This is a genomic window from Curtobacterium sp. MCPF17_046 (genome assembly GCF_003224295.1).
Lineage (GTDB): Bacteria > Actinomycetota > Actinomycetes > Actinomycetales > Microbacteriaceae > Curtobacterium.
On the sequence record NZ_QKLB01000003.1, the window covers coordinates 110,484 to 166,014 of the forward strand.

Annotated in this window: 55 protein-coding genes (1 of these 55 running past the window's edge); 33 read left to right on the plus strand and 22 right to left on the minus strand. The window is 72.3% G+C overall.

What is annotated here, in order from left to right:
- Positions 1-34 precede the first annotated feature (34 nt).
- Together DEJ32_RS03770 and DEJ32_RS03775 are read left to right on the plus strand one after the other, a co-directional pair.
- On the plus strand, positions 35-679 hold the full coding sequence (locus DEJ32_RS03770) for a PepSY domain-containing protein (protein WP_110900369.1): 645 nt from the start codon (positions 35-37) through the stop codon (positions 677-679).
- 76 nt (positions 680-755) lie between these two features.
- Complete coding sequence (locus tag DEJ32_RS03775; protein ID WP_110900370.1) at positions 756-1,526, plus strand: alpha/beta hydrolase; 771 nt, start codon at positions 756-758, stop codon at positions 1,524-1,526.
- 99 nt (positions 1,527-1,625) lie between these two features.
- On the opposite strand, the gene DEJ32_RS03780 is transcribed toward DEJ32_RS03775, so the two are convergent.
- Complete coding sequence (locus tag DEJ32_RS03780; RefSeq protein ID WP_110824308.1) at positions 1,626-2,978, minus strand: APC family permease; 1,353 nt, start codon at positions 2,976-2,978, stop codon at positions 1,626-1,628.
- A 169-nt stretch (positions 2,979-3,147) separates the two neighbouring features.
- Here DEJ32_RS03780 and DEJ32_RS03785 point away from each other — a divergent pair, with 169 nt between their 5' ends.
- The 5 genes from DEJ32_RS03785 to DEJ32_RS03805 all read left to right on the plus strand — a co-directional run bounded on the left by DEJ32_RS03785 (position 3,148) and on the right by DEJ32_RS03805 (position 8,256).
- Positions 3,148-3,990, plus strand: coding sequence for an HAD family phosphatase (locus tag DEJ32_RS03785; RefSeq protein ID WP_110900371.1), 843 nt, complete (start codon positions 3,148-3,150; stop codon positions 3,988-3,990).
- Positions 3,987-6,491 carry a glycoside hydrolase family 65 protein gene (locus DEJ32_RS03790; RefSeq protein WP_110900372.1) on the plus strand — a complete coding sequence of 835 codons (2,505 nt, stop codon included), beginning with the start codon at positions 3,987-3,989 and terminating at the stop codon, positions 6,489-6,491. Before DEJ32_RS03785 ends, DEJ32_RS03790 begins: the two co-directional genes overlap by 4 nt.
- A gap of 147 nt (positions 6,492-6,638) precedes the next feature.
- The gene (locus tag DEJ32_RS03795; RefSeq protein WP_110900373.1) at positions 6,639-7,406 is read left to right on the plus strand and encodes an SDR family NAD(P)-dependent oxidoreductase; all 768 of its coding nucleotides are present in this window, start codon (positions 6,639-6,641) and stop codon (positions 7,404-7,406) included.
- 37 nt (positions 7,407-7,443) lie between these two features.
- Positions 7,444-7,908, plus strand: a complete 465-nt coding sequence (locus DEJ32_RS03800) for a prevent-host-death protein (protein WP_110900374.1) — start codon at positions 7,444-7,446, stop codon at positions 7,906-7,908.
- A 24-nt stretch (positions 7,909-7,932) separates the two neighbouring features.
- Positions 7,933-8,256, plus strand: coding sequence for a hypothetical protein (locus DEJ32_RS03805; RefSeq protein ID WP_110900375.1), 324 nt, complete (start codon positions 7,933-7,935; stop codon positions 8,254-8,256).
- A 24-nt stretch (positions 8,257-8,280) separates the two neighbouring features.
- On the opposite strand, the gene DEJ32_RS03810 is transcribed toward DEJ32_RS03805, so the two are convergent.
- Both DEJ32_RS03810 and DEJ32_RS03815 read right to left on the minus strand, forming a co-directional pair.
- Positions 8,281-8,799, minus strand: a complete 519-nt coding sequence (locus DEJ32_RS03810) for a DUF1697 domain-containing protein (protein WP_110900463.1) — start codon at positions 8,797-8,799, stop codon at positions 8,281-8,283.
- Between the two features lie 38 nt (positions 8,800-8,837).
- Positions 8,838-9,101 carry a hypothetical protein gene (locus tag DEJ32_RS03815; protein WP_110900376.1) on the minus strand — a complete coding sequence of 88 codons (264 nt, stop codon included), beginning with the start codon at positions 9,099-9,101 and terminating at the stop codon, positions 8,838-8,840.
- Positions 9,102-9,236: 135 nt separating this feature from the next.
- Here DEJ32_RS03815 and DEJ32_RS03820 point away from each other — a divergent pair, with 135 nt between their 5' ends.
- Entirely contained in the window at positions 9,237-9,692 is a 456-nt protein-coding gene (locus tag DEJ32_RS03820) for a hypothetical protein (protein WP_110824304.1), read from the plus strand.
- Between the two features lie 143 nt (positions 9,693-9,835).
- On the opposite strand, the gene DEJ32_RS03825 is transcribed toward DEJ32_RS03820, so the two are convergent.
- On the minus strand, positions 9,836-11,305 hold the full coding sequence (locus tag DEJ32_RS03825) for an NCS2 family permease (RefSeq protein WP_110900377.1): 1,470 nt from the start codon (positions 11,303-11,305) through the stop codon (positions 9,836-9,838).
- Between the two features lie 156 nt (positions 11,306-11,461).
- Between DEJ32_RS03825 and folE the strand changes: the two genes are divergently transcribed.
- The 7 genes from folE to DEJ32_RS03855 all read left to right on the plus strand — a co-directional run bounded on the left by folE (position 11,462) and on the right by DEJ32_RS03855 (position 16,071).
- Positions 11,462-12,079, plus strand: a complete 618-nt coding sequence (gene folE, locus DEJ32_RS03830) for a GTP cyclohydrolase I FolE (RefSeq protein ID WP_110900464.1) — start codon at positions 11,462-11,464, stop codon at positions 12,077-12,079.
- Positions 12,079-13,005 carry a dihydropteroate synthase gene (folP, locus tag DEJ32_RS03835; protein WP_110889318.1) on the plus strand — a complete coding sequence of 309 codons (927 nt, stop codon included), beginning with the start codon at positions 12,079-12,081 and terminating at the stop codon, positions 13,003-13,005. Before folE ends, folP begins: the two co-directional genes overlap by 1 nt.
- Positions 13,002-13,748: a pyrimidine reductase family protein gene (locus tag DEJ32_RS03840; RefSeq protein WP_110900378.1), complete on the plus strand. Its 747-nt coding sequence runs from the start codon at positions 13,002-13,004 to the stop codon at positions 13,746-13,748. The genes folP and DEJ32_RS03840 overlap by 4 nt, the downstream gene beginning before the upstream one ends.
- A gap of 205 nt (positions 13,749-13,953) precedes the next feature.
- Complete coding sequence (locus DEJ32_RS03845; RefSeq protein ID WP_146234071.1) at positions 13,954-14,541, plus strand: hypothetical protein; 588 nt, start codon at positions 13,954-13,956, stop codon at positions 14,539-14,541.
- Positions 14,538-14,738, plus strand: coding sequence for a hypothetical protein (locus tag DEJ32_RS15960; RefSeq protein ID WP_110910547.1), 201 nt, complete (start codon positions 14,538-14,540; stop codon positions 14,736-14,738). The genes DEJ32_RS03845 and DEJ32_RS15960 overlap by 4 nt, the downstream gene beginning before the upstream one ends.
- Before the next feature lie 9 nt (positions 14,739-14,747).
- The gene (locus tag DEJ32_RS03850) at positions 14,748-15,401 is read left to right on the plus strand and encodes an HAD-IA family hydrolase (protein WP_110889315.1); all 654 of its coding nucleotides are present in this window, start codon (positions 14,748-14,750) and stop codon (positions 15,399-15,401) included.
- Positions 15,402-15,522: 121 nt separating this feature from the next.
- Positions 15,523-16,071: a type 1 glutamine amidotransferase domain-containing protein gene (locus tag DEJ32_RS03855; protein ID WP_110824298.1), complete on the plus strand. Its 549-nt coding sequence runs from the start codon at positions 15,523-15,525 to the stop codon at positions 16,069-16,071.
- A gap of 92 nt (positions 16,072-16,163) precedes the next feature.
- On the opposite strand, the gene DEJ32_RS03860 is transcribed toward DEJ32_RS03855, so the two are convergent.
- On the minus strand, positions 16,164-16,730 hold the full coding sequence (locus DEJ32_RS03860) for a molybdenum cofactor biosysynthesis protein (protein ID WP_110889314.1): 567 nt from the start codon (positions 16,728-16,730) through the stop codon (positions 16,164-16,166).
- A gap of 117 nt (positions 16,731-16,847) precedes the next feature.
- Here DEJ32_RS03860 and DEJ32_RS03865 point away from each other — a divergent pair, with 117 nt between their 5' ends.
- The 5 genes from DEJ32_RS03865 (at position 16,848) to DEJ32_RS03885 (ending at position 22,579) form a co-directional block, all read left to right on the plus strand.
- Positions 16,848-18,449: a DNA-3-methyladenine glycosylase 2 family protein gene (locus DEJ32_RS03865; protein ID WP_110900380.1), complete on the plus strand. Its 1,602-nt coding sequence runs from the start codon at positions 16,848-16,850 to the stop codon at positions 18,447-18,449.
- Positions 18,446-18,958: a methylated-DNA--[protein]-cysteine S-methyltransferase gene (locus DEJ32_RS03870; RefSeq protein WP_110900381.1), complete on the plus strand. Its 513-nt coding sequence runs from the start codon at positions 18,446-18,448 to the stop codon at positions 18,956-18,958. The genes DEJ32_RS03865 and DEJ32_RS03870 overlap by 4 nt, the downstream gene beginning before the upstream one ends.
- 258 nt (positions 18,959-19,216) lie before the next feature.
- Positions 19,217-20,059 carry an alpha/beta fold hydrolase gene (locus DEJ32_RS03875; RefSeq protein WP_110900382.1) on the plus strand — a complete coding sequence of 281 codons (843 nt, stop codon included), beginning with the start codon at positions 19,217-19,219 and terminating at the stop codon, positions 20,057-20,059.
- A 76-nt stretch (positions 20,060-20,135) separates the two neighbouring features.
- Positions 20,136-21,005, plus strand: a complete 870-nt coding sequence (locus DEJ32_RS03880; RefSeq protein ID WP_110900383.1) for a hypothetical protein — start codon at positions 20,136-20,138, stop codon at positions 21,003-21,005.
- Positions 21,006-21,109: 104 nt separating this feature from the next.
- Positions 21,110-22,579 carry an APC family permease gene (locus DEJ32_RS03885; protein WP_110900384.1) on the plus strand — a complete coding sequence of 490 codons (1,470 nt, stop codon included), beginning with the start codon at positions 21,110-21,112 and terminating at the stop codon, positions 22,577-22,579.
- Positions 22,580-22,829: 250 nt separating this feature from the next.
- Here DEJ32_RS03885 and DEJ32_RS03890 read toward each other — a convergent pair whose 3' ends face one another.
- Positions 22,830-23,501 (minus strand): LysE/ArgO family amino acid transporter, encoded by a 672-nt coding sequence (locus DEJ32_RS03890; RefSeq protein WP_110900385.1) that lies wholly within the window; start codon positions 23,499-23,501, stop codon positions 22,830-22,832.
- 68 nt (positions 23,502-23,569) lie between these two features.
- Here DEJ32_RS03890 and DEJ32_RS03895 point away from each other — a divergent pair, with 68 nt between their 5' ends.
- The 5 genes from DEJ32_RS03895 (at position 23,570) to DEJ32_RS03920 (ending at position 30,272) form a co-directional block, all read left to right on the plus strand.
- Positions 23,570-24,490: a LysR family transcriptional regulator ArgP gene (locus DEJ32_RS03895; protein WP_220032781.1), complete on the plus strand. Its 921-nt coding sequence runs from the start codon at positions 23,570-23,572 to the stop codon at positions 24,488-24,490.
- Positions 24,491-24,886: 396 nt separating this feature from the next.
- Entirely contained in the window at positions 24,887-26,845 is a 1,959-nt protein-coding gene (locus DEJ32_RS03905; protein WP_258368891.1) for a cellulose synthase catalytic subunit, read from the plus strand.
- On the plus strand, positions 26,842-27,582 hold the full coding sequence (locus tag DEJ32_RS03910) for an HlyD family secretion protein (RefSeq protein WP_110900387.1): 741 nt from the start codon (positions 26,842-26,844) through the stop codon (positions 27,580-27,582). The genes DEJ32_RS03905 and DEJ32_RS03910 overlap by 4 nt, the downstream gene beginning before the upstream one ends.
- Before the next feature lie 2 nt (positions 27,583-27,584).
- Positions 27,585-29,669, plus strand: coding sequence for a glycosyl hydrolase (locus tag DEJ32_RS03915; protein WP_110900388.1), 2,085 nt, complete (start codon positions 27,585-27,587; stop codon positions 29,667-29,669).
- Positions 29,670-29,747: 78 nt separating this feature from the next.
- Positions 29,748-30,272, plus strand: coding sequence for a hypothetical protein (locus tag DEJ32_RS03920; protein ID WP_110889306.1), 525 nt, complete (start codon positions 29,748-29,750; stop codon positions 30,270-30,272).
- Between the two features lies 1 nt (position 30,273).
- Here DEJ32_RS03920 and DEJ32_RS03925 read toward each other — a convergent pair whose 3' ends face one another.
- Together DEJ32_RS03925 and DEJ32_RS03930 are read right to left on the minus strand one after the other, a co-directional pair.
- On the minus strand, positions 30,274-31,053 hold the full coding sequence (locus DEJ32_RS03925; protein WP_110900389.1) for a DNA-formamidopyrimidine glycosylase family protein: 780 nt from the start codon (positions 31,051-31,053) through the stop codon (positions 30,274-30,276).
- A 23-nt stretch (positions 31,054-31,076) separates the two neighbouring features.
- Entirely contained in the window at positions 31,077-35,813 is a 4,737-nt protein-coding gene (locus tag DEJ32_RS03930; protein ID WP_110900466.1) for an ATP-dependent helicase, read from the minus strand.
- 142 nt (positions 35,814-35,955) lie between these two features.
- On the opposite strand from DEJ32_RS03930, the gene DEJ32_RS03935 reads away from it, so the two are divergent.
- Positions 35,956-36,630: a PadR family transcriptional regulator gene (locus DEJ32_RS03935; RefSeq protein WP_258368146.1), complete on the plus strand. Its 675-nt coding sequence runs from the start codon at positions 35,956-35,958 to the stop codon at positions 36,628-36,630.
- 14 nt (positions 36,631-36,644) lie between these two features.
- Here the strand turns inward: DEJ32_RS03935 and DEJ32_RS03940 are convergent, their stop codons facing one another.
- On the minus strand, positions 36,645-37,262 hold the full coding sequence (locus DEJ32_RS03940; RefSeq protein ID WP_110824285.1) for an alpha/beta hydrolase: 618 nt from the start codon (positions 37,260-37,262) through the stop codon (positions 36,645-36,647).
- A 74-nt stretch (positions 37,263-37,336) separates the two neighbouring features.
- Here DEJ32_RS03940 and DEJ32_RS03945 point away from each other — a divergent pair, with 74 nt between their 5' ends.
- On the plus strand, positions 37,337-37,891 hold the full coding sequence (locus DEJ32_RS03945; RefSeq protein WP_110824284.1) for an NUDIX hydrolase family protein: 555 nt from the start codon (positions 37,337-37,339) through the stop codon (positions 37,889-37,891).
- Between the two features lie 79 nt (positions 37,892-37,970).
- Here the strand turns inward: DEJ32_RS03945 and DEJ32_RS03950 are convergent, their stop codons facing one another.
- Positions 37,971-38,171, minus strand: a complete 201-nt coding sequence (locus DEJ32_RS03950; protein WP_110824283.1) for a CsbD family protein — start codon at positions 38,169-38,171, stop codon at positions 37,971-37,973.
- 116 nt (positions 38,172-38,287) lie between these two features.
- Positions 38,288-39,934 (minus strand): DEAD/DEAH box helicase, encoded by a 1,647-nt coding sequence (locus DEJ32_RS03955; RefSeq protein ID WP_110900390.1) that lies wholly within the window; start codon positions 39,932-39,934, stop codon positions 38,288-38,290.
- A 361-nt stretch (positions 39,935-40,295) separates the two neighbouring features.
- Between DEJ32_RS03955 and DEJ32_RS03960 the strand changes: the two genes are divergently transcribed.
- Positions 40,296-41,168 carry an endo alpha-1,4 polygalactosaminidase gene (locus tag DEJ32_RS03960; RefSeq protein WP_258368892.1) on the plus strand — a complete coding sequence of 291 codons (873 nt, stop codon included), beginning with the start codon at positions 40,296-40,298 and terminating at the stop codon, positions 41,166-41,168.
- A 97-nt stretch (positions 41,169-41,265) separates the two neighbouring features.
- Here the strand turns inward: DEJ32_RS03960 and DEJ32_RS03965 are convergent, their stop codons facing one another.
- The 4 genes from DEJ32_RS03965 to DEJ32_RS03980 form a co-directional block, all read right to left on the minus strand.
- Positions 41,266-41,625 carry a GntR family transcriptional regulator gene (locus DEJ32_RS03965; RefSeq protein ID WP_110900469.1) on the minus strand — a complete coding sequence of 120 codons (360 nt, stop codon included), beginning with the start codon at positions 41,623-41,625 and terminating at the stop codon, positions 41,266-41,268.
- 10 nt (positions 41,626-41,635) lie between these two features.
- Positions 41,636-42,268 carry a DUF1684 domain-containing protein gene (locus DEJ32_RS03970; RefSeq protein WP_110900391.1) on the minus strand — a complete coding sequence of 211 codons (633 nt, stop codon included), beginning with the start codon at positions 42,266-42,268 and terminating at the stop codon, positions 41,636-41,638.
- 70 nt (positions 42,269-42,338) lie between these two features.
- Positions 42,339-42,812: a hypothetical protein gene (locus DEJ32_RS03975; protein WP_110900392.1), complete on the minus strand. Its 474-nt coding sequence runs from the start codon at positions 42,810-42,812 to the stop codon at positions 42,339-42,341.
- Between the two features lie 115 nt (positions 42,813-42,927).
- Positions 42,928-43,560, minus strand: a complete 633-nt coding sequence (locus DEJ32_RS03980) for a GNAT family N-acetyltransferase (protein WP_110889298.1) — start codon at positions 43,558-43,560, stop codon at positions 42,928-42,930.
- Positions 43,561-43,655: 95 nt separating this feature from the next.
- Here DEJ32_RS03980 and DEJ32_RS03985 point away from each other — a divergent pair, with 95 nt between their 5' ends.
- Both DEJ32_RS03985 and DEJ32_RS03990 read left to right on the plus strand, forming a co-directional pair.
- Complete coding sequence (locus tag DEJ32_RS03985; RefSeq protein WP_110900393.1) at positions 43,656-44,300, plus strand: hypothetical protein; 645 nt, start codon at positions 43,656-43,658, stop codon at positions 44,298-44,300.
- A gap of 49 nt (positions 44,301-44,349) precedes the next feature.
- Positions 44,350-44,649 carry a DUF427 domain-containing protein gene (locus DEJ32_RS03990; protein WP_110824277.1) on the plus strand — a complete coding sequence of 100 codons (300 nt, stop codon included), beginning with the start codon at positions 44,350-44,352 and terminating at the stop codon, positions 44,647-44,649.
- 12 nt (positions 44,650-44,661) lie between these two features.
- Here DEJ32_RS03990 and DEJ32_RS03995 read toward each other — a convergent pair whose 3' ends face one another.
- From DEJ32_RS03995 to DEJ32_RS04025, 7 genes are all read right to left on the minus strand, one after another.
- Positions 44,662-45,912, minus strand: a complete 1,251-nt coding sequence (locus DEJ32_RS03995; RefSeq protein WP_110900394.1) for an Nramp family divalent metal transporter — start codon at positions 45,910-45,912, stop codon at positions 44,662-44,664.
- 123 nt (positions 45,913-46,035) lie between these two features.
- Positions 46,036-46,731 (minus strand): CGNR zinc finger domain-containing protein, encoded by a 696-nt coding sequence (locus DEJ32_RS04000; RefSeq protein ID WP_110824275.1) that lies wholly within the window; start codon positions 46,729-46,731, stop codon positions 46,036-46,038.
- Positions 46,732-46,740: 9 nt separating this feature from the next.
- Positions 46,741-47,259, minus strand: a complete 519-nt coding sequence (locus DEJ32_RS04005; RefSeq protein ID WP_258368893.1) for a SprT-like domain-containing protein — start codon at positions 47,257-47,259, stop codon at positions 46,741-46,743.
- Positions 47,256-48,089 (minus strand): hypothetical protein, encoded by an 834-nt coding sequence (locus tag DEJ32_RS04010; protein WP_110824274.1) that lies wholly within the window; start codon positions 48,087-48,089, stop codon positions 47,256-47,258. Before DEJ32_RS04010 ends, DEJ32_RS04005 begins: the two co-directional genes overlap by 4 nt.
- 112 nt (positions 48,090-48,201) lie before the next feature.
- The gene (locus tag DEJ32_RS04015; protein WP_110900395.1) at positions 48,202-48,912 is read right to left on the minus strand and encodes a DUF4064 domain-containing protein; all 711 of its coding nucleotides are present in this window, start codon (positions 48,910-48,912) and stop codon (positions 48,202-48,204) included.
- 96 nt (positions 48,913-49,008) lie between these two features.
- Positions 49,009-49,851, minus strand: a complete 843-nt coding sequence (locus DEJ32_RS04020) for a spermidine synthase (protein ID WP_110889293.1) — start codon at positions 49,849-49,851, stop codon at positions 49,009-49,011.
- Positions 49,844-50,218 carry a hypothetical protein gene (locus DEJ32_RS04025; RefSeq protein WP_110824271.1) on the minus strand — a complete coding sequence of 125 codons (375 nt, stop codon included), beginning with the start codon at positions 50,216-50,218 and terminating at the stop codon, positions 49,844-49,846. Before DEJ32_RS04025 ends, DEJ32_RS04020 begins: the two co-directional genes overlap by 8 nt.
- A gap of 365 nt (positions 50,219-50,583) precedes the next feature.
- Between DEJ32_RS04025 and DEJ32_RS04030 the strand changes: the two genes are divergently transcribed.
- The 3 genes from DEJ32_RS04030 to DEJ32_RS04040 all read left to right on the plus strand — a co-directional run.
- Positions 50,584-51,171, plus strand: coding sequence for a hypothetical protein (locus tag DEJ32_RS04030; protein ID WP_110900396.1), 588 nt, complete (start codon positions 50,584-50,586; stop codon positions 51,169-51,171).
- A gap of 359 nt (positions 51,172-51,530) precedes the next feature.
- Positions 51,531-55,019, plus strand: a complete 3,489-nt coding sequence (gene rpoB, locus DEJ32_RS04035; protein ID WP_110824269.1) for a DNA-directed RNA polymerase subunit beta — start codon at positions 51,531-51,533, stop codon at positions 55,017-55,019.
- Positions 55,020-55,066: 47 nt separating this feature from the next.
- Positions 55,067-55,531 carry the beginning of a DNA-directed RNA polymerase subunit beta' gene (locus tag DEJ32_RS04040; protein WP_110824268.1) on the plus strand. It continues 3,417 nt past the right edge of the window, so only the first 465 of its 3,882 coding nucleotides appear in the window; it begins with the start codon at positions 55,067-55,069; its stop codon lies beyond the right edge, outside the window.

A 55,531-nucleotide genomic window follows, 5' to 3' on the forward strand; every position in this document is an offset into this window, starting at 1 on the left:
GTCTGCTTCAGTGCCCGCTCGGCAGGCTGACACCATGCAGACCACGAAGAAGACCACCGCCCGCCGCATCGCCCTCGTCACCGCCCTCCCGCTCGTCGGAGCGCTGGCGCTCGCCGGGTGCGCCACCGACGACGACGACCGCGACGACGTCGCAGCCCCGGCGGCCTCCGCCCCGTCCGTCTCCGCCACCGAGGGCGCGACCGGCGACGACGACACGACCACCGACGCCGCCGCCGCGCCCGGGGAGGACGCCCTCGTCGCCGCGGCGGCCACCGCGCGCAAGGCCGTCGGCTCCGGGACGGTGACCTCGGTCGAGCAGGAGGCCGGCGGGACCTCGTGGGAGGTCATCGTCGTCACCTCCGACGGTGCCGAGCAGGAGGTCCACGTCGACGCCGACGGTGAGCGCACCACCGCCGGCCCGACCGAGGAGACCGCCGATGCGGACGACGTCGCGGAGAACGAGCGGTTCGTCGGCGCCGCGGACCTGTCGGTCGCCCAGGCGGCGTCGACCCTGACGAAGACCGTCCGCGGCACGGTCACCGAGCTCGGCCTCGACGACCACGCCGGCACGGTGGTCTGGGAGGGCGACGTCCTCGACGGCTCCGGCACGACGCACAACATCCGCATCGACGCCGGCAGCGGGAAGGTCGTCACGAACACCGTCGACACCGACGACTGACGCCCCGGGCACCGGCGGTCCCCGCGCTGATCCGGCCCGGCAGCGGCAGCACGGGTGCCCTCGGTACGGTCGGGCCATGAGCACCGCTCCCCGCTCCGACCGCCGAGGTCCGACCCGGAGGCGACGGCTCCTCCGGATCGTCTCGTGGGTCCTCGCCGTCCTGCTCGTGCTCGTGCTGGTGTTCCTCGTCTGGGCGCACATCGTCCTGCAGGGCACCCGGTCGGCCGCCCTCACGGTCTGGCGGGACGACCGTGTCTCCGTGCGGGACGCGCGCGACGCCGTCGTGATGACCCCGACGGGCATCGCGGACGGCGTCGGGATCGTGTTCGTGCCCGGTGCGAGGGTCGACCCCTACGCCTACATGGCGACGTTCCGGCAGGTGGTCGCGGACGGCACGACGGTCGTCATCACGAAGCCGACGCTCAACCTCGCGTTCTTCGACCGGCGCCCGCTCACCCGGTTCGAGGCGCACGCGCCCGACGTCCGGACGTGGGCGGTCGGCGGGCACTCACTCGGGGGCGTGCGGGCGTGCCAGCTCGCGGAGGACCGGGACGTCGCCGGGCTCCTCCTGCTCGGCAGCTACTGCGCGGACGACCGCTCGGACAGCGACCTCGACGTGCTCAGCGTCTCCGGCTCGCGGGACGGCCTGTCGACGCCCGAGGACGTGGCTGCCGCCCGCGACCTGCTCCCGGCCAGCGCGACGATGACCGAGATCGCCGGCGCGGACCACGCCGCCTTCGGGGCCTACGGCGCCCAGCCCGGCGACCTCCCCGCGACGGTCCCCCGCCGCGAGTCCGGCCGTGCGATCACCGCCGCCGTCGAGAGCTGGGTCCGCGACCTCCGCTGACCGGCGGGTGCGCGACGTGACCACTGGACGGACCGAGGGGGCACGGCCGACGCGGGGCGGGCCTCCCGGCGGTCGGCCGGGAGGCCCGTCCCGGCTCCGTCAGCGGGCGTCCGTGCCCGAGGCGGTCCGGTCGCGGCCACGCGTCGCGCGGGCGATGAAGTACAGCACCACGCCGACGGCCAGCAGGATCGCCGCGTACAGCCAGACCTGTCCGCTCTGCTGCGTGAGCAGCAGGATGCAGGACGCGACGCCGAGCACGGGGACGAAGGTCCACACCCGGAAGTGCTCGTGCTCCACCTTGTCCTTGCGGAGCACGAGGACCGCGACGTTCGTGCTGATGAAGACGAAGAGCAGCAGGAGCACGACGGTCTCGGCGAGCGTGCCGACGTCCCCGACGAGGGTGAGCGCCATCGCGACCACGGTGGTGGCGATGATCGCGGTCCACGGCGTCTTCCGCTTCGGGAGCACCTTGCCGAGCAGGCTGGGCAGCAGACGCTGTTCGGCCATGCCGTAGGTGACGCGGCTCGCCATGATCATGGTGAGCAGGGCACCGTTCGCGACCGCCACCAGGGCGATGAGGCTGAAGACCACGTCCGGGATGCCGACGCCGGTCGCGGCGACGACCGCCAGGAGCGGGCCGCTCGAGTCGGACAGCTCCGACGCGGGCAACGCGATCGAGCTGGCGAGCGCGACGAGCACGTAGACGACGCCGGCGGTGGCGAGGGAGCCGAACAGCGCACGGGGGTAGACCTTGGCCGGCTCGCGGACCTCCTCGGCGACGTTGGCGGAGGTCTCGAAGCCGACGAACGAGTAGTAGGCGACGATCGCGGCGCTGAGGGTCGCGAGTGCCGGGTTCGCCTCCGCCGGGAAGGCCCCGACGCGGGAGACGTCACCGCCGCCACCGCCCATCATCAGGGCGACCGACACGATGACGATGACCAGGCCGGAGAGCTCGATGATCGTCATCACGACGTTGCTGCGGAGTGAGTCCGAGATGCCGCGGGCGTTCAGGCAGGCGACGAGGGCGAGGAACACGATCGCGGCGGGCACGGGCGGGACGTCGATGAACGTGCCGAGGTAGTCGCCGGCGAACGCGAGGGAGAGCCCAGCCGCGCTCGTCACACCGGCGGCGAGCATCGAGAACCCGACCAGGAACGACACCAGCGGCACCTTGTAGGCACGCTCGGCGAACACCGCGGCGCCACCGGCCTTCGGGTACTTCGTGACGAGCTCGGCGTACGAGCCCGCGGTGAGCAGGGCCAGGAGCAGTGCGAGCACGAGCGGGGCCCACAGCGCACCGCCGACGTCCTTCGAGAGCGTCCCCATGAGGGCGTAGATGCCCGCGCCGAGGACGTCGCCGAGGATGAACAGGAACAGCAGGGGACCGGTGATCGCCTGCTTCAGCTTCGAGCCGGTCCCGTCCTGCGGCCGTGCGGTGGTGTCGGATGTCATGAGCGCGAGCGTCTCTGCCAGTCGCTGGACGCGTCCACAGGTCCGCGTTGTGCGGACCGGACCGGTACCCGTGGGCATCGGCCACCGCTGGAGGACAGCGCCGCGTGCCGGTCCTAGAGTGGGACGCGCAGCACTCGTGTTCGACACCGCTCCCTGGAAGGTCTGCCCCATGACGTCGTCGGATCGGCGAACCCCTGCTCGCCTCGCGGACCAGCGGGCGCTCCTCTTCGACCTCGACGGTGTGCTCACGCCGACGGCCGAGGTGCACATGCGTGCCTGGAGCCGCCTCTTCACGCCGTACCTCGCCGCACACGGGGTCGCGCCGTACACGGAGCAGGACTACTTCGCGTTCATCGACGGCAAGCCGCGGTACGACGGGGTCCGCTCGCTCCTGCACGACCGCGGGATCGACCTGCCCGAGGGCACCCCGGCGGACGACCCCACCCTGGACACCGTCTGCGGGCTCGGCAACCGGAAGAACGCCGAGTTCACCGCGGAGCTCGAGGAGCACGGCGTGGCCGCGTACCCGGGGTCGGTGCGCTTCCTCACCGCAGCGATCGCCGCCGGCTACGAGGTCGCCGTGGTGTCGAGTTCCGCGAACGCGAAGCACGTGCTCCGCACCGCGGGCATCATCGACGGCTTCGACGTGATCGTCGACGGCGCCGTCGCGCGCGCGGACGGGCTCGCCGGCAAGCCCGCCCCCGACACGTACCTCGACGCGGCGACCCGCTTCGGACTGACCGCGGCGGAGTGCGTCGTGGTCGAGGACGCGACGAGCGGTGTCGAAGCCGGCCGGAACGGTGCCTTCGGCCTGGTGGTCGGGGTGGACCGCGGCGCCGGGGCCGACGCCCTCCGCGAGCACGGCGCCGACGTCGTCGTGTCCGACCTCGCCGACCTGCTGCCCGACCTGCGCGGGGCGGGCACCGACGCGCCCGCTGCCGACCTGCGCGGTGCGGGCCCCGACGCGCCCGCTGCCGACCTGCCTCCCGTCGACCCCCGGAAGACCGCATGAACCCCATCACCGAAGACCCCCTCGACCGCGTCCGGTACCCGGTCGACGAGTGGGCCCTGATCGAGACCGAGTACGCCGACGAGCAGGGCGTCGACGAGACGAACTTCGCGGTCGGCAACGGGTACCTCGGCCTCCGCGGCAACTTCGACGAGGGCCGCGGCGGCGTCCAGTACGGCACGTACATCAACGGGTTCCACGAGACGTGGCCGATCCGGCACGCGGAGACCGCCTTCGGGTTCGCGAAGACCGGGCAGACGATCATCAACGTCCCCGACGCCAAGGTCATCCGCCTGTACGTCGACGACGAGCCGCTCGTCCTGTCCGAGGCGGACATCCTCCGCCACAGCCGCCGGCTCGACTTCCGCGGCGGCTACCTGCTGCGCGAGACCGAGTGGTCGACGCCGTCCGGCAAGCGGGTCCTCATCCGCTCCCGGCGCCTCGTGTCCTTCGTCGAGCGGCACCTCGCCGTCATCGACTACGAGGTCACGATGCTCGACCACGACGCGTCGGTGCTGCTGTCGAGCCAGGTGCTCAACCGTCAGGACGTCGCCGACGAGTACCACGCCGGCATGAAGGCCGCGGCCGCCGCGTTCGACCCGCGCAAGGCCGAGTCGTTCACGGACCGGGTCCTCCAGCCGCGGCTGAAGCGGAACGCGGGCTCCCGCGCCCTGCTCGGCTACCAGGCGTCGAGCTCCGGCATGACGATCTGCGTCGGCGTCGAGCACCGGCTCGAGACCGAGAACGCCTGGGACGAGACCTCGAGCATCGAGGACGACCTCGCCAAGCACGTCTACCGGGTGCAGGCGAAGGCCGGGCAGCCGATCCGGCTCGTCAAGAGCATCGTCTACCACACCTCCCGCGGCGTCCCGGCGCGTGAACTCGCGGACCGCTGCGACCGCACGCTCGACCGCGCGAAGTACGAGTCCGTCGAGCAGGTCTTCGGCGAGCAGCGGAAGTGGCTCGACGACTACTGGGCCCGCAGCGACGTCGAGGTCGCCGGCCAGCCGGAGATCCAGCAGGCCGTCCGCTGGAACCTGTTCCAGCTCGCGCAGGCGACGGCCCGCACCGACGGGCACGGCATCGCGGCGAAGGGCGTCACCGGCTCCGGCTACGGCGGGCACTACTTCTGGGACATGGAGATCTACGTCCTGCCGTTCCTGTCGTACACGGCGCCGATCGTCGCCCGGAACGCCCTCCGCTTCCGCTACAACATGCTCGACGCCGCCCGCTCCCGGGCCCGCGAGCTGAACCAGCGGGGCGCGCTGTTCCCATGGCGGACGATCAACGGCGAGGAGTCCAGCGCCTACTACGCGGCCGGCACCGCGCAGTACCACATCGACGCGGACATCGCCCACGCCCTCATGCAGTACGTGCGGGCCTCCGGGGACACCGACTTCCTGAAGCGCGGTGCGATCGACATCCTCGTCGAGACCGCCCGGCTGTGGGAGGACCTCGGGTTCTGGCGCTCGAACGGCGACCAGAAGTTCCACATCGACGGCGTCACCGGCCCGGACGAGTACACGACGGTCGTCGACGACAACATGTACACGAACGTCATGGCGCGGGCGAACCTGTGGTCCGCGGTGAACGCCTGCCGGCAGCTCGCGGTCGACGACCCGGACGAGTACGCCCGCATGGTCCGTCGCACCGGCCTCGACGCCGAGGAGATCGTCAACTGGGAGCACGCCGCCGAGTCGATGGAGATCCCCTTCGACCCGCACCGCGGCATCCACCCGCAGGACGCCCAGTTCCTCGACAAGGAGCTGTGGGACCTCGAGCGCACGCCCGAGTCGAAGCGCCCGCTGCTCCTGCACTACCACCCGCTGGTGATCTACCGGTTCCAGGTGCTCAAGCAGGCCGACGTCGTGCTCGCGCTGTTCCTGCAGGGCCACGAGTTCACGCCCGCCGAGAAGCGCCGTGACTTCGACTACTACGACGCGCTCACGACGGGCGACTCGACCCTGTCCGCCGTCGTGCAGTCGATCATGGCCGCCGAGGTCGGCTACCACGAGCTCGCCGACCAGTACTTCCAGACCGCGCTCTACGTCGACCTCGCCGACCTGCACGGCAACACCACCGACGGCGTGCACATCGCGTCCACCGGCGGCATCTGGGGCGCGCTCGTCAACGGCTTCGGCGGCATGCGGGACCACGGTGGCCGGCTCACGTTCAACCCGCGGCTGCCGGCGGACTGGGAGCGCCTGACGTTCCGGATCACCGTGAACGGGTCTCGGGTCCGTGTCGACCTGACACAGGAGGCGCTCACGTTCACGGTCGAGACCGGTGGCGGGTTCGACGCGTGGGTGCACAACGCCCCGATCCAGGTCCGTCCGGACGAGCCGACCGTCGTGCCGCTGCCGCACCAGGGGCCGCGGATGAGCGGACACGCGCCGACGACCAGCGACATCCAGGGCACGCTCCGTGCCGACGGGTCGGTGATCACCGCCTCCATCCCGACGATCTCGCTGGAGCGCGACGAGGAGGACGACGTCACCTCCTGACCGGTCGGGAGGCCTGTCCTCCGCCCGTCCCGCTGCCCGCTTCCGCCTGGACCACCGTCCAGCCCGGGGCGGGCAGCGTGGTCTCCCGTGCCCCTCCGGGCCGATGACGTCCCACCCCGGGCACGACCGTCGCGAGAGGAGCACATCATGGGCAAGCGATTCGAGGGCAAGGTCGCGATCGTCACGGGCGCGGGGTCCGGCATCGGAGAGGCCACCGCGCGGGCGTTCGTCGCCGAGGGCGCCGGCGTCGTCCTGGTGGACAGCGTCGAGGAGAAGGTCCGCGACGTCGCCGACTCCCTGCCGACCGAGCAGGCGCTCTGGCTGCAGGCGGACGTCGCCGACCCGGACGCATGGCCGACCGTCGTGGACGCGGCGACCGACCGCTGGGGTCGCGTCGACGTGCTCGTGAACAACGCCGGCACGTTCACGTCGGGCGACATCACCGAGATCGCGCCCGAGGAGTGGCGCCGGGTCGTCGAGACGGATCTGTCGAGCGTGTTCTACGGCACGCGGGCGGCCCTGTCGGCCCTGCGGGACACGAAGGGTTCCGTCGTGAACACCTCGTCGGTGTCCGGGTTGGCGGCCGACTGGCGGATGAGCCCGTACAACGCGGCGAAGGGCGGCGTGACGAACTTCACGAAGGCCGCAGCGCTCGACAACGGCCAGCACGGCGTGCGGGTGAACGCGGTGGCGCCGGGACTCATCTGGACCGACCTCACGACGTCCCAGGCGGAGGACGAGGAGCTCAAGGCCGCGTTCGCCGAGCGGATCGCCCTCGGTCGCGGGGGCCGGTCGGAGGAGGTCGCGGCGGCGGTGCTGTTCCTGGCGAGCGACGACGCGTCGTTCATCACCGGCGCGGTCCTGCCCGTGGACGGCGGCACGACGGCGAGCAACGGGCAGCCGCCGCAGGCGTGACCTTGCGTTCAGAACACGTTCTGAAGAGAATGTCTTCATGACTCTCCTTGCTCCACCACGACGTCGGCGGATCATCCAGTCGTCGGACCTGTCCCGGCACGCGAAGGACGTCTTCGCAGCGGCCGAGCAGGAGCCGCTCGAAGTGACGCGCCGCGACGGCGCTCCGCTCGTGCTCACCACCAAGGCGCGGTCCGACGACGACGATGCCGTCCTCGACATCGCCGCGGAGCTCATCGCCGCCGTCACGGTGAACGAACACCTGCCGTTGCACGAGCGTCTCGCGATCCCGTACCCGTGGATCGCCATGCTCAGCCGTGACGACCAGCGACAGTTCGCGCGGGAGATCGTCGAGGTCGCCCGGGGTTCGTTCGCGTTGCGGCAGCCCCGCAAGCTCCTGCTCGAGATGCAGGCGTGGCGCAACTCGGCCGAGGCGATCGCGGCCGGCTGGGCCGCCGCGGAGCCCGAGCTCCTCCAGGAACCGGTCGTCGTCGAGAAGCCCTGAGTCGTGCCGGCACGACGGAATGCGGTGCCCCGTCCGGTCCGCACGGACGAGTACACGATCGTGCTCGCGACGAGGTCGGCGGAGCAAGGGTGGCGAGACCTCGTCGCGACGCAACGGAACGCCGTCGTCGCGGCATGGGAGCGGCTGGCAACGGATCCGCTGACCGAAGACCTCACCTGCCACGCACTGCGTGGTGCGTTGGGGACGGTGGCCTACCTCGGCCGGTCGTGGGTCCGTCGGCAGCTGGAACTGAAGCGCGGAGCCCGGGTCTGGTTCGTGGTCGACCCCGAGGAGCGTGTCGTGCACCTGCTCGACGTCCACACGCGTCACCCGAACCAGACGAAGTGACGCGAGTGCGGGCCGCCGTCTGCCTCAGAGGAGCTTGCGGAGCGTGTTCGTGTTCCGGGTCGTCGTGGTGTGCTTGAAGCGGGCGGCCCCGGCGCGCTTCGCGAAGGGCGTCGAGGTGCTCGACCCCTTCGGGCACGACCAGTAGACGACGCCGTCACCGCGCGCGACCTGATCGACGCCGTCCGCCGTGACGCCGTCGAGCAGGTCGTCGAGCGCGGCGTCCTCGGATCCGAAGACGACGTAGTCGTGCCGGTCCGCCGCAGACGGGAACGGGAAGCCCGCGACGATCCCGGACACGGCGGCGTGCGGGACGAGGACGATCCAAGCGTCGTACCCGAAGCGATCGCGGAGTGCTTGCTCCACCGCCGTCCGGAGCGCGTCCGCGTCGGCGGCGTCGTCCGCGGTGAAGAGGACGTTCCCCGACGCGAGGACCGTCCGGACGTCGGTGTGCCCGAGGCCGCGGACGAGCTCGGCCAGCTCGGCGCTGCGGATGGTGATCCCGTTCACGTTCACCCCGCGCAGGAGCGCCACCCACCTCGTCATGTGGTGACGGTAGCGCGGGCCGGACGGGTCGTCCACGATCACGTCCACGTCCGGGCGACGCTCCACCCGTCGGCGTCCGGGATGATGTCCACCACCAGGGTCTCGCCGTCCTCGGCCGTCGCCTGGAAGCGCCATCCGGCGGTGCGCTCGGGTGCGTGGGTGATGGCGGTGGGCAGGTCGGTCGGCGTCGTGGTCAGCCGGGTCGGGACGTCGGAGACGCGCCAGCGCCGGCCCAGCCACACCAGTCGGGCGGGCGCGCCGCCGGTCCACCACACGGTGGCAGCGGTGTCGACGATCATCATCAGGAGCCTCCTCGTTCGAACGTGTGTTCGAATGCTAGGTCGGCCCTCCGACAGCTGCAAGCGCCCCGGCGTGCCGCGTTCGTCCTCCGGAGCACGCCCAGGACGACGCGAGGAGCGGTCGTGTAGACGAGCAGCATGACGAACGACGACGGGCAGGGTCCCGACTCCGCACACCAGGTCCCCGAGGGGGTGTCCGAGGCGACCGTCGAGGCACTCGGCAGCCTCTCCGCGGCGATCGAGGTCATCGAACACGCACGCGGACTCCTCTACGGCTTCCACCGACTGACCGGCACCGCCGACCTGAACATCGGCGAGGCGGTCGAGCAGCTGCGGAAGGCCGGGCACACCGAGCTCGCCGAGCGGATCGACACCGAACTCGTCGGGCGGAACGTCATCGCCGGGCGGTGGACGTTCCAGATCATGGAGGACTACGACGACGGCTACTACGCCACCGCGAAGGAGCTCGAGCGGACCGCGCGTGAGCAGCTCGTCGGCGGCAGGCGCCACCTGTTCGAGGCGAGCATGAAGGAGGACCGGCGGACGCCGGGCCTGCCCCACCACGAGGCCACGCCGGCCGACCTGCCGGACTGATCCGCGCCTCCCGGCCGAGCGGCGTCAGCGTCATCGGCGCGGCGCGGACCGACAGCGCACAACAGGAACCGGCCCACACCACGGACGTCCGTGGTGTGGGCCGGTTCCTGTCGTGCCGAGCCGATCGGCGCCGCGGCCGGACCTCAGCCGACGCCGAGGAGCGACTCCAGCGGACCGCGCGCGAAGTAGAGCAGGAAGCCGGCGGCGACCACGTACAGCAGCCACGAGACCTGGCGGCCCTTGCCGGACAGCGCCTTGATGAGGACCCAGCTGATGAAGCCGGCACCGATGCCGTTCGCGATCGAGTAGGTCAGCGGCATGACGACGATCGTGAGGAACGCCGGCAGCGCCGACCCGAAGTCCGTCCAGTCGATGTCCGCGACCTGGGCGACCATGAGGGCACCGACGACGACGAGCCCGGCGGCGGCGACTTCGAGCGGGACGACCTGGGTCAGCGGCGTGAGGAACATCGACGCCAGGAACAGCAGGCCGGTGACGACCGACGCCATGCCGGTGCGGGCGCCCTCGCCGATGCCGGACGCGGAGTCGATGAACACCGTGTTCGACGACACCGAAGCACCACCGCCGGCGATCGCGCCGGCACCCTCGACGACGAGTGCGGCGCGGAGGCGCGGGAACGTCCCGTCCTGCTCCGCGACCCCCGCCGCCTTCGCCAGGCCGGTCATCGTGCCCATCGCGTCGAAGAAGTTCGTGAAGACGAGCGTGAAGACGAGCATCGACGCGGCGAGCGGGCCGATCCGGGCGAAGGCGCCGAAGTCGAACTGGCCGACGAGGGACAGGTCGGGCAGGGCGAACAGTGCGCTCGGCAGCCCCGGGGCGTTGAGGTTCCAGCCGGTCTTCGACTCGACGGACGTCGGCACCTGGAACACGGCCTGCAGGATGATGGCGATGACGGTCGTCGCGACGATGCCGATGAGCAGCGCGCCCTTGACGCGGCGGGCCATCAGCGTGCCGATGATGACCAGACCGATGAGGAACACGATGGTCGGCAGTGCCCCGACGGACCCGTCCTCGCCGAGCTGCAGCGGCGGCGACGCGAGCCCCGACGAGCGCACGAACCCGGAGTCGACGAGCCCGATGAACGCGATGAACAGGCCGATGCCGACGGTGATCGCGGCCTTGAGCTGTGCGGGCACGGCCGTGAAGATCAGCGTCCGGATCCCGGTCAGGGCCAGCAGCGCGATGATGACGCCGTTGATGACGACGAGGCCCATCGCCTCGGCCCACGTCACCTGCTGCACGACGCTGACGGCCAGGAACGAGTTGATCCCGAGACCGGCCGCGATGCCGAACGGCAGGTTCGCGATGACGCCCATCGCGATGGTCATCAGGCCCGCGACGAGGCCGGTGGCCGCGGCCACCTGAGCGTTCTCGAGCCATCCGCCGCTGACGTCCTTGGCGGCCTGGTCGGCACTGAAGCCGCCCAGGATGAGCGGGTTGAGGATGACGATGTAGGCCATCGTCACGAAGGACACGACGCCGCCACGGACCTCGCGCGGGATGGTCGATCCACGCTTCGTGATGGAGAAGAAGCGGTCGAGACCGGATGCGACGCTGTTCCGGGGCGGGCTGGATGTCTGCGGGGCGCTCACCGGTGGAGTTTAGAGGACGGCCGCACCGATGGGCACGTCGCGACGGGATGGTAGTCCTGCCGGGAGGCCCGTTCCTGGAGAACGGGGTACGTCACCGCGTTCTCCGGTCAGGACCGCACCGCGTGACCGGTGTTGGATGAGCGGGTGACGCAGCGCATGGACCGTGCCCGTGTCGAGGCCGCCGTGCGCGAGTTGCTGGCGGGCATCGGCGAGGACCCCGACCGACCAGGACTCGAACGCACCCCGCAGCGGGTCGCGGACGCCTACACGGAGTTCTTCCACGGGCTCGACCTCGACGCGACGCAGATCGCCCGGGATGGCACGGTGCCCGCCGACGACGGGGAGCGCGGCGACCTGGTGGTCGTGCGGGACATCCGGTTCCGGTCGGTGTGCGAACACCACCTGCTTCCGTTCCTCGGGACCGCGCACCTGGCGTACGCGCCGGGGGAGCGGCTCATCGGCCTCGGGACGCTCGCGCGGGTGGTGGAGGCCCTGGCCTCGCGTCCGCAGCTGCAGGAGCGCCTCGGCGAGCAGGTCGTCGCCGCCGTGCAGGACGGCCTCGAGGCGCGCGGCGTCCTCGTCGTCCTCGACGCCCAGCACCAGTGCGTGACGACCCGGGGCGAGCGGCAGACGGGCTCCACGACCGTGACGGTCGCGGCGAGCGGGATCCTGTCCGAGGCCGCCGGCCGTGCGGAGGCGATCGCGCTCATCGGTGCGGGGACCGGGAACGGGACGGCCGCTGCGGCCGATGCCGGCCGCGGGACGGACGCCTGATGCGCCTCGGACCCGCGTCGGGCCTCCCGTCCGGACCCTCCGGCTGGGTCGTCCCCGAGCTGCGCGCCCCGGTCCGCACCATCGGCCGCCGCACGATCGACTTCGACTCCCGCATCGCCGTCATGGCGATCGTGAACCGCACCCCGGACTCCTTCCACGACCAGGGCCGCACCTTCGCGCTCGACCGTGCCGTCGCGGCCGCCGTCACCGCGGCCGAGCAGGGCGCCGACTGGGTCGACATCGGCGGCGTGAAGTTCGCGCCCGGACCCGAACTGTCCGCGGCGGACGAGATCGACCGCGTCGTGCCCGTCGTCGCGCAGGTCGCGCAGCAGTCCGACGTCACGATCAGCGTCGACACCTTCCGGCCGGAGGTCGCCGCCGCCGCGATCGCCGCCGGTGCCAGCGTCGTGAACGACACCACCGGGCTGGCGGACCCGCGGATGGCCGAGGTCGTCGCGGACTCGGACGCCACCGTCGTCATCACCCACTCGCTCGCCGCACCCCGGCAGGAGTACCCGAAGCCGCAGTACGCCGACGTCGCCGGTGAGGTCGCGGCGTTCCTCCGACTCCGGGTCGACCGGGCGCTCGCCGCGGGCATCCCCGAGGAGCGGATCGTCATCGACCCCGGGCACGACCTCAACAAGACCACCGTGCACACCCTCGAGCTGACCCGGCGCCTGCCGGAGGTGGTCGCGCTCGGCTACCCCGTCCTCGCGGCGGTGTCGAACAAGGACTTCGTCGGGGAGACCCTCGGCAGACCGCGCGGTGAGCGGCTGTCCGGGTCCCTCGCCGCCGCGACCATGAGCGCGCTGCTCGGCGCGCGGATCGTCCGGATGCACGACGTCCCCGAGGCCGTCGACGCGATGCGCATGGTCGAGGCCGTCCTCGGCTGGCGGGAACCCCTGGAAGCGAGGCACAACACGTGACCCACCTGCCCGGCTTCGTCGACGACCTGTCCGACGACGACCTGCTCGCCGCCTACACGGACGGCGCCGAGGGCACCGCGGACGGGGGCTGGCTCCGCGTCAACTTCGTCAGCTCGCTCGACGGCTCCGCCACGGCGGCGGGGAGGTCCGGCTCCCTCGGCGGCCCCGACGACCTGCGCGTGTTCGACCTGCTGCGGCGAGCGGCCGACGTCGTCCTGGTCGCCGCGGGCACCGTGCGCGACGAGGGCTACGGGCCGATGGTCCTGCACGACCCGGACGTGGCCTGGCGCCGGGCGCGCGGGGCGGCAGACCACCCGGTGTTCGCGATCGTCACGGGGTCGCTCGGCCTCGACCCGGCGTCCCGCGTGTTCACCGAGGCCCCGGTCCGGCCGCTCGTGCTCACGTCGTCCGCTGCCGACCCCGAGCGCCGCCGGGCCCTCGAGGCCGTGGCCGACGTCGTGTCCTGCGGCGAGGACTCGGTCGACCCGGTGCTCGTCCGCGCTGCCCTCGTCGACCGCGGCCTCGCACGCATCCACTGCGAGGGCGGTCCGTCCTTCCTCGGCACGCTCGTCGCGGCGGACCTGGTCGACGAGTTGTGCCTGTCGATCGACCCGTCGCTCGAGGGCGGGGCCGGCGGACGCATCGTCCACGGCTCGTCCCCGGAGCTGCGGCGGATGCGGTTGGCGCACGTGCTGCGCGGGGCGGGCGATGTGCTGCTCACGAGGTACGTCCGGGCGCGCTGACGGCTTGCGGCTGGACCGATCGCTCAGTATCGTTGTCTGACATGTATCATTTCAGTACGATCGGTGCATGCCACCGTTCAGTGTTCCGCCCCGTCTCATGCTCCTGACTGCCGCTTCCACGGTGCTCGCCGTCAGCGCCACACTCTCGGTCGGTACATCTCCGACGAGCGCCGCGGTCTCGACCGCGACCAACGCTCCGAGTGCGATGAGCGACGCACCGTCGGTGGAGCAGGACCTCCAGGACATCGTGCGGGAAGCCGAGACGTGGAAGCCGCTGTCGGAGGAGGCCACCTCGACTGCGGTCGGGACGTGGACGGAGCGATCGGGTCGATCTGCGAGCGGTCTGCAACTCGACGTCGAGGCCGCCAGGGCATTCCGTACCTCCGGGGGGACGGTACTCAGGATCCCGTTCGCGTCTTCAGCCGGGGTGCTCCCGCAGTCCAACCTGTCCGCCGTGGTCGAAGGGAACACGGTGCTCGGGTGGAGTGAGATGGTGCTCATCCCTCGGTCGGCAGACTCCGGACGCCTCCGAACGTGGGTCGATGGCACGCGCCGCATCGATCGGATCGTGGAGGCGACCGCGCCGGTGGTCGGCTCGTCGTGGTGGAGTCGCTTCTCGTCGTGCCTCAGTGGTGCCGGTGTTGCTGCATGGGCGATCACCGCGCTGTCGATCGCTTGTTCGGCCGCCTGTGTCGTGACTGCTGGTGTCGGCTGCATCGCCTGCTTGACCGCGGCGTCCGCAGTGACCAGTGGAACGATCTCGTTCTGTGCGGGGAAGGCGAGTCGGGGATGACCCGCACCACGAAGACGACACGACGGATGGTTCCACCGGTACTCGCGATCGCAGCGGCTCTGGTCATGCTCGCAGGCAGGCTCCTCCCGCCGCTCCGAGAGGCGCCGATCGTCGTCTGGAGTGCAGCGCTCACGCTCCTGCTGGCGGCGCTTGTCTTCGCCGTCGCCGTCCGGCCTCACGGGGACGGCCGGCGGTAGGGTCGGCACGTGATCGACGTCGTGGTGTCCGGGGTCCTGTTCGACATGGACGGGACGCTCGTCGACTCGACCGCGATCGTCGAGGGTGCCTGGGGACGGTTCGGCGCCGACCACGACCTGGACCCGCAGACGATCCTCGCCTTCTCGCACGGCCGTCAGACGATCGACACGATCCGGCGGTTCCTGCCCGACCTGTCCCCGGACGAGCAGCGCCGGGTCGCGCTCGAACTCGTGAACGACGAGGTCGAGAACACCGACGGCATCGTCGAGGTCCCCGGTGCCGGCGCCTTCGTCCGACGGCTGCAGGACGCCGGTGTGCCGGTGGCGCTCGTCACCAGCGCCCCGCGGGACCTCGCCGTGAACCGGATGCGGGCCGCGGACGTGCCCGTCCCGGACGCGTTCGTCTCCGCCGCGGACGTCGAGCACGGCAAGCCGCACCCGGACGGCTACCTCCGCGGGGCCGCCCTGCTCGGGCTCGCCGCCACGGACTGCCTCGCCTTCGAGGACGCGCCGGCCGGCCTGGAGGCTGCGGTCGCCTCCGGCGCGACGACGGTCGCCGTCGGGGTGCTCGCCGCCGACGTGGCCCCCGACCTCCCGCGCATCACGGGGTACGACGGGATCACGGTCACGCCGGAGGGCGACGGGTTCCGGATCCGCGGCTGAGCCTCCGGTCCGCTCCGCGCACCGCTCGCTGGACGTCGGCTGCGCACTGCGAGCGCGTCCAGCGGACGGCGACGACCGTGGTGTCCGCGGCCGGAGACCCCGGTCTGCGGAAGGAGTGACCATGGCAGCCCTCGACGGCAAGAAGATCCTCGTCATCGCGACGAACTACGGCGTGGAGCAGGACGAGATCGTCGTCCCCACCGACCAGCTCCGTGAGCGTGGAGCCACCGTGACCGTGGCCGCGAAGGAGTCCGGCTCGATCGAGACCCTCGTCGGCGACAAGGACCCGGGCAAGAGCGTCGACACCGACACCACCTACGACGGCGTCTCCGCCGGCGACTACGACGCGCTCGTCGTCCCGGGCGGCACCATCAACGCCGACACCATCCGCCAGGACAGCACCGCGGTCGGGCTCGTGAAGGCCTTCGTCGACGCGGGCAAGCCGGTCGCGGCGATCTGCCACGGCCCGTGGACCCTGGTCGAGGCCGGTGTCCTGCCGGGTCGCACGATCACGTCGTTCCCGTCGCTGCAGACCGACGTGCGCAACGCCGGCGGCGAGTGGGTCGACCAGGAGGTCCAGGTCGACACGACGAACGGCACCGTGATCACCTCGCGCACGCCGGACGACCTGCCGGCCTTCGTCGACGCGATCGAGTCAGCGCTCGTCTGACCCCTCACGGGGCGCGACGTGGGCGGTCACCCGCAGCGGTGTTCCGCTGCGCGGTGCCGTCCACGTTGCGTGTCGCGCCCGCCTCGTCGCGGTCAGGGGTCCGGGACGGGGTGGGCCGTGCGGAGCACCGCCGCGCCGAGGGAGAGCACGCCGTCGGACTCCGGGTCACACCGCACCCCGCCGTGTCCCCGCATCGCGCGGAACGCCCCCGGTGCCACCTGCGTGTCCATCCACGCGCACGGGTTCGCCGGCCGGTACCCGCGGAAGCGCACGGGCCCGTCGCCGGTGTCGAGCGAGAACGGCTCGCCGCGCAGCGCCTCGACGTCGACGCCCCGCAGGAACACGTTCCGCCGGGTCGCCGCCAGGTCGATCGACGTGCCGAGCTCGCGGCCGACCTGCTCGAGTCCCTCGACGCCGATCACCGTCACGGTCGCGTGCACGTGCGCCCGGGCCGCGAAGTAGCGGTCGCCGACGATGCCCAGCCCGGCCCGCAGGTCGATCCGTTCCCGGAGTTCCCGTTCCCCCGGCTGCGGAGGGGCGGAACCGTCGGCCGGACGTCCCTCGTAGCGGTGCCGCCGGGAGGCGAGGAGCATCACGACCTCGACCTCGCGGGCATGCGGCAGCGCGTCGGACGCGACCGTGTCGGAACCGGGACCCATGCGCACGACGGTAGTCGTGCCTCCCGGCCGGCCGTCGCCCCGTCACCCCGGCCCCCGCCCGCTGCGATGTCCGATCTCCGCCGGCCCGCTGTCGTCGGCCCGTGTCAGGCTGACCGCATGACGACGACCGGAGCCGGAGCGCTGCACGACGAGCGGTACCGCATCGCGGCCTCGCGGGACGCCCGGTTCGACGGGCAGTTCGTCACCGCCGTGCACTCCACCGGCATCTACTGCCGACCCAGCTGTCCGGCCAGGACCCCGCGGTCGACCGGCGTGACCTTCTACCGGACGAGCGCCGCCGCGCACCTCGCCGGGTTCCGCGCCTGCCGCCGGTGCCTGCCGGAGGCGACCCCGGGCAGCCCCGAGTGGGACCTGCGCGAGGACGTCGCGGGTCGCGCGATGCGCCTCGTGGTCGACGGCGTCGTGGACCGGGAGGGCGTGCCCGGCCTCGCCCGCCGGGTCGGCTACTCCGAGCGGCAACTGAACCGCATCATGACCGAGGAGCTCGGCGCCGGCCCGAAGGCCCTGAGCCGCGCACACCGGGCGCAGACCGCCCGGACGCTGCTCACCGGGTCCGACCTGCCCGTCGCGGACGTCGCGTTCGCCGCCGGGTTCACGAGCATCCGCCAGTTCAACGACACCGTGCGCGAGGTCTTCGCGCTCACGCCGACCGAGCTCCGTGCCCACCGGCGCTCGGCGCCCGGGTCCGACGGGGCACTGCGGGTGCACCTGCCGGCCCGGCCGCCCTTCGACGTGCAGGGCCTGCTCGAGTGGCATGCACTGCACGCGCTCCCCGGCATGGAGCAGGTCGGGACCGGGGCGGACGGTCGGGTCACGTCCTACGGTCGGGTGCTGGACCTGCCGGGAGGCCCGGCCTGGTTCCGCGCGTCCGCCGCGGCCGAGGACGGGGCCGGGTCGCGGTCCGGCCGCCGCCGCGGGACGGCAGCGGGTGGCCGGGGTCGCGTCGGCCTCGACCTGCTCGTGCGCCTGACCGACCTGTCCGACCTGCCGACGCTCGTCGCCCGGGTGCGGGCGCTCTTCGACCTGGACGCGGACCCGGTGGCGGTGGACGGCGCGCTCGCCGCGGTGCCCGCACTCGCACCGGTGGTCGACCGCGTCCCCGGCATGCGGTTGCCCGGGGCGGTGGACCCGCACGAGGTCGTGTTCCGCACCCTCATCGGGCAGCAGGTGTCCGTCGCGGCGGCGCGGACCGCACAGACCCGGCTCGTCGCCGCGCTCGGGATGCCGGTGCCGGAGGGGCTCGTGCCGGGTGCGGCCGTCGCGCGGACGTTCCCGCGCGCCGCAGTGGTCGCCGAGCGTGGTCGTGAGGTCCTCCGTGGCCCCGCTGCCCGCGTCGACACGATCATGCGCGTCGCGGCGGCGCTCGCCGACGGGTCGCTCGTGGTCGACGGCGGCCAGTCCCTCGACGACCTGCGATCGGGGTTGCTCGCCGTGAAGGGGATCGGGCCGTGGACCGCCGACTACGTCGCACTGCGGGTGCGGCACCACCCCGATCTGTTCCTCCACAGTGACCTCGCCGTCCGGAACGGTGCACAGGAACTCGGGCTGCCCGGGACGGCGCGTGAGCTCTCCCTATGGTCGGAACGGGTGGCCCCCTGGCGGAGCTACCTGACGATGCACTGCTGGCGGCCGATCGTCGATCGCGCGATGGACCAGACCGCTGCGACCTCCACGACCTCCGGGAAGGACCCCCGATGACCGACGCTGTCTGCACCACCCTGACCACCCCCGACGGACCCTTCACCGTGCTCGAGGACGACCGCGGTCGGGTCCTCGCCTCGGGGTGGACCGCCGACGTCGAGCGGGTCCTCGCCCGGATCGCCGAGCGACACCGGCCTCCGCGGGTCCTCGAGGGACGGGTCGCCGCGGCCGACGCCGTCGACGCCTACTACGCGGGGGAGACGGACCACGCCATGCAGGTGCCCGTCCACCAGGTCGGGACCGACCTGTTCACGGAGGGGTGGCGGCGGCTGCGGGACATCCCGGCCGGGTCGACCCTGACGTACACCGCGTTCGCGAGCGCGATGGGTCGACCGGATGCCGTCCGGGCAGCGGCGAGCGTCTGCGCCCGGAACGCCCCGGCGCTGTTCGTCCCGTGTCACCGGGTCCTGCGCTCGGACGGCTCCCTCGGCGGCTTCGCCTGGGGACTCGACGTCAAGCGCGCCCTGCTCGAACGTGAGTCCGTGGGCGTCGACGCGCTGGTCTGACCCGCGTCCGACGGCACCGGTGTCCACAGGAGCCGTGCTGTCGTCCACAGGAAACGTGCCGCCGTCCACAGGGATCACAGAGCGCTCCCCCAGGACGCGGGTGGTGACTCTCGGGGCTCCGCCTGTCAGACTCGCGACGACGGCGTGGCCCACGACCAGCGGGGGCCGAGATCAGCGTCGCCCGAGCTGTGCGTGGTACCGACCAGTGCCATCCGCCCGGGGACGGACCACACGACGTCGGGGACGAACGAGGACGCCATGACGACCAGCACCGGACGATCGGTGACGTCTGCGGACGGCACGCAGATCGCGGTCTCGTCGAGCGGTTCGGGCCCCGTGCTCGTTCTCGTCGGCGGCGCCTTCGACCACCGGGGAACCCCGTACGTGGACGCCGTCGTCGCGGCGTTCTCCGACCGCTACCGGGTCGTCACGTACGACCGGCGCGGTCGGGGGCAGAGCGGCGACACCCGGCCGTGGTCCGTCGAGCGCGAGGTCGACGACCTCGCAGCGGTCGTGGCCGACGCGGACGGACCGGTCGACCTGCTCGGCATCTGCGTGGGGGCCGCCGTGGTCCTGCACGCCGTCGCCGCTGGCGTTCCGGTGGGTCGGGTCGTCCTCTACGAGCCGCCCTACCGCGCGAGTGCCGACGCCCGGGCGGACGACGTCCTGTTCGCCGACCGCCTGGACGAGATGATCGCCGGCGGACGACGGGCTGCCGCGGTGCGTGCGTACCTGACCCGCGTCCTCGGGGTGCCGATGCTCCAGGTGTCCGCCGTGCCCCTCAAGCCGAAGCTCTGGAAGGCGCTGCTCGCCGACGCCGGCGTCCTCGGTCGCGACGTCCGGGTCCTCGGCGGGCTCGTCGTGCCCGAGCGGGTGCTCGCCGCGATCGGCGTCCCCGTGCTCGTCGCGGCCGGCACCGCGGGCGCGGTGTGGGCCCGGGGGGCTGCCCGCGCGGTGGTCGAGAGCGTTCCCGGGTCCACGTCCGTGGTCCTCGAGGGGCAGGGGCACGTGCCGGACCCCGTCGTCCTGAAGGAAGCCGTGGACGCGTTCCTCCTCGGCGAACGCAGCCCGAGCAACACTGACCAGCCCGAGCACCACTGACCAGCCGGAGTCGCACCGGACGGTCGGAGCCGCACGGTCTGCGCAGCCCGGCGCGGTCCTGCGCCAGGATGGACGGGTGAACGCACCCCGCCTCGGACTCCTGCTCGACGTCGACGGCCCGATCGCCAGCCCGCTCTCGCGGACGATCGCGATCCCGAGCATCATCGAGGACCTCGTCGCGCTCGCCGCGGAGGGCGTCCCGGTCGTGTTCAACACCGGCCGGAGCGACGCCTTCATCCGTGAGCAGGTCGTCGGACCGCTCCTCGCCGGAGGTCTCGCGGCCGGCGGTCGCGTGCACGCGATCTGCGAGAAAGGCGCCGTCTGGTGCTCGATCGGACCGCAGTTCCCGGACGGCATGGGTGAGCTCACCGTCGCCGAGGACCTGGCCCTGCCGCGCGACTTCGCCGACGAGATGCGCGACCTGGTCCGGGACGAGTACGCCGACTTGGTGTTCTTCGACGAGACGAAGCGCGCGATGGTCTCGATCGAGCAGCTCGTCGAGGTCGACAACGCCGCCTACCTCGCCCGGCAGCCGGCGTTCGACGCGCAGGCGATGGCAGCGCTCGAGCGGCGGGGACTCGGCGTCCGTCGACTCGACGACGTGCGACCGGACGAGCACGGTGCGGTGGACTGGCGCGTCGACCCCACGATCATCTCGACGGACATCGAGTCCGACCGGAGCGGCAAGGACCTGGGCGCCGAGCGTGCGCTCGAGCTCCTGGCCGAGGACGGGGCCCTGCCACTCGAGTGGCGGACCGTCGGCGACTCCCGGAGCGACTACGCGATGGCGGACTGGCTGCACGCGAACGGACACCGGGTCGCCCACGTCGACGTCCGGCCGGCCGACGGCGTCCCGGAGACGCCGTACCCCGTGCTGACCGCGCCGGAGGGTGTCATCCACGACGAGGCCGGTGCGCGCTTCCTGCGGGAGTGGCGGACCGCCTGACCGGCGCCACCATGCGACCGCCTGACCGGCGTCACCATTTGCGGACGCTCGTGGTACACCACTACCCTTCCGGGGTCCGCCTGCTCCGATGACGGGAACGTCCCATGGCCCTCCGCACCAAGTCCATCGAAGCGTCGCTCGCCGACGCCGACGAGAAGGGGCGCTCGCTCAAGCGCTCGCTGGGCACGTTCGACATCGCCGCGATGGGGATCGCCGTCGCGGTCGGTGCCGGCATCTTCTCGGTCGGCGCGAACGCCGCAGCCAACTTCGCCGGACCCGGCGTCATCATCTCGTTCATCCTCGCCGCGGTCACGTGTGGCCTCGCGATCATGTGCTATGCCGAGTTCGCCTCGACGATCCCGGTCGCCGGGTCCGCGTACACGTTCACCTACGCCACGATGGGCGAGCTGCTCGCCTGGATCGTCGGGTGGGACCTCATCCTCGAGACGCTGACGGCCAGTGCCGTGATCGCGAAGTACTGGGGCATCTACCTCAGCACCGCGTTCGACGTCTTCGGCATCACGCTGCCGAGCACGATCGCCCTCGGCCCGATCGGCTTCACGTGGGGGCCGGTGCTCATCGTCGGCGTCTTCACGGCGCTGCTGGCGTTCGGCACCCGCCTGTCGAGCCGGGTGTCCGCGGTGATCACGATCATCAAGGTCGCGATCGTCCTGTTCGTCATCGTGGTCGGCGCCTTCTTCGTCAAGGCCGCCAACTTCACGCCGTTCATCCCCACGGCGGAGCCCGCGGAGGGCGCCGAGGGCAGTGTCTGGACCCAGTCGCTCGTGTCCTTCGCCACCGGGTCCGAGCCCGCGCAGTACGGCGTCTTCGGCCTGCTCGCCGCCGCCTCCCTGGTGTTCTTCGCGTTCATCGGTTTCGACGTCGTCGCGACGAGTGCCGAGGAGACGGAGAACCCGCAGAAGACCCTGCCGCGCGGCATCTTCATCGGGCTCGGCATCGTGACCCTGCTGTACGTCGGCGTCAGCATCGTCATCACCGGCATGGTGTCGTACAAGCAGCTCGCGCAGGAGGACGCGCCGTCCCTGGCGTCGGCGTTCGACCTCGTCGGGCTGCCCTGGGCGGCGGGCATCATCGCGATCGGGTCGCTCGTCGGCCTGACCACCGTCGTCATGGTGCTGCTGCTCGGCCTGTCCCGCATCGTCTTCTCGATGAGCCGTGACGGCCTGCTGCCGCGCTGGTTCTCGGTGACGAACCCGAAGACGCAGACCCCGGTCCGGGTGCAGGTCGTCGCGGGCATCATCGTCGCGTTCCTCGCCGGGTTCACGCCGGTCGAGAACCTCGAGGGCATGATCAACATCGGCACGCTCTCGGCCTTCGTGCTCGTGTCGGTCGGCATCATCGTGCTGCGGAGGTCGCGTCCGGACGCACCTCGCGCCTTCCGGGTGCCGTGGTCCCCGGTCATCCCGATCCTGTCCGCCGTGCTGTGCTTCTGGCTGATGCTCAACCTCGAGGTCGAGACCTGGCTGCGCTTCGTCGTCTGGCTCGTCATCGGCTTCGCGATCTACTTCGGCTACAGCCGTCGGCACAGCCGGGTCGGTCGCGGCGAGCACTGACCGCAGCCCGGTGCCCGCGCTCGGTCGTCGCTGTCCCAGCGCCGACCGGACCCGTCGCTGTCCCAGCGCCGACCGGACCCGCCGCTGTCTCAGCGCCGACCGGACCCGCACAACCAGAGCCGGATCGAACCACGGTGTTCCGTGGTTCGATCCGGCTCTCGTTGCGTCAGACCGGCCCGAACCGCGGGCGTCGAACCGCGGCGTACGGCAGGGACGGGTCCGAACCGCGGCGGCCCTTGCCACGGCGGCGTCAGGCGCCGAGCAGCAGGGTCACGCCGAACGCGAGCATGACGACCGCGACGAGGGCGTCGAACACGCGCCACGTCACCGGCTTCGCGAACAGCGGTCGCAGCAGCCGTCCGCCGAACCCGAGCGCACCGAACCAGAGGCAGCTCGCCGCCACCGCGCCGACGGTCCACCACCACCGGTCGTCGACGCCCTGCTGGTTCGCGACCGACCCGAGGAACACGAGCGTGTCCAGGTACACGTGCGGGTTCGCCCACGTGAAGACGAGCATCGTCAGGACCGCGGCCCGCATGGTCGGCCCACCCGGACGGCCCGCGCCGAGCCGGGCGGGCGGCGTGCCGTCGTCTGCGGCACGGTCCTCGAGCCGGATCGCCTCGTCCGAGGGGCGCAGCGCCCGCCGGGCCGCGAGCACCCCGTAGGTGAGCAGGAACGCCGCCCCGACGAACCGGATGACGAGCAGCGCCACGGGCACCCGCTCGACCACCACGCCGACACCGAGCACCCCGGCGACGATGAGGGCGGCGTCGGACAGCGAGCACACGGCCACCGCGACCGCCACCACACCCGGACGCGCGCTGACCGCGAGCCGCAGCAGGTAGGTGTTCTGGACCCCGATCGCGACGATGAGGGCCAGGCCGGTGCCGAGGCCGGAGAGAGCGGGGAGGAGAGCGGTCACAGGGGAACCGTACGGTGCTGAGCTGGATCAGCACAGCTCATGATCGTGGTGCGCCGTAAGCTGCGCTCATGGTGCAGTTCCAGCGCGACCACCTCGAGACACTGCTTGCCGCCGTCGACACGGGCACCTTCGACGCGGCCGCGCGGACCCTGTCGATCACGCCGTCGGCGGTCTCACAGCGGGTCAAGGCGATGGAGCAACTCGTCGGGCGGGTGCTGCTGCAGCGGACCACCCCGATCACGCCCACGGCCGACGGCGAGGTCGTGCTCCGGCACGCGCGGCAGGTGCGGTTGCTCGACGAGGAGACCTCGCGTGCACTCGCCATGCCGGGCGCCGACGGGGCGGGACACACCCCTTCGATCCCCCTCGCCGTGAATGCGGACTCGCTCGCCACGTGGTTCCTCGACGCCCTCGCCCTGGTGCGGCACGACACCGAGGTGGTCTTCGACCTGCACCGTGAGGACCAGGACCGGACGGCCGAACTGCTGCGCTCCGGCACGGTCATGGCGGCGGTCACGGCGGAGGCGGCACCGGTCCAGGGCTGCTCCTCCGTCCCGCTCGGCGTCGATCGCTACCGGGCGGTCGCCGCGCCGTCCTTCGTCCGTCGGTACCTGGACGGCGCCGACACCGAGCGGCGCATGACGACCAGACTCGACCGGGTACCGCTCGTCGACTACGACCGTGACGACGACCTGCAGCAGGGATTCCTCCGGCGGGTCCTCGGGCACGCCCCGCGCGGTCCACGGCACTACGTCCCGAACTCCGCCGACTTCGCGCGCGCGGTGCAGCTCGGGTTCGGATGGGGGCTCCTGCCCGAGGCGCAGTGCCTCGACGCGCTTCGTTCAGGTGCGCTCGTCGAGCTCACCCCGGGGCGGCGGGCCGACGTCGCGCTGTGGTGGCAGCGGTGGACGACGGCGTCACCACTGCTCGAACGCGTCACGGACGCCGTGCGGTCGGTCGCTGCGGAACGGCTGCATCGGCCGGCTTGACCTGCGGTGCGGGACCGGTGACGCGCCCAAGCGGACCGATGTCCGCGGAACGCACGAGCAGCGCCGCGCCGCGCCCGTGCCCCCTGACCTGGGGGTCTGTTCACACGATCGTCACATGGCGGTCGCGGGTCGTGTCGTACGATCGCACCACTGACGGCGCGGGCCGTCAGCAGCTCGACCCGAACCCACCGAACACGGTCTCGCCTCCCGAGGGCGGACCCTCCGGTGCACGCCGCACCCACGGCGAGCACCGTGCCCCGGACGAGGAACCCTGGCCTCCGTCCGTGCCGGACCACCGCGTCCGGATCCTGTCGCCGACGTCGCCGACACCCGTCGTCCGTCGTGCCCCGCGAGCACGACGGATCGACATCTCCGACACCCGACAGGAGAACGCGCATGTCCGCACCCACGGACGTCCGGCGACCCCGGACGACCTCTGCACCCCTGACCGAACCCGACGACCGCACCGTGATCGAGGTCCCGGCCGACGGGCAGCCCCGTCGCCGGACCGGTCGCCGGTCCTCCGGCGGCCTCGTCGCCGGCGGCGCCCGAGGCCCCGGAGGCGCCGACCGCCCGGCCGCACCGGTCGTCCACGTGACCGAGCAGCCCGCCGCCGCCCGCAACCGCGACACCCGGGCCCACAGCCCGGTCATGGTGCTCATCGTGCTGCTGGCGACGCTCGGCGTCGTCACCTACGCGGTGTTCCTGCTCAACCCCGCCAACCGCGGGGACTTCCTGCCCTACGGGCTCGTCATCATCGCGGAGAGCGTCCTCGTCGGGCAGTCCCTGCTGTCGATGTGGACGATCCTGTCCGGCGGTACCGACCCGCGTGACTTCGCGTTCCACAACACCCAGGACACGCTCTTCGACCCCGACGAGATCGCCCGTGACGGGCTCGCCGAGCGCAGCCACCGCTGGCCGATGCGCGTCCGCGGCAAGCGGGTCGTCGTCGACGTCTTCATCACCGTGTACGGCGAGGAGCTGACGAAGATCGCCGCGACCGTCGCCGCCGCGGTCGCGATGCGCGGCGAGCACCGCACGTGGATCCTCGACGACGGTCGGAGCGACGACGTGCGCGCCCTCGCCGACCGCCTCGGCGCCCGGTACGTCCGTCGGCTGTCCTCGAACGGCGCGAAGGCGGGCAACATCAACCACGCCCTGACGCTCGCGAAGGGCGACTACTTCGCCGTCTTCGACGCCGACTTCGTGCCCGCGAAGGACTTCCTGTTCGAGACCGTCCCGTTCTTCGCGGACGAGTCGATCGCGTTCGTGCAGACCCCGCAGACGTACGGCAACCTGCACAACCTCGTCTCCCGCGGCGCCGGCTACATGCAGACGGTGTTCTACCGCTTCATCCAGCCCGGCCGGAACCGGTTCAACGCGGCCTTCTGCGTCGGCACGAACGTGATCTTCCGCCGTGCGGCGATCGACGACGTCGGCGGCATCCACACCGACTCGAAGTCCGAGGACGTCTGGACGAGCCTGCACCTGCACGAGCGCGGCTGGAAGTCGGTCTTCATCCCGATGACCCTGGCGGTCGGCGACGCTCCGGAGACGATCGAGGCGTACAGCAAGCAGCAGCTCCGCTGGGCCACCGGCGGGTTCGAGATCCTGCTCACGCACTTCCCGTTCAACCCGAAGCGCAAGCTCACGATGGACCAGCGCCTGCAGTACTTCGTCACCGCGAGCTTCTACCTGACCGGCATCGTCCCCGGCCTGCTGCTGCTCGTCCCGCCGCTCGAGATCTTCTTCGACCTGCGCCCGATGAACATGTCGATCGGGGTCGGCGAGTGGGTGCTGTTCTACCTCGGCTTCTACCTCATGCAGGTCGTCCTGGCGTTCTACGCCCTCGGGTCGTTCCGGTACGAGACCCTGCTCCTGGCCGCGGTGTCGTTCCCGATCTACGCCCGTGCGCTGTGGAACGTGCTCTGCGGGAAGGAGCAGGCCTGGCACGTGACGGGCGCCGGTCGGGGCCGGGCGCCGTCGCCGTTCAACTTCATCGTGCCGCAGGTGCTCGTCTTCGTGTTCCTGTCCCTGACGAGCGTCGTCGCGATCTGGCGTGACGTGTCGAACGGGCAGCTGACGCTCGCCACCGCGTGGAACATCACGAACTCGGTCATCTTCGGCGCCTTCATCGTCACGGCGTTCCGTGAGCAGTCGGTCAACCGGCGGGCCGCCCGGCAGGAGCGTGACGCGGACACCGCTCCGGTCTTCGTCCTCGCCACGGCCGGCCTCGAGCCCGCGCCCGCCCTCCGGACCCAGGTCGTCCGCCCCGACTCGCTGCAGAACGCACGCGACGTCATCACCGCCAGCGCCGCCTCCGGCACCCCGACGGCCGTGGAGGTCGCATCATGACCTGGACCAACCGACTCCGCCTGTACGGCGGCATCCTGGTCGTGCTCGTCGTCGTCGCGGCCTGCACGCTCGTCTTCAACCAGCGGCGGAGCGCCGTGACGAGTGCCTCGGCCGCCATCACGGCGCAGGAGTACGCCGTCGGCACCGACTACGGCGGAACGGTCACCGAGGAGTACGTCGAGGAGGGTGACACCGTCCGCGAGGGGCAGGAGCTCATGCAGGTCCAGAGCCTGCAACTCGCCCAGGACATCCGGAAGGGCGTCGTCGGCGCGGACACCACCACCAGCGCGTACGAGATCGAGCCCGACGGCCTGATCACCTTCAAGGCGGAGGTCTCCGGCACCGTCGCGAAGCTCGACGTGAAGGCCGGTGGGTACGTGCAGGCCGGCTCGGAGCTCGGCACGATCCACAAGGCGAAGAGCCTGTTCGTCACGTCCGAGTTCCTCGTCAGCCCGCGCGACTACGGCCGGATCACCGACGGTGCGACGGTCGACCTGCGCCTGCCGAACGACCGCTCGATCGAGGGGACCGTCAAGAACGTCAGCGTCGTGACCGACGCCGACGGCCAGGCGAAGACGACCGTGTCCGTGGAGAGCCCGGAGCTGTCGGCGTCGCCGTCGTCCGGGGTCACGAGCCCGGGCACCCCGGTGGACGCGACCCTGCACCTCCGCGACGACGGCCGGCTGGCCGGTGTCACCGACGCGTTCCGCGACTTCCTCCGTCAGATCGGGATCTGAGCGTGCGGCTCCGTGCCGCTGCCGTCGCCCTCGTGGCCGCGTCCGCGCTCGTCCTCACCGCCTGCACCGGGACCGGCGCCGAGACCGGGACGGGAGGCCCGGACCGCGCCACCGGGACCGGCTCACCGTCCGCGGACGGTCCGGACCGGGAACAGGCCCGCGACCAGGCCCGCGCCCTGGCCGCCCTCGGTGCCGTCCCGAAGACCACCGCGGGCACCATGCGCCTGGCCGACGGGCTCGTCCCGCCGACGAACCGGTGGTTCTCCGGCCTGGTCTACGGCGCCGCACCGCAGCCGGTCTTCCCGACCCCGATCTCGTGGCAGGTGACCGACGACGGGTTCGCCGCCGGGCTGCCCGTGGTGAGCGCCACCGAGAAGACGATCGCCGGTGGTGCGGTGCAGCAGGTCGGGTTCGACCTCGGCGCCGACCGGACCGTCGTGTCCGCGTACGACCAGGTGTCCGTGACGGTCGAACACCGCGACGGCGACCGGGTCGTCGGGCACACCGTCCTCGCGCAGGGGTCCCCGCTCGTGTCCTACACGGCGAAGGCCGGACAGACCGTGCGCGCGACCTCGAGCATCACCGCGACCGGTGACGGCCCCGACGGCACGACGACGGGCACCATCGCCGCCGACGGTCGCACGTGGGGCGTCGTCACCAGCGGCGATGTCAGCGGCAGCGCGATCGAGCTCGGTCGCGGGGGCACCGTCGTCCTCTTCCCCGTGCCCGACGACGCGACCGGCAAGCAGGTGCGTGCCCTGTCCACCGCGGCGGCGTCCCCGTTGCAGCAGGTCACCCTCGCCCGCTCGTCGACCGGCACCGCGACCCACGGCGAGCAGCGGACCGCTCTCGGCTACCGCACCGCGGCACGGGGCGACACCGTCATCGTGCCGCAGCCCGGTCAGGGCGCGACGGGTCTGGACTGCACGGGTCTGCACTACGCGACCATCACCGGGGACGCCCCCGTCTGCACCGGTGACGTGCTCCGGTTCGCGGCCCCGAGCCTCCAGGCCGACGACCGGTTGGACCTGTCCGGGCTGTCCTCGTCCGAACGCGACGAGCTGACCGGTCAGGTCCGCGCGGACGCCGGCGCGGTCTCGGAGGCGTCCTTCGGCGCCGACAGCTACGGCGGCGGCAAGGACCTCTACCGGGTCGCGAACCTGTACCGGCTCGCCACGCAGCTCGACCTCGACGACGTCGCCGCGGGCCTGCGGGAGCAGGTGGTCACGCAGATCGACCAGTGGACCGACCCGGAGGGCTGCGGCGTCAGCGGCACGCGGTGCTTCCGGTACGACGACACCGTGAAGGGCCTGGTCGGTCAGGCGCCCTCCTACGGGTCGGACGAGTTCAACGACCACCACTTCCACTACGGCTACCTGCTGTCCGCAGCGGCGATCGTGGCGGACGGGTCGGACGACCTCGTGGCGAAGTGGGCACCCGTGCTCGACCTCGTGGCCGCGGACATCGCGTCCCCGGAGGCGACGGCGTCCTTCCCGGAGCTCCGCGTGTACGACCCGTACGCGCAGCACTCGTGGGCCTCCGGGTACTCGCCGTTCGCGGACGGGAACAACCAGGAGTCCTCGTCCGAGGCCGTGTCCGCCTGGAACGGGCTCGCCCGCTGGGGGACGGTCTCCGGCTCCCGGTCGACCGCGGAACTCGGCAGCTGGCTGCTCGCGAACGAGGCCGTGTCCGCGCAGCGCGACGTGCTCGACCCCGACCTGCGGGCGTTCCCCGGGTTCGAGCACACGATCGTCTCGCTGAACTGGGGCGGCAAGCGGGACCACGCCACGTGGTTCAGCGCGGACCCGGCGGCTCCGGCCGGCATCGAGCTCATCCCGATGCCAGCGGTCGCGACGGAGTACGTCGCGGCCGGCGGGAAGCGGCAGATCGCCCGGGTCCTCGACGAGGCCGTGCCGGAGGGCGACTACGCGGTGCAGTTCGGGGACTACCTGCTCATGTACCGGGCGCTCGCCTCGGGCAGCCAGGCGACGGCCGCGTTGGCCGCCGCGCGGGACCTGCCGGCGGAGGACATCGACACCGGCAACACCCGCTCGTACCTGCTCGCCTGGATCATGGCGCGCGGGTAGCGGGTGCCGGACCGGGAGCGCGGTCGGGGGACGCGCTCCTGGGCTCCGGCACACCTCAGGCGGCCTACCGTCGGGAGCATGACCACCTTGCGCGCGAAGACCACCGCCACCCTCGTCGGCCTCGCCACCGTCGGCCTGCTGCTCGGCGGCTGCTCGAACGCCGGTGCCCAGAACGGCAACCCGGTCGGGAAGGTGCCGGGCTCGGAGGAGTCCGCGACCCGTTCCGACCCGGGTCAGCGCAACAGTGCCCCGTGCGGGGTCGCCTCGAGCGCCGCCGTCGACGCGATCGACGAGGCGGTCGGCCCGCACGACGGCACCGACGTCGTCAGCGTCACGGAGAGCGACGAGGGCTGGTACCTCGGCGTCTCGGTCGCCCCGAACACGAGCGACGACCCCAACGACGACGAGGTCGGCATCTGGGGTACGGAAGAGGACCCCACCGCCGAGGACTTCGACGGCCTGGTCTTCCCGGTGAACAAGGTCGCCGAGGACGTCGTCGCCGACGAGCAGGGCTCCGCGACCGCAGCACCGTCCGCGTTCTCCGAGACGTCGAAGGCCGCGAAGCAGGTCCAGAGCTGCATCGTCGAGGCCGTCGACCACTGAGTCAGGTCTGGCAGCGCGGGCACCAGTAGGTGTCCCGCAGCGTGAGCTCCGACTCGCCGAGGTCGCCCGAGCGGACACGCGTGCCACAGCGCAGGCAGGGCTTGCCGGCCCGGTTGTAGACCCAGAAGCGCTGCCCCGGGCGGTCGACGCCCGTGGTCACGCGGTTGCTCCGGTCGCGGTTGGCGATGATGAGCCGGGAGGCCATGGTCACCATCCGCGCGGGGTCGCGCACCTCGCCGACGGGGCTCGTGGGCAGCACGCCCCGCAGGAAGCAGAGCTCGTTGCGGTAGACGTTCCCGAGGCCCGCCATCACCCGCTGGTCGAGGAGGGCGAGGCCGACCGGTCGCTCCGGGTCCGCGGTGAGGTTCGCGAGGGCGAGGCCGGCGTCCCAGTCCGGGCCGAGCAGGTCCGGACCGAGGTGTCCGACGACGGTGGACTCCTGGTCGCGCGGGACGACCTCGAGGACGCCGAGCGTGAACCCGACGGTCGAGACGTCCGCGGCGTCGAGCACCACGCGCGCCTGGTACGCGGGACGCCGCCATCGCTCGCCGGGACGGTAGACGTCCCACCGGCCCTCCATCTTCAGGTGCGAGTGCACGGTGAGGTCGCCGATCCGGTGCAGCAGGTGCTTGCCTCGTGGCACGACCTCGTCCACCGTCCGCCCGACCAGGTCGAGCGTGGCGAACGCGGGCACACGGAAGTCGCTGCGGGTCAGGACCTTCCCGGCGAGTGCGGCGTGCAGGCGGGCCGCGGCGCGGAAGACGGTGTCGCCCTCAGGCACGATCCACCTCAGGCCTGATCCACTCAGGCACGGAGTCGCAGTCCCTGCGGGGTGGCGGTGAAGCCCGCCGTGCGGAGCGCCGTGCCGAGCGCCGACTCGAGGACGAACTCCCCGTCGACCCGCTCCACCGACAGCTTGCCGAGCCCGGACCGCACGGTGGCCGCGATCGACGTCGCCGCCGCCGCGAGGTCGGCCGGGTCCTCGGTGAAGGTCAGCACGCTCTTGCCGCCGCGTTCGACGTAGACGGCGAGCTCGCCGTCTACGAGCACGACGAGCGCGCCCGCCTTGCGGCCGGGTCGGTGCCCCCGTCCGGTCTTGGTGGGCGGGGTGGTGGTCGCCGCGGACGTGCCCGCGGCCTCCGTGCCGGTCGAGCCGTCGGCGTCCTCGTCAGCAGCGTCGTGCGGCCACGGCAACGCCGCCCCGTAGGGGTTGGCCGGGTCGGTGGCCGCGAGCGTCAGCGCCTCCCGGACGCGGTCCGGGTCGGCCCGCTCCTCGTCGTCCAGGTCCTTCGCGTACGTGCGGAGCCGGTCGACGGTCGGCCCGGTGGCGAACTGCGCCGCCCCGAGCCCCTCGACGAAGTACCCGCGTCGGGCGCGGCCGGACTCCTCGAACTTCGCGAGCACCCGGTAGACGCCGGCGAAGCCGCCCCGGACGCCCTCGACCTGCACGGCCCCGCGGGTGACGACGCCGTAGCGCTCGAGCAGGAGCTCGGCGGTCGCCGCGGCCCGGACGGTCGCGTCGGGTTCGGCGAGCGGCAGGAGCGACCAGCGGCCGCCGACGTTCGGCGGTCCGGACTGGCTCGGCAGCGTCGGCCGACGACGCCCGCGGTACGCCCGGGCCCGGGGCGCGGCGGACGTGCGCGCCGCGCCGCCGAGCATCGCCCGGAGCGGTGCGAAGGTGTCGTTCGTGATCTGTCCGGCCCAGACGAGGTCCCACAGCGCGGTCGTCAGCGCCTTGTCGTCGGTGCTCCCGACGGCCTGGCCGAGCTGGCGGAAGAAGTAGGCGCCACCGCCGGCGAGGGCACCGAGCACGTCCCGCTGCAGCTCGGTCGTCTCGTCCCCGGCGGCCTCGGCCAGGGTCGTCGCCGCGGTGTCGGCGAGGTGCAGGCGCACCCAGCCGTCGTTGCCGGGCAGGGTCCCGCCGCCGGACCAGAGGACCTCGCCCGTGGCGGTCAGCTCGTCGAGCATGCTCGGGGCGTAGTCGGACACCCGGGCAGGCAGCACGAGGGACTCCCATGAACTGGCGGGCAGGGCGACACCGGAGAGTTGGTCGACGACCTGCAGCACGCCGTCGATCCCGCGCAGCCCACCGCGGGTGCCGGGGACGCGGACGTGCTGCCACGCCGGCATGAACCGGGCGAGCGTGTCCGGGGACACCGGCTCGACCTCGTGCCGGAGCGCCGCGAGCGACTTCGTGCGGATGCGTCGGAGCACCTCGGAGTCGCACCACTCGGCGCCCTGTCGGTCCGGTCGGAACTCGCCCTCGACCAGCCGTCGGTCGGCGACCAGGCGACGCAGCGTGTCCTGCACGACCGCGACACCGAGACCGAGCCGACCGGCTGCCTCCTGCAGACTGAAGGGTCCGTGGCTGCGGGCGTACCGACCGACGAGGTCCCCGAGCGGGTCCGCGACCGGTTCGACGAACGCGGTCGGGACACCGATCGGCAGCGGGACGCCCAGCGCATCGCGAAGCCGGGACGCGTCCTCGATGACGGCCCACCGGGTGGCGCCGGCGTGCGAGAAGGCCAGGACCCGGCGGTCGTGCTCGAGCCCCTCGAGTGCCGTGCGCAGGGTGGTGCCCGCCTCGGTCCGGTCGGGGGCGTCCGCGAGCCAGCTGCGGTCGAGCAGCTCCTCGAGGTCGAGCGCGCCGACGAGCCGCAGGACGTCGACCATGCCCTCCACGTCCCGCGCCCGGCGGTCCGGGGAGAGCCGCTGCAGGTCGCGCTCGACGCCCTCGATGACCGCGGGGTCGAGGAGCTCACGCAGCTCTGCCCGACCGAGCAACTCGCTGAGCAGCGTCGAGTCGAGCGACAGGGCGGCAGCGCGACGTTCGGCGAGCGGGGAGTCGCCCTCGTACATGAAGGCGGCGACGTAGCCGAACAGGAGCGTCCGGGCGAACGGTGACGGCTGCTCGGTCTCGCTCTCGACGAGCCGGATGCGCCGTCGGGCGATCTCGTCCGCGATCCCGAGCAGGGACGGGACGTCGTACACGTCCTGCAGGACCTCGCGCACGGTCTCGAGCAGGATCGGGAACGTCGGGTACTTCTGGGCGACCTCGAGCAGCTGGGACGCCCGCTGGCGCTGCTGCCAGAGCGGCGAGCGGCGGCCGGGGTCGCGGCGGGGGAGCAGGAGCGCCCGGGCGGCGCACTCGCGGAACCGGGCGGCGAACAGCGCGGACCCGCCGACCTCGTCGGTGACGATCGCCTCGAGGTCGTCGCGGTCGAAGACGAACAGGTCCGCTCCGGGAGGCTCGGCGTCGGTCTCCGGGATCCGCACCACGATGCCGTCGTCGGCGGCCATCGCCCCGCCGTCGATCCCGTGCCGCTCCCGCAGGCGGGCCGCGACCGCGAGGGCCCACGGCGCGTGCACGGTCATGCCGTACGGGGAGTGCAGGATGAGGCGCCAGTCGCCGAGTTCGTCGCGGAAGCGCTCGACGACGAGCGTCGTGTCGCTCGGCACGTGGCCGGTGGCGGCGCGCTGGTCGCGGAGGAAGGTGATGAGGTTCGTGACCGCGCGGTCGTCGAGTCCGACGCCCGCCACCCGCGCGCGGGCGTCCTCGTCCGAGGCGGACTCGACCTCGCGCACGAAGGCACCGGTCGCGCGGCCGAGCTCCGCCGGTCGGCCCAGGCCGTCGCCCTTCCAGAACGGCACGCGGCCGGGCTGCCCGAACGCCGGACTGACCAGGACGCGGTCGTGGGTGATCTCCTCGATCCGCCAACTCGTGGCCCCGAGCGCGAAGACGTCGCCCACGCGGGACTCGTAGACCATCTCCTCGTCGAGCTCCCCGACGCGGGAGGCCCGCTCCCCGACCATGAAGACGCCGAACATCCCGCGGTCGGGGATGGTCCCACCGCTCGTGACGGCGAGTCGCTGGGCACCGGGACGACCGGTCAGGGTGCCGTGCACGCGGTCCCAGACCAGGCGCGGGCGCAGCTCGGCGAACTCGTCGCTCGGGTACCGTCCGGTGACGAGGTCGAGCGTCGCGTCGAACGCCGAGCGGGGCAAGCCGCTGAACGGGGCGCTGCGCCGGACCAGGTCGAACCAGTGCTCGACGTCGACGGTGTCGACCGCTCCGGCGGCGACGGTGTGCTGCGCGAGGACGTCGAGCGGGTTCGCGGGGACCGAGATCGACTCGATCTGCCCGCTGACCATCCGCTCGACGGTGACGGCGCTGTTGACGAGGTCGGCCCGGTGCTTCGGGAAGAGCACGCCGCGGGAGATCTCGCCGACCTGGTGCCCGGCGCGGCCGACGCGCTGCAGGCCGCTCGCGACCGACGGCGGTGCCTCGACCTGGATGACGAGGTCGACCTCGCCCATGTCGATGCCGAGTTCGAGCGAGCTGGTGGCGACCACGCAGCGCAGCCGCCCGGACTTCAGGTCGTCCTCGATGATCGCGCGCTGGTCCTTGGACACCGAGCCGTGGTGGGCACGGGCGAGCACCGGCACGCTCGGGTCCGAGCCGCCGCCCTCGGTCTGTCCGGATCCGCCGACGAGCTGGGCCGGGGGGCGCTTCGGCTGGGCCACCGGCGCGTGCGCGGACGCCCGCCCCGGGGACTGCGCGACCGCCACGGCGCCGACGCCGGCGGCCACGGGCTCGGCCACCTCCGTCGTCGCGAGCGCCCGTTCCTCGTGGATCTCGTTGAGCCGGGCGGTCAGCCGTTCGGCGAGTCGTCGGGAGTTGGCGAAGACGATCGTCGACCGGTGCTGCTCGATGAGGTCGACCACGGACTCCTCGACGTGCGGCCAGATCGATCCGTTCGTCGGGCTGGAGGTCGCGTCCGCCCCGACCGGTGGGGCGCCGAGCTCGGTCATGTCGTCGACGGGGACGACCACGCGGAGGTCGAACGTCTTCTGCGCGGGCGGCGCGATGATCTGCACCGGCGCACGACCACCGAGGAAGCGGGCGACCTCCTCCGCCGGACGCACGGTCGCGGACAGGCCGATGCGCTGTACGGGCTTCTCGAGCAGGTCGTCGAGGCGCTCGAGCGAGACGGCGAGGTGGGCGCCGCGCTTCGACGACGCGACCGCGTGCACCTCGTCGACGATGACGGTGTCGACGTTGACGAGCGTCTCGCGGGCCTTCGACGTGAGCATGAGGTACAGCGACTCGGGCGTCGTGATGAGGATGTCCGGCGGCAGCCGCAGGAGCTTCTGCCGGTCGGACGAGGGGGTGTCCCCGCTCCGGACCCCGACCGTGACGTCCGGGGGTTCCAGGCCCATCCGCTTGGCGGTCTGGGTGATGCCGACCAGCGGGCTCCGGAGGTTGCGCTCGACGTCGACTCCGAGGGCCTTCAGCGGGGACACGTAGAGCACCCGGGTCCGCTGCTTCGCCGGCGGGGTGTCGGTCGAGGCGATGAGCCGGTCGATCGACCAGAGGAACGAGGCCAGCGTCTTGCCGGAGCCGGTCGGGGCGATGACGAGCGCGTGCTGTCCGGTCGAGATGGCGTCCCACGCCCCGGCTTGCGCTGCCGTCGGTTCGCGGAAGGCACCCCGGAACCACTCGGCGGTGGCGGGGGAGAAGCGCTCGAAGACGTCCGTCATGGTCAGGTCCATCCTGCTCCTCACCACCGACAGCGTCCTGATGCGGGCGTTGCTTGACAGAACGAACAGTACCGATCTATCGTTACAGCATCACGACCGGTACGAACCTGGTCGTGGACCATCCTCCACGAAAGGAGTCGTCATGCACTCCATGGACGACCACACCAGCACCACGTCCCCCCGCGGCCCCTTCGGTCGCGGGCCCCGCGGACCCCGCTTCGGCGGCGCCCGCCAGCACCACGGCGTCGGGTTCCCGGGCCGTGACCACGACTCCGCCGGCCGTGGCGGTCGCGGCTCCGGTCCGGGCTTCGGCGGACCCGGCTTCGGCGGACCCGGGTTCGGCCCGGGCTTCGGCGGCGGCTTCGGCCCCGGTCGCGAGCGCCGCCGTCGCGGCGACGTCCGGCTCGCCGTCCTCGGCCTCCTCGGCGAGGGCCCGCAGAACGGGTACGCCGTCATCAAGACCATCGCCGAGCGCACCGGCGGCGCATGGAAGCCGAGCCCCGGTTCGGTCTACCCGACGCTCCAGCAGCTCGTCGACGAAGAGCTCGTCGTCTCGACGGGCGACGGCCGCAAGACGCTCTTCGAACTCACCGACGCCGGACGCGCCGAGGTCGAGGCGAAGGCCGACGAGATCGCCGCCGCGTGGGAGTCCACGCCCGGCATCCCCGACTCGCAGCGGGCGTTCGTCGAGTCCCTCCGCAGGGCGATGGGCGTGCTGCACATGTACCGGACCACCGCCACGGAGGCGCAACTCACCGCCGCCACCGCGAAGGTCGACCAGCTGCGCCGGGACCTCCTCCAGATCCTCGCGGACTGACCGTCCGTCCCGGCTCAGTCGCCGATGAACGCCGCGACGTCCGCCAGCTCCGCCGCGGAGACCGCGTGCGGCAGACCCGGGTAGCTCCGATCGGTCACCCGGGTGTGTGCGGCCGCCCACGCGCTGGTCCTGGCGGTGGCCTCGGCGGGGATGACCGTGTCGGCGTCCCCGTGTCCGAGGAACACCCGTGGTCGGACGGCGGCCAGCCGGTCGTCACGACCGTCGTCGACACCGGGGACCACGAAGCCGGACAGCGAGACGGCGAACGCGAACGCCTCCGGTCGCGTGCGCAGGAGCTGCAGGGCCATCGACCCGCCCTGCGAGAAGCCGAGCAGACCGATCCGCGGGTGGTCGGCCGCGACGGCGTCGATCCAGTCGAGCACGGCGGTCGCGGACGCGTCGGCGGCGGCGGGGTCCGGTGACCCGGGCGTCCCGAGCGGGTACCAGCTGAAGCCGGGCCCCCACGGGTCCGGTGCCCGGAGCGCTGCCACCGTCCACGCCGCGGGCAGGGCCGGTGCCAGACCGAGCAGGTCGTGCTCGTGGGACCCGACCCCGTGCAGGGCGACGAGCAGCGGGGTCCCGACGCGGTCCGCTGCCGACCGGGTCCACTGCACGACGTCCGCATCCACCATGTGGACAACGGTATCCGTCCACCGCCGTGCTCCTCCGGCACCGGATTCGCCGCCTGGCCTGGTAGGAACGGTGCATGGCCTCGCTCCGCACCCCCGACCCCGATCCCGACTCCGGCTCCGGCTGGCTGTCGGACGAGGAACTCGCGACCGTCCGCCGTCGCATGCCCATCACCTACGTGGAGGCCGTCCCGGTGCGCACCGACGGCCTCGGAGTCGTCACGGAGGTCGGCGTGCTGCTGCGCGTGTCCCCGAGCGGATCGATCGCCCGGACGCTCGTCTCCGGTCGCGTGATGTACGGCGAGTCGATCCGCACCGCGCTGTTCCGTCACCTCGAGAAGGACCTCGGGCCGATGGCGTTCCCGCAGCTGCCGCCCAGCCCGAACCCCTTCACGGTCGCGGAGTACTTCCCGCTGCCCGGCGCCTCGGTGTTCACGGACGAGCGGCAGCACGCGATCTCGCTCGCCTACGTCGTGCCGGTCACCGGGACCTGCGAACCCCGGCAGGACGCCCTCGAGCTGACCTGGATGAGTCCGATGGAGGCCGCGTCCGACGCCGTCGCCGACGAGATGGAGGGCGGTCGCGGTGCCCTGCTCCGTGCCGGTCTCGCCTCGGTGGGCGCCCTGCACTGACGGCGTCCCCCGCACACGACGAAGCCCCCGGATCCGATCGGATCCGGGGGCTTCGCAGCGCGGTACGAGACCGGCTTCGTTACTTGTCGTTCTTGAAGGAGTCGGCGACGCCGTGTGCAGCGTCCTTCACGTCGGTGACGCCCTGCTTGGCCGAGGCCTTGCCCTGGTCGGTCTGACCTTCGGCCTTCAGGCGGTCGTTGTCGGTGGCGTTGCCGAAGCCTTCCTTGGCCTTGCCGGCCGCCTTCTCAGCGGCGTTCTTGATGTCTTCGATCCCAGCCATACGTGCTCCTTCCGACGACGGACGATTCCCCGGTGGACGCTCGCGCATCCGCCGGTGACCAGTACCGTACGCGGCGACACCGGGCCGCTCGGAGGAGACGTTGAGGTTGGACCAGGTCAGCGACCGCTGCCGGCCGGACGGGAGGCGCGGCGGGACCCACCACGACGGGCTGCGGGCGCAGCGTCGTCACGCGGGGACCGACCGGCGGCGTAGCCGCCGTCCGATGACCACACCGACGCGGAACCGCCGCGGGTGGTGTCGGAAGCGGCGCGGCGCGGTGCGCCACGGCGCTGGCCGGAGGCGGCACCGCCGGTCGACGCGCCACGGCGGTCGTCGCGACCGGCCGCGTCGGACCGACCACCACGACGGGAACCCGAACCAGCCGTGTCGGTGCCGGCAGCGGAGCGCCCGGCGGAGGACGAGCCTCCCGACCGGCCGCCGGTGCCACCGGCGGGGGCGCCACGACCACGCGAGCGGCCACGACCCTGGCCGGCGGCGTCACCGGAGGACTGGCGACGCGGCTGCTGCTGCTGGACCACGGGGGTGGTGTCCTCGCGGTACGGGGCGACCTCGCCGACGAGCTCGGTCACGGCCGGGGAGGTCGCGGTCACCTGCTGCGGGGTGACCTTGATCGCTGCGGCGCGCATCATCTGCGCGACGTCACGACGCTCGGCGGGCATCGCCACCGTGACGACGTCACCCGAAGAACCGGCACGGGCGGTGCGGCCGGAACGGTGCAGGTACGCCTTGTGCTCGGTGGGCGGGTCGACGTGCACGACGAGCTCGACGGCGTCGACGTGCACACCGCGGGCGGCGACGTCGGTGGCCACGAGGACGAGTGCGTCGCCGGAGGAGAACCGGGCGAGGTTCCGCTCACGGGCACCCTGCGACAGGTTGCCCTGCAGGTCGACGGCCGGGATGCCCTGGCTCGACAGCTGCTTGGCCAGGCGCTTGGCGTGGTGCTTCGTGCGCATGAAGAGGATGCGGCGGCCGGTGCCGGAGGCGAGGGCCTTGACGAGGTCCTTCTTCGCGTCGGCGTCGGCGACCTCGAACAGGTGGTGGGTCATCGCCTCGACCGGGCTGGTCTCGTCGTCGACGGAGTGCATCACCGGGTCGTGCAGGAACTTCTTGACGAGCTTGTCCACGCCGTTGTCGAGCGTGGCGGAGAACAGGAGGCGCTGGCCCTTGACCGGCGTCGCCTGCATGATCTTGGTCACACCGGGCAGGAAGCCCATGTCGGCCATGTGGTCGGCCTCGTCGAGGACGGTGACCTCGATGGCGTCCAGGTGCACGTGGCCCTGCTGCATCAGGTCGGCGAGGCGACCCGGGCAGGCCACGACGATGTCGACGCCGCGGTTGAGCGCCTCGACCTGACGGCCCTGGCCGACGCCACCGAAGATGGTCGTGGTGTTGAGGCCCATCGCCTTGGCGAGGGGGGCGAGCGTCGCGTCGATCTGGGTCGCGAGCTCACGGGTCGGGGCGAGCACGAGGGCACGGGGGCGACCGGCGCGGCGCTGGCGGGGTGCGGCGGCGAGACGGGCGGCGAGGGGGATCGCGAACGCGATCGTCTTGCCGGAGCCGGTGCGGCCACGGCCGAGCACGTCCTTGCCCTTGAGCGAGTCCGGGAGCGTGTCGACCTGGATCGGGAAGGCGTTCTCCTTGCCCTGGCCGACGAGGACGTCGACCATCGGGGCGGGGACACCGAGGTCGGCGAACCGGACGTCGGCGGTGTGGGGGTCCTGTGTGGTGTTCTGGGTGGTCATGGTGACCTCTCGGGCCGTTGCCGGCCGGGAAGGCGCGCGGTCGAGGCCGGCGCGGGCGGGAGCGCACCCGTGAGCGGTCCGTGTCCCGGAGGAGACGGCGCTGGTGGACGGGTGCTGTCGCCGCAGCAGAGAGCCTGGCACCGGTTCCGTCTTCCCGGACGGGTTCCGGGAGGAGGGGAGGTGCGCGATACATCGGTGTCGGTTCCGCGTGTGAGCCGCTGGGGCTCGGTGCGGGACACCGGGAGTTTCGGGGGCGTCCGTACGACGCACGAGGCGATCGGCGCCTCGAGTGGTCCCAGCATAGCGGGCCGGGGACCCGGAGCGGGAGGGGGCGTTCGCGATGAGCGTGCGAGGATGCCTCGTGCGCACCCGGATCACCGTCGTCATGGCCGCCCTCGTGACCCTCGTCACCCTCGCCTCGGCGGGCTGTGCGGGCGCGGGCGGCGAGACCGCGCTGGCGGGTGGTGCCACCGCGCACGCCGACGGGTCCGCCGCTGCGGCTCCCCGGCCGCTCCCGACGACCGGCATCCCCGACTACCAGCTCGGGGGCGGGTACGCCCCGCCCGCCGGCGTCACCGTCGTCGCACGGGACAGCACCGAGCGACCGGCAGCCGACACGTACGGCATCTGCTACGTCAACGGCTTCCAGACCCAGCCCGGTGACCGCGGTTCCTGGCTGTCCGACCACCCGGGAGCGGTCCTCCGGGCGGCGGCCGGCACCCCCGTGCGCGATCCGGGGTGGCCGGACGAGATGCTGCTCGACACCCGGACGGCAGCGGCGCGCGCGACCATCACCGCGGTCCTCGGGCGGACGATCGCCCGGTGCGCGGACCGTGGGTTCGACGCCGTCGAGTTCGACAACCTCGACTCCTGGACCCGGTCCGGCGGCAGGCTCACCCGCTCCGGCAACCTCGCGCTCGCCGCCGCGCTCGTCCGGGCGGCGCACGACGAGGGTCTGGCCGCCGCGCAGAAGAACACCCCGCAGCTCGGCACGGTCGGGCAGCAGCGCACCGGGTTCGACTTCGCGGTGGCCGAGGAGTGCGTGCAGTACGACGAGTGCGCCGCCTACACGGACGTGTACGGCGACCGCGTGGTGGACGTCGAGTACGCGGACACGCTGGAGCAGGACTGGTCGGACGTGTGTGCGATGCCGGACCGCCCACGCATGACGATCCTCCGCGACCGGGACCTCGTGCCGGCCGGCGACGACGGGTACGTCTTCGAGCACTGCTGAGCGTCGCGCCGCGGGCACCGATCGCACTCGGCGACGGGACACGCGCCTCCCGGTACGAGCGGTGTCGCCCGGCGCGGAGTCGGCGCGCTCCGGACCGCTACGCCGGCCAGGCGTCCCGCAGCGCGGCGGCCGCCTGGTCCGCCGACAGGCCGGCCTCGCGCGCAGCAGTCACGAGCGCGGCCGCCGCGGCGGTGACGCTCTCCGGCACCTCGGCCGGTCGCACCACGCGTGTGCCGGCGCCTCGCGCGGTGTGCACGAGCCCGGCCTCCTCGAGCAGCTGGTAGGCCTTGGCGACCGTGCCGGCTGCGAGCCCGAGCTCGGCGGCGAGCCCGCGGACGCTCGGCAGCCGCTCGCCGTCCACGAGGTAGCCGGCGGTGATCTGCGCGGCGAGCTGCGACCGCACCTGTTCGAAGGGCGGCACGCGGCCGCCGGCGTCGATCGCGACGAATCCCGACATGCGGTCCACCCTAGGAGCCGTACCGCTCGCCGACCGGGATCGCCACGGGCACGGTGTTGCCGGGCGGCGCGAGCGGGCACGCCCACGCCGGGTCGTACGCGCACGACGGGTTGTACGCGAAGTTGAAGTCGAGCACGAGCTCCCCGTCGACGCCGCCGAGGTCCGCGCCCTTGATGGTGTCGAGCAGGTAGCGGCCGCCGCCGTAGGTCCCGCCGGGCTTCCCGGCACCGGCGTCCTTCACCGGGACGAACAGCCCGCCCGCGTAGCCGCCGTGCGACCACACGTCGAGCGTGCCGACGCCGGGGACCTCCACGACGCCGAGGCGGTCGAAGTGCACGACGCCGTCGGTGCCGGTCTCGACGTCGAGCGACTGCGGGGCCGCCTCCTCGATGCGGAGCCGGAAGCGCCACGCGGGGTCGTAGTCGGGGACGGGGAGGGACGAGAACGCGGCTGCGTCCTCGGGGAGGAGCGGGCTCGCGGGGTGTCCGGCGAACATGGCGTCGCGACCCTCGCGCCACAGCGCGTGTGCGGCCTCGGGGGTCGCGGCGGCCCGCGCCCGCCGGTACAGGTCGAAGGTCCGACGCCGCCAGTCGACGGTGGCGAGGGTGCTTCGGACGCGGTCGGCGGTCTCCGTCTGGGTCACGTCGCCGAGCGTACGCCCGGCCGGTGACGCCGCTCCGGGCCTGGAGGCGCGGTCGCGGGGTCTGCTCGGGTCACGCCCGCCAGGTGGGCGCGAGGGCCCGCATCCGGAACGCCCGCCACTGCCAGATGACCCACATACCGGGCCAGAGCGCCACTCCGAGGAGCGCCGGCCGGGTCCGGTAGGTCAGCCGGTCGCGGAACAGCGTGCGCCCGCCCGGCAGCGCGGAGACGGCCATCCGGTGGCGCATGTCCATCCGGGCGAACAGCCCGCTCGTGCCGCCGCCGCGGTCGACCTGCACGGGGACGCCCTCGGTCTCGTGCAGGTCGATGTCGACGTGGCTCGAGCCGCTCGGGAGGACACCGAACGTCGACGCGCTGATCGGGTGCGGGTCGTGCGGTGTCCAGTGCTCGGGGAACCCGTCGGGGTCGAGCGACCGGTAGACCAGGAACGGCTTCGTGACGGCGACCATGACGGACGGCCGGAGGAGGGCGTCCCGGACGGCGTCCACGGGTGCGTCCAGTTCGATGCGGAGTCCGACGTGCATGGGGCGGACGCTACCCGGGCGTGCTGGGGTGCCGTCGCGCGGGCACGGGCGCGGGCACGGGCACGGGCGCGGGCACGGCACGGCGTCGGCGGCGGGAGGGCCACCGCCGGGACCGTCAGGCGTGCCGGGCGGAGCGGCGGCGCGACCCTTCCGCGCGGTCATGGCTGCGCAGACGTTCAGCGAGGGAGAGCCGGACGGTCGGCCACTCGGACTGGATGACCGAGAACACCACGGTGTCGCGGAGGCTGCCGTCGCGGCCGAGGGCGTGGTTCCGGAGCACCCCGTCCTGCTTGGCGCCGAGGCCCGCGATGGCGGCGCGGGACCGGGTGTTGTGCCAGTGCGTCCGGAACTCGACCGCGATGCACTGCCACACGTCGAAGGCGTGCGAGAGCATGAGCAGCTTCGCCTCGGTGTTGATGCCGGTGCGCTGGGCGGAGGCGCCGAGGAACGTCGCACCGATCTCGACCCGGCGGTTGTCCCGGTCGATGTCGAGGAACGTGGTGGCGCCGACGACCCGTCCGGTGGGGCGGTCCCGCACGGCGAACGGCACCATCCGACCGGCGGCCTGCTCGGCGAGTCGCCGGTCGACCTCCTCGTCGACCCCCGCTGGCGTGGGCACGCGGGTGTACCAGGCGCGCCAGAGGTCGCCGTCCGCGACGGCCGCCCGCAGGTCGTCCGCGTGCTCGTGCGACAGGGGCTCGAGCGTGACGCGGTCGCCGGTGAGGGTGGGCGCGGGGTCGGTCTCCATGGCAGTGGATCGTACCGGGCACACCGGACACGGCAGCTGCGCGGGACCGCTCGGAGCGTGCTCGGCCGAGGTCCCGCCGCGACTATCGTGTCGGCGTGCAGGAACGAGGACAGCAGCGGTACCAGGTGCGGTTCGGGTGGGGTGTCCCGGGAGCGGCGCGGGTCGCCGCCGATGCGCACCTGCTCGTGTGGGTGGACGTGCTCCCGGCGGCCGCCTTCCCCGACGACGTCCGCGCCGATGACGTCCGGCACGACGACGTCCGCCACCACGACGTCCACCGGGGTGTGCCGCTCGGGCAGCTGCCCGACGGGCCGGAGGTCGTGCTCGGTCACCTCGGCAACACCGCGGCGGTCGCCGGACGGGTGGCGCGCCTCCAGGCCGAGCGGGGCGACCGCTGCGTCGTCGCGGTGGTCGCGGCCGGCCACGTCGACGGACCCGTCGGCGGCGACGCGGCCGCCGAGGCGGGCGAGGCACCGGACGTCCGGACGGTCCCGGAGTTCGCCGTGGAGGACCTGCTCGGCGCCGGCGCGGTCGTCGACGCGCTCGTCGAGTCCGGCATCGACCACACGTCCCCGGAGGCCGCGGCGGCGTGCGCCGCCTGGACGGGCCTCCGTCGGGCGGCGAAGCACCTCGTCACGGCCTCCGAGTCCGCCGCCGTGCTCGGCGCCGAGCAGGTGCACGCGGCGCTCGCCGTGGGTCCCGACCTGGTCACGCTGCGACCGTCCACCGCACGGGCGTAGGGTCCCGGTCGGACGCCGTCGGACCGACGGCCGGAACGAGGAGGAAGTCATGCAGGCAGTGATCGGCGACACCGTCATCGCGGAGGCCCCGGAGGCGGACCTCATCCAGATCGAGGGCAACTGGTACTTCCCGCCGGCGAGCGTGAAGACCGAGCTGTTCAGCGAGAGCCCCACCCAGTACCACTGCCCGTGGAAGGGCGACACCCAGTACTGGACCGTGACGGTCGACGGGCAGGAGCACGTGGACAACGCCTGGTCCTACCCGGAGCCGATCCCGTCGTCGTTCGACCGCGTCGGCCAGGACTACAGCGGCTACGTGGCGTTCTGGAAGGACGTGCGGGTCTCCTAGGAGCCGCGCGGCTCAGCCCGTGACGGTGAGCACGATGAGCGCCACGTTGAGGGCGACGATCACCGTGGCGATGAGCCAGGCCACGACCCGGGTGCCGACGGCGTTGACGTCGGCACCCATCACGCTCCGCCGGGACGTGTAGGCGACGAGCGGCACGATCGCGAACGCGATGCCGAAGCTCAGCACGACCTGGCTGATGACGAGCAGCTGGGTGGCGTCGGCGTCGAGCGCGAGCAGGACGATCGCGGGGACGAGCGTGACGAGCCGCCGCACCACGAGCGGCACCCGCACGCGCAGCAGCCCGTGCATGATCTCCGCGCCGGCCATGCAGCCGACCGAGGTCGACGCCAGCCCCGACGCGAGCAGTCCGATCGCGAACAGCACCCCGACGACCGGACCGACGTTCTCGGCGATGGCCCGCTGGGCCCCGGGGATCGAGTCGGTGCCGTCGACGCCCTGCAGCGTGGCGGCGGCGAGGACGAGCATGCTGATGTTCACGCCGCCGGCCACGACCAGGGCCAGGCCGACGTCCCAGCGGGTGGCGACGAGGATCCGGTGCCGTTCGGGACCGGCCGGGACGTCCCCGTGCCGGTCGCGGGCCAGGGCGGAGTGCAGGTACACGGCGTGCGGCATGACGGTCGCGCCGAGCATCGAGGCGGCGAGCAGCACGGACCCGGAGTCGGCGAACCGGGGCGCGATGCCGGCGACGAGCTCGCCGGGGGACACCTGCGCGAACAGCAGCCCGGCGCAGAACCCGATCGTGAGGACCGCGAGCATCGCCGTGACGACCGCCTCGAAGGTCCGGGCGCCCCGGCGGTTCTGCAGCAGGAGGATCGCCATCGAGACGACGCCGGTGATCAGCCCGCCGGCGACGAGGGGCACGCCGAAGAGCAGGTGCAGGGCGAGTGCGCCGCCGATGACCTCGGCCACGTCGGTCGCCGCCGCGACCACCTCGGCCTGCGCCCAGAACAGCAGGCGCGGCGTGCGGCGCATCTTCAGGCCGAGCAGTTCCGGCAGCGACTTCCCGGTGACGATGCCGAGCTTCGCCGACAGGTACTGCACCACGACCGCGCTCGCGTTGGCGGCCACGAGCACCCAGAGCAGCAGGTACCCGTACCGGGCGCCGGCGGTGAGGTTCGCGGCGACGTTGCCCGGGTCGACGTAGGCGATGGCGGCGACGAAGGCCGGTCCGAGCAGTCCGAGCCCGGCGGCACGTCGACCGGGCGGGCGCTGGCTCACGACCGGGGCGGCGGTGTCCGTCATGCGGTCAGCATGCCAGAGAGTTCGGTGCACCGAATCCAGGGTTTCGGTGCCGCACCAGATCGGGCGGACCGCGGCCCGCTGCCGGACCCGCTGCCGGACCCGCTGCTCGCAGCTCGGTGTCGGTCAGACGCCTGCGCGGCGGGCCCGATGCGCCCGCACCTTCGCCCGGTTCCCGCAGCGCTGCATGGAGCACCAGCGTCGGGTGCCGCCGCGCGAGGAGTCGTAGAACACCAGGCCGCAGTCCGGCGCGGAGCACCGGCTGAGCCGCGCGGACCGGCCCTCGGCCTCGAGGTCGTCGAAGCCGACCTCGGTGAGCAGGGCGACGGCGTCGCGGGCGACGCTCGAGAGCGCCTGCGCGAGCCGGACGCGGTTCGCCCCGGCACGGCGTCGACCACCCGGGAGGCTCGGGGGCACGTCCGGCAGTGCGGCGAACAGGTTGACGGTGTCGATGTCGTCCGGCACGGGACGGGTGCGTCCCGTCCCGGCACGGAGGCCCGCGGCGACGGCGGTGCGCTCGCCCGCGGAGTCGGCGGCAGCGGGTGCCGCGGCGACGGCGAGGCGGGCGATCGCGGCCCGGAGCGCACGGGCGTCCTGCAGTTCGCGCGCGGTGGCGCCGACGTCGATCGGTTCGGTGTGCAGGCCGAGCCACTCGTCCAGGTCGGCCGGGGTCGCGAGCAGTTCACCGAGGTGCCCACGCGGACGGCGCCGGTCGGGGTCGTCGGTGAACCCGCCGGTGTGCGCGAAGTCGAGGGCAATGCGTCCCGCGTCGAAGAACCACGAGGACCCGGCATCGGTCCGGATGTCCTGCCCTGTTCGCATCCGCCCAGGCTAACGGGTGTGCGGCGCGCCTCCGAAACGATCTGCCGGGGCTGGGCTAGTCGTCTCCGTCATCCCGGGCAGGCGTCGCGTCCATGCGATGACGTTCCGCTCGTCGAACCGGCGCGAGCACCGGGCGCAGGCCAGCGGGCGCGTGGGGGTCCGGTACCGGAAGTGCTCGTGTCCGGCCGGGCAGTGCCCCACCCACGGCGCCAGTTCGCTCGCGATCGGTCCGTCGTGCAGCCGCGACCCGCTGTACCCGAGGGCACGGGCCGTCCGGCGCCACGAGGGCCCGTGGCCGGCGCGTGGCCCGCTCAGGGCGTGCGCGATCTCGTGCAGGAGGACCTGCTCGACGTCGTCGGGAGCGAAGCGGACGGCGAGATGCCGGCTCACGGTGATGCGGCGCCGGGCGAAGTCGCACTGGCCGGCTCGGGTCTTCGCGTTGTCGAACGCGAAGGTCCAGGAGCCGTCGGGCAGGTGGGCGCCCATCAGCTCGGCAGCCCGGGACCGGACGTGGTCGAGTGCGGTCACTGCTCCCCGAGCGGACCCTGGCCCTCGTCGGACCGGTCCTTCCGGGCGGACAGGCGGCCCCAGAGCGAGTCGCCCTCGGTCCGGGCGGCGTCGGGTGCACCGAGCACGCGGCGTCGGATCGGCGGGATCTGCTTCTCCGGTTCGGCCATGCGCGTCTGCGGTTCGCCCTCGGTGCGGACCGCGACCTCGCGGGCGGTCCGCGGTCGAGCGGCCTCCGGCTCCGGGGCGGGCTGCGCCATGGAGGCCCGGAGTGCGGCCTCGACGGCCGTGCGGAGCGCTTCGGTGCGCTCGGACGGTGCTCCGGCAGCGCGGAAGGCGTCGTACGCGCGGCTGAGGACGGCGCGTGCCTCCTCGAACCGGGAGAGCTCGTAGAGGGACCAGCCCTCGAGTTCGGCGGCGGCGCCCTCCAGCTCCGGCCACTCCTCTGTCGCGGCCGTGTCGCGCGCCATCGAGGCCTCGGTGGCGGCGCGCTCGTAGCGCCCGAGGTCGTGCAGGACGTGTGCGCGGCGGATGCGTGCGCCGACCTTGTCCTGGCGTTCCCCGGTGAACATCGTCAGCCGGAACACCTCCTCGGCCACGGTGAGCGACTCGTCCAGGCGGCCGAGCAGACGGAGCAGTTCGGCGCGCTCGGCGAGGGCGTCGGTGCTCCGGCTCTGGCCGAGGTCGCGCAGGCGGTCCTGCACGACCTGGACGTCGACGGCCGGGCGGAGGCTGATCGGTGCGAAGGTGCTGCCCGGGCTGACCCCGGCGGTCACCGGGGCGGCATGACGGGGCTCCCGGGCCTGGTCGGTCCGGTCGTGGTCTCGGCGTTCGTCGGGCGGGAGGGACATCACGGTCGAGGGTATCCGCGCGATCCCCTGAGGTCCCCGTGCCACGCGCACGGAACGCGCACGGCCCGCCCCGGATGCACCGGGACGGGCCGTGTCGGTCGGCGTCGAGCGGTCAGCGGGCCCCGGCGACGGCGGCGGCGATCGAGGCGCCGTAGGCGACGAAGAACGCGATGCCGGCGAGGACGGCGAGGACGATCGCCAGGACGCCCCACACCCGGCCGCGTCCCGTGGCGGTGGCGATGATGCCCTGCACGAGGGCCCAGAGCCCGATGACGAAGCCGATGCCCGCTACGACCAAGGCACTGCCGACGGCGCCCATCACGGCGGGGTCCGACATGAGCTCCTGCGACATCTGCTGCTGGTCGACGGTGCCGGAGCCGCCGCTGCGCATGAGCTCCCGGAACGACTCGCTCGCCCCGATGCCGCTGCCGAACAACCAGCCGCCGACGGCACCGAGCACGAGGGCCACGACCCCCAGGCCGAACGCCACGACCCCCAGGGTGCGCTTCCGCTTCACCGAGCCGTCGTGCGCCTGCCAGGCGGGAGCGGCGCCGTGCTGCTGGTCCCACTGCTGCGGCTGCCCGTACTGCGGCTGCCCGTGCTGCTGGTGCCCGTACTGGTCGCCGTGCTGCTGCTGCCCGTACTGCTGGTCGCCGTGCTGCTGCTGGCCCCACTGCGGCGCGGACTGCTGGCCGTACTGCTGCGTCGGCTGGTCCTCGTACCGCGGTGCCGAACCGTGCTCGGGCGTGATGCGCTCGCCGTAGCGCGGCTGGTCCTGCTCGCCGTGGCCCTGCGGGGCTGGGGTGCGATCGTCGTTGGTCATCGGCGGCCTCCTCGTGGTGTGCGGTCGCGCGCTGGCGCGGCGTGCCCCCATCCTGGCAGCGTCCGCACCGCGAGGGACGCCGTCCGCAGCCGCTGCTCAGGCGCCGAAGACGGACCGGTTCGGCTCGGGCGACCCGACGGCCGTGGTGTCGGTGACGATGGGCGCCCCCGCGATGAAGGACCGCAGCTCGTCGCCGTGCACGACCTTGCTCGGCAGCGGGTCGGAGGAGTACCGCCGCGGCATCTCCGCGATCGGCAGGGCACCGGGGGACCCGAGCAGCACGATGTTGCCGAACCGCCGGCCCTTGAGCATCCCGGTGTCCGCGACCACCGCGACGGACGGCAGCACCGACTGCAGCGTCGCTGCCTGCCCACGGGCGAAGGCCAGGCCGGCACCGTCGGCGACGTTCACCGCGACCATGCCGGTCGGGGACAGGAAGGAGGCGACCGAGCGGTAGAACTCCACGCTCGTCACGTGCGCGGGGGTGCGTGCGCCGCTGAAGACGTCGACGACGGCCAGGTCCACGGTGCCGCGGAGACCGGCCGGCAGCTTCTCGAGGACCTCGCGGGCGTCGCCGTACCGCACGCGGATCGAGGCGCCGCGGGGGAACGGCAGGGCGTCCCGCACGTGGTCGACCAGGTCCCGCTCGAGCTCGATGACCTGCTGCCGCGAACCCGGTCGGGTGACCGCGACGTACCGCGGCAGGGTCAATGCGCCGGCGCCGAGGTGCAGTGCGGTGACCGGCCCCGGCGGCAGGAGGTCGATCGCGTGCCCGATCCGCCGGATGTACTCGAACGCCAGGTGTGTCGGGTCCTCGAGGTCGACGTGTGACTGCGGCGTGCCGTCGACCACCAGGGTGAACGAGCCCGGCCGGTGCTTGTCCGGCTCGACCACCGCGTACCCAGCACCGACCCGGAACCCGTCGAACGCATCAGCCATGGGTCGATGGAACACCATCGCGGCCCGCGACCTCGCGGAGGTGCTGCGCGGTCCGCTCCGTGAGGAACGCGCACAGCCGGCCGACCGCCAGGACCTCGGTGGCCAGGGTCATCACCTGCTCCGCGGAGACCTGCGCGTCGGTCTCGCGGGCCTCGAACGTCACGGTCCACTCCGGCGAGCCGCCGATCTCACGCTTCAGGTAGACCTCGGTGCCGGACGTGCCCAGCCGGGCCACGATGAGCGCGGTGTCGATGAGGGAACCGTCCCACGACACGTCGATCGCCCGTGGGTCGGCAGCGTCGCCGGCGTCGTGCGCACGGAACTCCGCGATCCAGCTGGAGAGCTCCTCGCTCGAGAGACTGGGCATGCGACCAGGATACGAACCGCACGCGCGCCGGCCGACCGGTCGTCCGATGGACGCTGGCCGCCGCTGATCCATGCCTCTGCATGGACAGTCAGGAGACGCCGAGGTGCAGAACGTACCGTCCCGGTGTCCTCGGGCGACGAACGACGTGACCACCCCCACCCCCGGTCGTGTCCGTCGCCACGGTCGGCCCGACGCCGTCGACGCCCGCCCCGGTCCCACCGGAGCCCGTCCGCCGCCGTTCCCGACCGCTCCGGACGCAGCCCGACGACGAGCCCCGCCCTCGTCGCGGGCCTCCTCGCCGTGCCGCCGTCCGCCCCGCACCGCCGCACCACGTCCGGGCGTCCCGCGCCCGAAGGAGCCCGACCATGTCCACCGACACCCTCTCGATCCCCGTCCGACCCGGACGCGCCGGACATCCGGCGCGCGCGACCGCTCGCGCACGCCGCACGACGGAGCCGGGGCGGGCCTCCCGGCCGCTCGTCGAGGACCGCCAGAGCGCGCCGGTCTGGATGCGCGTCGTCGGCGGGGTCGTCCTGGCCGCCGGGCTCGCGCTGACGGCGGCGGTCCTCGCCTGGCCGGGGGACGCGCCCGAGTCGGCGCTCGTCGTCCCCGGGCTCGTCGCCGTCGTGGTCGGCGCACTCGCCCTCGCCGCCCGCGCCGGGTTCACCGTCACCGAGGACGCCGTCGTGCTGCACTTCCGGCCGCTCCCGCCCCGCCGGATCGCCAGACGGCGGATCACGAGGGTCCGGGTGACCGAGGCGGACGCCGCCACCTACGGCGGGGTCGGTCTCCGGATCGGGCGCCGCCGCCGGGCACTCGTGCTGACGCCGGGGCCCGGGGTGGAGATCACCGACGACGCGGGGCGGACGACCTTCGTGCGGAGCGACCGACCGTGCGACGCGGTCCGTGCACTCGGCGAGGGGGCCGCCGGCGGTGACCGCGCGGGGGAATGAGACCGGCCCGGCGGGGCTTATACACGCCGGACTCGATCTCGGTCAAGCCAGGACTGGACAGCGCACTCGTCCCCGACCTATGATGACAGTTCGCGCTCCCTGGCATCCGTGTCGTCATATTGCGGTCGACCGAGTTCCTCGAAGACGCCTCTCAGCAGGTGCTTCGCAGAACACGCCTGGTGATGCCGGTCCCGTATATGGCGGCGGGGCCCGCTCACCGATCATCCCACAGGCGGCTCCGGACCCGGAGCCTCACCGTACTCGTGTCGTGATCATCGGGTTGCGCCGAGCGATCAATCCACTCACCTACACACTGCTCGTCAGTGTCGGCCCGACGGGGCCTACCGGAGGTCAAACCCTTGGCTGCTGCGCCCAACGCATCCACCAACCCCAAGAACGGTCGCAACCACTCGCGACTCTCGTTCGCCAAGATCACGGACACCCTCACGGTTCCTGATCTGCTCGCCCTCCAGACGGAGAGCTTCGACTGGCTCGTCGGCAACGACGCATGGAAGGCCCGCCTCGCCGAAGGGCAGGAGCAGGGTCGCACCGACCTCGCGCTGCACTCCGGCCTCGAGGAGATCTTCGAGGAGATCTCCCCGATCGAGGACCTCGGCGAGACCATGCAGCTCTCGTTCACGTCGCCGGAGCTCGAGGACCCGAAGTACTCGATCGACGACTGCAAGGAGCGCGGCAAGACCTACGCCGCTCCGCTGTACGTCAACGCCGAGTTCATGAACCACATGACGGGTGAGATCAAGACGCAGACGGTCTTCATGGGCGACTTCCCGCTCATGACCGAGCGCGGCACGTTCATCATCAACGGCACCGAGCGTGTCGTCGTCTCGCAGCTCGTCCGCTCGCCGGGCGTGTACTTCGAGCGCGCCCAGGAGAAGACGTCCGACAAGGACATCTACTCCGCTCGCATCATCCCGTCGCGCGGTGCGTGGCTCGAGTTCGAGATCGACAAGCGCGACCAGGTGGGCGTGCGCATCGACCGCAAGCGCAAGCAGTCCGTGACCGTCTTCCTCAAGGCCCTCGGCTTGACGAGCGAAGAGATCATGGAGGAGTTCCAGGGCTTCGCGTCCATGGAGTCGACCCTCGAGAAGGACGCCGTCCTCACGAAGGAAGAGGCGCTCAAGGACATCTACCGGAAGCTCCGTCCGGGCGAGCAGGTCGCCGCCGAGGCCGCGCGTGCGCTCCTCGACAACTTCTACTTCAACCCGAAGCGCTACGACCTGGCCAAGGTCGGTCGGTACAAGCTCGACCGCAAGCTCGGCATCGACGCCCCGCTGTCCGACTCGGTGCTCACCGTCAAGGACATCGTCGCGACGATCAAGTACCTCGTGTCGCTGCACGCCGAGCGCACCACGATGGACGGCATCCGTGACGGCGAGCCGGTCCAGCTCCGCCTCGACGTGGACGACATCGACCACTTCGGCAACCGTCGTATCCGCGCGGTCGGCGAGCTCATCCAGAACCAGGTCCGCACGGGTCTGTCCCGCATGGAGCGCGTCGTCCGCGAGCGCATGACCACGCAGGACATCGAGGCCATCACGCCGCAGACGCTCATCAACGTGCGTCCCGTCGTCGCTGCGATCAAGGAGTTCTTCGGGACCAGCCAGCTGTCGCAGTTCATGGACCAGAACAACCCGCTCGCGGGCCTGACGCACAAGCGGCGTCTGTCGGCCCTCGGCCCGGGTGGTCTCTCCCGTGAGCGTGCCGGCGTCGAGGTCCGCGACGTCCACCCGTCGCACTACGGCCGCATGTGCCCGATCGAGACCCCGGAAGGCCCGAACATCGGCCTGATCGGTTCGCTCGCGTCCTTCGGTCGGATCAACTCCTTCGGCTTCATCGAGACCCCGTACCGCCGGGTCGTGAACGGTCAGGTCACCACGACCATCGACTACCTCACGGCTTCGGAAGAGGACGACTTCGTCGTCGCGCAGGCCAACGCCCCGCTGACCGACGACTTCCACTTCCAGGACGACAAGGTGCTCGTCCGCAAGAAGGGCGGGGAGGTCGAGCTCGTCGGCAAGGACGAGGTCGACTACATGGACGTCTCGCCGCGCCAGATGGTGTCGGTCGCGACCTCGCTCATCCCGTTCCTCGAGCACGACGACGCGAACCGCGCCCTCATGGGTGCGAACATGCAGCGCCAGGCCGTGCCGCTCCTCCGCTCCGAGTCGCCGCTCGTCGGCACCGGCATGGAGGGCTACACCGCCATCGACGCCGGTGACGTCGTCACCGCCGACAAGGCGGGCGTCGTCTCCGAGGTCTCGGCCGACGCCGTGACCCTGCAGCTCGACGAGGGCGGCACGCAGACCTACTACCTGCGCAAGTTCGACCGCTCGAACCAGGGCACCAGCTACAACCACCGCGTGATCGTCAGCGCCGGTGAGCGTGTGGAGCAGGGCGAGGTCATCGCCGACGGCCCCGCGACGGAGAACGGCGAGCTCGCGCTCGGCAAGAACCTCCTCGTCGCGTTCATGCCGTGGGAGGGCTACAACTACGAGGACGCGATGATCCTGTCGCAGAACCTCGTGAAGGACGACACGCTCTCCTCGATCCACATCGAGGAGTACGAGGTCGACGCCCGCGACACGAAGCTCGGGAAAGAGGAGATCACCCGCGACCTCCCGAACGTCAGCCCGGACCTCCTGGCCGACCTCGACGAGCGCGGCATCATCCGGATCGGTGCCGAGGTCCGCCCCGGCGACATCCTGGTCGGCAAGGTCACGCCGAAGGGCGAGACCGAGCTGAGCGCCGAGGAGCGCCTGCTCCGTGCCATCTTCAACGAGAAGTCGCGCGAAGTCCGCGACACCTCGCTCAAGGTGCCCCACGGTGAAGAGGGCACGATCATCGGCGTCAAGGTGTTCGACTCGCAGGACGGCGACGACGAGCTCGGCTCGGGCGTCAACCAGCGCGTGGTCGTCTACATCGCCCAGAAGCGCAAGATCACCGCGGGTGACAAGCTCGCCGGCCGCCACGGCAACAAGGGCGTCATCTCGACGATCCTGCCCGTGGAGGACATGCCGTTCCTCGCGGACGGCACCCCGGTCGACATCGTCCTCAACCCGCTCGGCGTCCCCGGCCGCATGAACTTCGGCCAGGTCCTCGAGATCCACCTCGGGTGGCTCGCGAAGCAGGGCTGGAACGTCGAGGGCATCCAGGAGTGGGCCTCCGCCCTGCCCGAGGCCGCGCACAGCGCAGCCCCCGGCACGAAGGTCGCCACCCCGGTGTTCGACGGTGCGTACGAGCGCGAGATCGAGGGCCTCCTCGACTCCACGCTCCCGAACCGTGACGGCGAGCGCCTGATCGGTTCCTCGGGCAAGGCGCAGCTCTTCGACGGTCGCTCCGGCGAGCCGTTCCCGGAGCCCGTCTCGGTCGGCTACATGTACATCCTGAAGCTGCACCACCTGGTCGACGACAAGATCCACGCCCGTTCGACCGGCCCGTACTCGATGATCACGCAGCAGCCGCTGGGTGGGAAGGCGCAGTTCGGTGGACAGCGCTTCGGTGAGATGGAGGTGTGGGCGCTCGAGGCATACGGTGCCGCGTACGCCCTCCAGGAGCTCCTGACGATCAAGTCCGACGACATCCTCGGCCGCGTGAAGGTCTACGAGGCGATCGTCAAGGGCGAGAACATCCAGGAGCCCGGCATCCCGGAGTCGTTCAAGGTCCTCATGAAGGAGATGCAGTCGCTCTGCCTGAACGTCGAGGTCCTCTCGGCGGACGGCCAGGCGGTCAGCCTCCGCGACACGGACGACGAGGTCTTCCGTGCCGCTGAAGAGCTCGGCATCAACATCTCCTCGCGGTTCGAGTCGTCGTCCGTCGACGACATCTGATCCCTCCCGTACCGAACACGTTTCGAACTCAGCAAGAGAGAAGAACATTGCTCGAAGCAACTTCCTTTGATGCCATTCGGATCGGTCTCGCGACCGCCGAGGACATCCGCCAGTGGTCGTACGGCGAGGTCAAGAAGCCGGAGACCATCAACTACCGCACCCTGAAGCCCGAGAAGGACGGTCTGTTCGGCGAGCAGATCTTCGGTCCCTCCCGCGACTGGGAGTGCGCCTGTGGCAAGTACAAGCGTGTCCGCTTCAAGGGCATCGTCTGCGAGCGCTGCGGCGTCGAGGTCACCAAGTCCTCGGTCCGTCGTGAGCGCATGGGCCACATCGAGCTCGCCGCGCCCGTCACGCACATCTGGTACTTCAAGGGCGTCCCGTCGCGCCTGGGCTACCTGCTGGACATGGCGCCGAAGGACCTCGAGAAGGTCATCTACTTCGCCGCGTACATGATCATCAGCATCGACGAGGAGGGCCGTCACGCCGACATGCCCGGCCTCGAGAACGAGATG

What these genes read in the sequence shown, in the direction of transcription:
- DEJ32_RS03905 (WP_258368891.1), top strand. Translation starts at nt 24,887, where the DNA reads ATGTCCGCACCCACGGACGTCCGGCGACCCCGGACGACCTCTGCACCC.
- DEJ32_RS03875 (WP_110900382.1), top strand. Translation starts at nt 19,217, where the DNA reads ATGACGACCAGCACCGGACGATCGGTGACGTCTGCGGACGGCACGCAG.
- DEJ32_RS03910 (WP_110900387.1), top strand. Translation starts at nt 26,842, where the DNA reads ATGACCTGGACCAACCGACTCCGCCTGTACGGCGGCATCCTGGTCGTG.
- DEJ32_RS03860 (WP_110889314.1), bottom strand. Translation starts at nt 16,730, where the DNA reads ATGGGTCCCGGTTCCGACACGGTCGCGTCCGACGCGCTGCCGCATGCC.
- DEJ32_RS04030 (WP_110900396.1), top strand. Translation starts at nt 50,584, where the DNA reads ATGTCCACCGACACCCTCTCGATCCCCGTCCGACCCGGACGCGCCGGA.
- DEJ32_RS03775 (WP_110900370.1), top strand. Translation starts at nt 756, where the DNA reads ATGAGCACCGCTCCCCGCTCCGACCGCCGAGGTCCGACCCGGAGGCGA.
- DEJ32_RS03955 (WP_110900390.1), bottom strand. Translation starts at nt 39,934, where the DNA reads ATGACCACCCAGAACACCACACAGGACCCCCACACCGCCGACGTCCGG.
- DEJ32_RS03865 (WP_110900380.1), top strand. Translation starts at nt 16,848, where the DNA reads ATGACGACGACCGGAGCCGGAGCGCTGCACGACGAGCGGTACCGCATC.
- DEJ32_RS03770 (WP_110900369.1), top strand. Translation starts at nt 35, where the DNA reads ATGCAGACCACGAAGAAGACCACCGCCCGCCGCATCGCCCTCGTCACC.
- DEJ32_RS04000 (WP_110824275.1), bottom strand. Translation starts at nt 46,731, where the DNA reads ATGCGAACAGGGCAGGACATCCGGACCGATGCCGGGTCCTCGTGGTTC.
- DEJ32_RS03930 (WP_110900466.1), bottom strand. Translation starts at nt 35,813, where the DNA reads ATGACGGACGTCTTCGAGCGCTTCTCCCCCGCCACCGCCGAGTGGTTC.
- folE (WP_110900464.1), top strand. Translation starts at nt 11,462, where the DNA reads ATGGACCGTGCCCGTGTCGAGGCCGCCGTGCGCGAGTTGCTGGCGGGC.
- DEJ32_RS03920 (WP_110889306.1), top strand. Translation starts at nt 29,748, where the DNA reads ATGACCACCTTGCGCGCGAAGACCACCGCCACCCTCGTCGGCCTCGCC.
- DEJ32_RS04015 (WP_110900395.1), bottom strand. Translation starts at nt 48,912, where the DNA reads ATGACCAACGACGATCGCACCCCAGCCCCGCAGGGCCACGGCGAGCAG.
- DEJ32_RS03950 (WP_110824283.1), bottom strand. Translation starts at nt 38,171, where the DNA reads ATGGCTGGGATCGAAGACATCAAGAACGCCGCTGAGAAGGCGGCCGGC.
- DEJ32_RS04025 (WP_110824271.1), bottom strand. Translation starts at nt 50,218, where the DNA reads ATGCCCAGTCTCTCGAGCGAGGAGCTCTCCAGCTGGATCGCGGAGTTC.
- DEJ32_RS03895 (WP_220032781.1), top strand. Translation starts at nt 23,570, where the DNA reads ATGGTGCAGTTCCAGCGCGACCACCTCGAGACACTGCTTGCCGCCGTC.
- DEJ32_RS03995 (WP_110900394.1), bottom strand. Translation starts at nt 45,912, where the DNA reads ATGACGGACACCGCCGCCCCGGTCGTGAGCCAGCGCCCGCCCGGTCGA.
- DEJ32_RS03795 (WP_110900373.1), top strand. Translation starts at nt 6,639, where the DNA reads ATGGGCAAGCGATTCGAGGGCAAGGTCGCGATCGTCACGGGCGCGGGG.
- DEJ32_RS03785 (WP_110900371.1), top strand. Translation starts at nt 3,148, where the DNA reads ATGACGTCGTCGGATCGGCGAACCCCTGCTCGCCTCGCGGACCAGCGG.
- DEJ32_RS03935 (WP_258368146.1), top strand. Translation starts at nt 35,956, where the DNA reads ATGCACTCCATGGACGACCACACCAGCACCACGTCCCCCCGCGGCCCC.
- DEJ32_RS03790 (WP_110900372.1), top strand. Translation starts at nt 3,987, where the DNA reads ATGAACCCCATCACCGAAGACCCCCTCGACCGCGTCCGGTACCCGGTC.
- DEJ32_RS15960 (WP_110910547.1), top strand. Translation starts at nt 14,538, where the DNA reads ATGACCCGCACCACGAAGACGACACGACGGATGGTTCCACCGGTACTC.
- DEJ32_RS03980 (WP_110889298.1), bottom strand. Translation starts at nt 43,560, where the DNA reads ATGGAGACCGACCCCGCGCCCACCCTCACCGGCGACCGCGTCACGCTC.
- DEJ32_RS04020 (WP_110889293.1), bottom strand. Translation starts at nt 49,851, where the DNA reads ATGGCTGATGCGTTCGACGGGTTCCGGGTCGGTGCTGGGTACGCGGTG.
- DEJ32_RS03800 (WP_110900374.1), top strand. Translation starts at nt 7,444, where the DNA reads ATGACTCTCCTTGCTCCACCACGACGTCGGCGGATCATCCAGTCGTCG.
- DEJ32_RS03945 (WP_110824284.1), top strand. Translation starts at nt 37,337, where the DNA reads ATGGCCTCGCTCCGCACCCCCGACCCCGATCCCGACTCCGGCTCCGGC.
- DEJ32_RS03975 (WP_110900392.1), bottom strand. Translation starts at nt 42,812, where the DNA reads ATGCACGTCGGACTCCGCATCGAACTGGACGCACCCGTGGACGCCGTC.
- DEJ32_RS03815 (WP_110900376.1), bottom strand. Translation starts at nt 9,101, where the DNA reads ATGATGATCGTCGACACCGCTGCCACCGTGTGGTGGACCGGCGGCGCG.
- DEJ32_RS03990 (WP_110824277.1), top strand. Translation starts at nt 44,350, where the DNA reads ATGCAGGCAGTGATCGGCGACACCGTCATCGCGGAGGCCCCGGAGGCG.
- DEJ32_RS03820 (WP_110824304.1), top strand. Translation starts at nt 9,237, where the DNA reads ATGACGAACGACGACGGGCAGGGTCCCGACTCCGCACACCAGGTCCCC.
- DEJ32_RS03810 (WP_110900463.1), bottom strand. Translation starts at nt 8,799, where the DNA reads ATGACGAGGTGGGTGGCGCTCCTGCGCGGGGTGAACGTGAACGGGATC.
- DEJ32_RS03855 (WP_110824298.1), top strand. Translation starts at nt 15,523, where the DNA reads ATGGCAGCCCTCGACGGCAAGAAGATCCTCGTCATCGCGACGAACTAC.
- DEJ32_RS03940 (WP_110824285.1), bottom strand. Translation starts at nt 37,262, where the DNA reads ATGGTGGATGCGGACGTCGTGCAGTGGACCCGGTCGGCAGCGGACCGC.
- DEJ32_RS03965 (WP_110900469.1), bottom strand. Translation starts at nt 41,625, where the DNA reads ATGTCGGGATTCGTCGCGATCGACGCCGGCGGCCGCGTGCCGCCCTTC.
- DEJ32_RS04010 (WP_110824274.1), bottom strand. Translation starts at nt 48,089, where the DNA reads ATGTCCCTCCCGCCCGACGAACGCCGAGACCACGACCGGACCGACCAG.
- DEJ32_RS03780 (WP_110824308.1), bottom strand. Translation starts at nt 2,978, where the DNA reads ATGACATCCGACACCACCGCACGGCCGCAGGACGGGACCGGCTCGAAG.
- DEJ32_RS03885 (WP_110900384.1), top strand. Translation starts at nt 21,110, where the DNA reads ATGGCCCTCCGCACCAAGTCCATCGAAGCGTCGCTCGCCGACGCCGAC.
- DEJ32_RS03845 (WP_146234071.1), top strand. Translation starts at nt 13,954, where the DNA reads ATGAGCGACGCACCGTCGGTGGAGCAGGACCTCCAGGACATCGTGCGG.
- DEJ32_RS03870 (WP_110900381.1), top strand. Translation starts at nt 18,446, where the DNA reads ATGACCGACGCTGTCTGCACCACCCTGACCACCCCCGACGGACCCTTC.
- folP (WP_110889318.1), top strand. Translation starts at nt 12,079, where the DNA reads ATGCGCCTCGGACCCGCGTCGGGCCTCCCGTCCGGACCCTCCGGCTGG.